The following is a 55,788-nucleotide window of genomic DNA, read 5'->3' as shown; positions in this document are numbered from 1 at the left end:
GACCCAGGGTGTCGACGTAGAACATCGACGAGACGTCCAGGTCCGTGCTGGGCACGAAGGCCACGAGTCGACCGGGGAATGTCATGAATCCACTGTGCGCGGCCCCGTGACCGAGGGCAAGAGCCGACCCGATCGTGACCCCGCGCACATCCCGAACCCGGATGGCGCTAACTTAGCGGGTGTTAAGGCAGCAGTCCGCCCCGGAGAATCGAGGAGAACCGTGTCCGCAGACAACCACACCAGCCAGGGTCCGCTCGCCGGGGTCCGCGTCGTCGAACTGGCCGGCATCGGCCCCGGCCCGCATGCGGCACTGCTGCTCGCCGACCTCGGTGCGGACGTCGTCCGCGTGCAGCGGGCCGGCATGATCCCGACCCCCGAGGGCCGCCACGACCAGACCCTGCGCGGCCGCCGCATCGTCGAGGCGAACCTGAAGGACCCCGCCGACATCGAGAAGGTCCTCGGCCTGATCGAGCGTGCCGACGTCCTGATCGAGGGCTTCCGGCCCGGCGTCACCGAGCGGATGGGTCTCGGCCCCGACGTCGCGCTCGAACGCAACCCGCGACTGGTCTACGGCCGGATGACCGGTTGGGGCCAGCAGGGACCGCTCGCCCAGGCCGCCGGTCACGACATCAACTACATCTCTCTGACCGGTGTGCTGCACGCGATCGGCCGCAACGGCGAACGCCCGGTGCCGCCACTGAACATGGTCGGCGACTTCGGCGGCGGCTCGATGTTCCTCGTCTTCGGCATCCTCGCCGCCCTCGTCGAACGGCAGACCTCCGGCAAGGGTCAGGTCATCGACGCCGCGATGGTCGACGGCACCCTGGCCCTGTCGCACATGATCTGGAGCTTCCGCGGCCAGGGCCTGTGGTCGGACGAGCGCGGGGTGAACATGCTCGACACCGGCGCGCCGTACTACGACACCTACGAGACCGCCGACGGCAAGTACATGGCCGTCGGCGCGATCGAGCCCCAGTTCTACGCCGAACTGCTGCGGCTGCTCGAACTGGACCCGGCCGCGCTTCCTGGCCAGAACGACCGCAACGGCTGGCCGGAGCTGCGGAAGGTGCTCACCGAGACCTTCCTGTCGAAGACCCGCGACGAGTGGGCGGCGATCTTCGAAGGCACCGACGCCTGCACCTCCCCGGTGCTCACGTTCGCCGAGGCCCCCGCCAACGCGCACATCGCCGCCCGCGGCTCGCTGGTCGAGCTCGACAACGTCGTCCAGCACCGGCCCGCGCCGCGGTTCTCCCGCACCGAGACCGCGCTGCCGACCCCGCCGGCCACCGAGGCCACCGACATCGACACCCTCTGGCGCTGACATCCGATACCGGAGCGGGGTCCACCGGCGCGCCGCCGCGGACCCCGCTCCGGCCGAATTCAGGGATTCCCCCGATGCGTGGCGTCGGCGTCGCCGCCACAATCGGTGGCATGGATGTCACGCAATGGTGGCCGCGACTGTCCCCGGAGGCACGTGACTGGCTCGTCGAGCACAACGGGGAGCCGCTCGATCCGGCGGTCGCGCACGAGATACTCGCCGTCAACGACGGCGTGACCGATCCGGGCTGGTGGCAGGGCGACCCCGCCGACGGCATGTCCGAGCTGACCGACGACGTCGTCGACTGGATCGAGGCGGTCGCGAACGGCGAGGGCCCGGCGGGCGGCTGAGCGCCGCGGGGTCGTACTCGGTGTTCAGATGACCAGTGCGGGACTCGCCGGTATCGGCCGTACCGCCAGCGCGCGGTACGCCGCGGCCAGGCCGCGCACCGCCGCGCGCAACTCGTCCTCGCTCCTCGCATACGGCAGCCGGATGTACCGCTCGAACGCCCCCTCGAGACCGAAGCGCGGACCGGCCGCGAGCAGCACGCCGTGTGCGGGGGCGGTCGCGGCGACGGCCGTCGACAGCGGCTCGGGCAGCTGCACCCACAGGGCCATGCCGCCGGGCCCCGGATCGCAGCGCCACTCGGGCAGTTCCGCCGCCAACGCGGTCACCAGCGCCGACCGCTGACGGCGCAGTTGCTCCCGCCGGGCGGGCAGCACCGCGTCCGGGTCGGCGAGCAGATTCGCCGCGACCACCTGCTCGAGAACCGCGGACCCGAGGTCGATCGCGGACCGGATCGCCAGCAGGGCGGTGACGGTCGACACGTCGGCCCGGATCCAGCCGATCCGCAGGCCGGACCAGTACGCCTTCGACATCGATCCGATCGTGATCACGTCGGCGCGCGCGCCGGCCGCGAAGGACGCCACCGGGGTCGGGGTCGGCTCGTCGAGACCGAGGTCGGTCATCGTCTCGTCGACGACAAGCGTCATGCGGGTGTCACCGGCGATCCGGACGAGTTCGGCGCGACCTGCGTCGTCGAGACAGAAGCCGGTGGGGTTGTGGAAGTCCGGGACGACGTAGGCGAGCTTGGCGGCGGTCTGCCGGGCCGCACTGCGCATCGCGTCGAGGTCCCACCCCCTCGACTCCAACCGCAGTGGCACCGGCACCGGCCGCGCCCCGGAACGTTTGATCGCCTCGATTCCGTTGGTGTAGGTGGGGTGGTCGATCAGCACCCGCTCCCCCGGCGCGGCGAGCAACGCGAGCACCAGCACCAGGGCCTGCTGCGCGCCCGTGGTGATCATGATCTGCTCCGCGGACGTCGGAACGCCGCGGTCGCGGTACCGCTGCGCGACGGCCTCCCGGAGCACCGGCAGCCCGAGCGACTCCAGCCCCGTGGTGTGCAGGTGCGCGGGGAGCGCGCTCACCGCGTACGTGTAGGCGTCGAGGATGCGGTCGGCGGGTGCGGACATCGCGGCGCAGGTCAGGTCGACGGCCGCCGCGGGCACCGGAACCGGCACCGGGGTCGGCGAGGGCGCGGGCAGGGTGACCGTGCTGCGGGACCCCTGCCGGCTCACGAGGTACCCGTCCTCCCGCAGGACGGTGTACGCGGAGGTGATCGTGGTGCGGCTCAGTTCGAGGGCGACCGCGAGGTCACGTTCGCTGGGCAGCGCCACCCCGAGCGGGATGCGGCCGTCGGCGATCAGCAGCCGGATTCCGTCGGCGAGGGCGCGGTATCCGGGCCGGCGTCCGTGGCTGCCGCGTGCGCCCTCCGGCTGCCAGCGACCGAGGTCGCGGGCCAGTGTGGACGCGCCGATCACCCGCATTGGTGGGCCTCGCTCAGCATCATGCAGACCAGTATTGCCCAACTGGCCATTTATCTCAATGCCAGTTGGACGCACGATGAAGGCATGCTTCCGTTCCTGACCTTCCTCGCCGTCCTCGGTGCCCTGACCGCGGTCACCCTCGTCCGCCGCACCCGTGGCAGGCCGCTCTTCCACCTGGACCAGTTTCGACCTGCCGCTCCGCTGGCCGGGCGCCTGCCGGAGGAGCACGACGCCGAACGCGCGTACCGCGACCTCCAGGCGGTGGCGTCGCGCACCGAACCCGGCATCGGCGCCGGACGAAGCCTGGCGGCCAAGCAGTCCAGTTGAGGACAACTGGCCTTTCCTGTGGGCGAACCTGTCGGGGGGTGCGGTCATACTGGATCCGTGACCACGCCGTACTTCGCGCTCTTCGACACCGTCCTCGGCCGGTGCGGGGTGATCTGGGGCGGGAACGGCATCGTCGGGTTCCAGCTACCCGAGCGAACCGAGGGCGGAACCCGCGAGCGCGTCCGGAAGTGCTTCCCCGACGCTCGGGAGCGCCCCGCCGGCGCCGGTGAGCGCGCGGTCACGGATCGGGTCGCCGCCCTGCTCGCCGGTGCGCCCGACGACCTCGCCGACGTCGCACTCGACCTGACCGCCGTCGGCGACTTCGACCGCCGCGTCTACGCCGTCACACGCACGATCGGGCCCGGTCACACGCTGACCTACGGCGAGGTCGCGGCCGCGGTCGGCAGCCCCGGCGCCGCACAGGCCGTCGGACAGGCGTTGGGGCGCAACCCGATTCCGATCCTGGTGCCGTGCCACCGGGTGCTCGCCGCGCACGGCGCGGTCGGCGGCTTCTCCGCGGCCGGCGGCGCCGTCACCAAACGTGCCCTGCTCAAAGCCGAGCACACACCCGGTTTCGACGACCCCACCCTGTTCTGACCACGGGAGGGCCCGCCCGCAGCCACCGGCGGGTGTCACGTGAAGAAGTCGGTCGCGGGGCCGGTCACCGGTCGACTCGACCGCACCGGCCGCGACGCGACGAACCCGCCCGGTGGGACACCGGACGGGTTCGTCGCAGGTTCGAAGATCAGGCCAGGACGTCGCGGCGGACGATCGTCTCGTCGCGGCCCGGGCCGACCCCGATGCAGGAGATGAACGCGCCGGACAGCTCCTCGAGTCGCAGCACGTAGTTCTGCGCGTTGACCGGCAGCTCCTCGAAGGTGCGGCAGTGCGAGATGTCCTCCCACCAGCCGGGCATCTCCTCGTAGATGGGCTTGGCGTGGTGGACGTCGGTCTGCGTCATCGGCATCTCGTCGTACCGGACGCCGTCGACGTCGTAGGCGACGCAGATCGGCACCGTCTCGAGGGTGGAGAGCACGTCGAGCTTGGTCAGGAAGTAGTCGGTGATGCCGTTGACGCGGGTCGCGTAGCGGGCGATGACCGCGTCGAACCACCCGGTGCGCCGCGCGCGGCCGGTGGTCACGCCGACCTCGCCACCCTGCTTGGCGAGGTACTCGCCGTGGCTGTCGAACAGCTCGGTCGGGAACGGGCCGGAGCCGACGCGGGTGGTGTACGCCTTGAGGATGCCGAGCACCGTGGTGATCCGGCTCGGCCCGATGCCGGAGCCGACGGCGGCGCCGCCCGAGGTCGGGTTCGAGGACGTCACGTACGGGTAGGTGCCGTGGTCGACGTCGAGCAGGGTGCCCTGCGAACCCTCCAGCAGCACCGTCTCGCCGCGTTCGAGGGCCCGGTTCAGCTCCAGGCGGGTGTCGGTGATGCGGTGCTTGAAGCCCTCCGCCTGCTCGAGCACCTCGTCGACGACCTGCTGAGGGTCGAGGGCCTTGCGGTTGTAGATCTTGACCAGCACCTGGTTCTTGAATTCCAGTGCGGCCTCGACCTTCTGGGTGAGGATCTTCTCGTCGAGGACGTCGGCCGCGCGGACGCCGACGCGGGCGATCTTGTCCTGGTAGCAGGGGCCGATGCCGCGGCCGGTGGTGCCGATCTTGCGGGCGCCGAGGTAGCGCTCGGTGACCTTGTCGATGGCCACGTGGTACGGCATGATCAGGTGCGCATCGGCCGAGAGCAGCAGTTTCGAGGTGTCGACGCCCCGCTCCTCGAGCCCGGCGAGCTCCTCGAGGAGCACACCCGGATCCACCACGACACCGTTGCCGATGACGTTCGCGACGCCGGGGGTGAGGATGCCGGACGGGATCAGGTGCAGTGCGAACTTGTCACCGTTCGGGAGGACGACGGTGTGGCCGGCGTTGTTGCCACCCTGGTATCGGACCACCCACTGGAGGCGGCCGCCCAGTAGATCGGTAGCTTTGCCCTTACCCTCGTCGCCCCACTGGGCTCCGATGAGGACGATTGCCGGCATGACGTGTCTCCTAGGTCGACAGACGTCTGCGCATCTCAGCGCAGAGACCAGCCGTCCGTGGACAGTGGCCGGGACGACAGTTTAGCCGAGGAGACTCGGCACACCCGACATCGCACCGCGATCCGCCTCCGTCGCCGGCCCGTGACCCCTCGGTTCACTGGGCCCGAACTCAGGCCGCGGTTGGACCGTGCAGCCACGGCGCCGGGCTGACCTGGATCTCGAGCCCGTCCTCGTCGGCCGCGGACCGGACGACGCAGGTGGGCGGGGCCCACACCGCGCCGTCGACCTGCAGATAGATCACCCGGTCGGGGTCCCCGCCGAGCAGGTAGCTGACGCCACCACTCATTCGGAACCGTCCTGTCGCGTGAGCCGCGATTCTCGTCGGCATGCCCGGCGCGTCGGACCCCCGGTCGGACTCCTCGGGGTCGAGCACCAGTGCCTCGTTCGTCGTGTTGACCATGGTGACGCTCACTGTGGTCATCGCAATCGCCTCGGTCGTCCGTCGGGTGAGTCATCCGGCTCGGTCGAACACTGCTACTGCTCTCGAATTTACTGCTCTCGAATTCGGGTGGGGCAACGGCGCTCGTGCAACGGGATCACGAGGCCCGGGCGGGCGCGGTTCAGTCGGCGACGAGCGCGAAGCCGGGGCGTCCGCCGTCGGCGGCGGGGACGATGCCGGCGACCACGACTCCCGGGCCCGAGCGGACCGATCCCTCGGCGCGCAGCGTGCCGTCCGCCGCGGGCTGCGGCTGCACGGTCTCGAAACCGCCGACCAGCGACAGCATGTTGAACCACACCACCCGCACCGGCAGCGGTGGCGCGTCGGGCGGGAGCTCGGCGGTGATCTGGACGACCTCCGGTTCGGACACGGAACGCTCGACGTCGGCGTGCACCGCCACCGACCCGATCACCGGCTGCACCTGGAACGGGTGACTGAGCGCCGCGGTCGGCGTGGACATCTGGCCGATGCCGAGCTCGAGGAGGTCCTCGGCGGCGCGCAGGTCCGCCGACGATTCGGCGGTGCCCTCTCTTCGCAGCTCGCTCACGACCGAGGTGAGTCCGGACCGACAGAATCGGGTGACCCGGGTGGAGGACGGACGTCGTAATGGCGATTCGGTGGTCAGCATCGGAAACTCCGATTGTGGGCTGCTGCGGGGGGTGTGTCGACCGCTCCTCTCAGGATAGAACCGCAGGGTCTCCGGCACACCGGAATCGGGTACGCATCCGGCAGCCGGATGACGGCCGCGGCGGCATCGTTCGTATCGTCGGAGCGAACGAACGCACGGACCGGAGCTGATCTTGACCATTCACGTACTCGCCTGCGGCGGACCGGAAGTCCCGACGCCGCTCGCGGCACTGCCCGTCGTGACCGCACCGGCGGTGCCCGCCAAACCCGACTTCGACGAACTGCTGCCGCTGCTCGACGCGGCCGGGCCGGATGTCGCCGGGCCCCGGTTGGTGGTCGTCGGCGACGACGGCGCGTTGGCGGCGACGCTGACCCGGCTGATGCGCAGCGAGCGGCTGCACGTGGAGGTGGCGTACGTCAGCGCCGAGCCGACCCCGGCGACCCGGCTGTACGGGCTGCCGGTCGCGCAGCGGGCCGCTCGCCTCGCGGTCGACGGGTCGGCCTCGCCCCTGCCGCTGATCCGTGACGACTCGGGCACCGCTCTGGTCGGGGAGGCGACGATCACCGGTCCCGACGGCGGTCCGCTCGTCGGCGAGGCGTACGCCGATTCGGAGCGGGTGTTCTCCGGCGAGATCCCCCGGCTGCGGGTCACCCCGACTCTCGATCTGCCCGGGGTCCGGGCGAGCGCGGGGCGGCGTCTGCTGCGCACCCGCTGGCTGCCGGCGCGGGCCGTGCAACTCGGCGCGGTCGGTGCGGTCGTCACCCGCGACGGTGTCACCACGCCGCGGGCGCTGAAGCGGTGCAGCTTCTACCGTGACACCCGGGAGTGGCTGCTCGTCCGCTGAGGCGCCGGCATGCGACCGGGGGGCGGCGGGCGCCGACTGCACCGGCACGGACGTCGCGGCACACTGGATCCATGACGTTTCCCGACACCCGACGTGCCGTGGTCCGGCCGAGCCCGGTGTTCGTCGCGGTGCTCGCGGTCGCGATCGGCGGGGGCGTCCTGGCGTGGCGGGCGGAGCCGAAGTCGACCGCCGCGAGTGTCGGGGTGTTCCTGCTCGTGGTCGCGGGCTGGGTGGTGTCGGTGTGCGTGCACGAGTTCGGGCACGCGTTCGTCGCGTGGCGGCACGGCGACCGCGACGTCGCGGCCCGCGGCTACCTGACGCTGAATCCCCTGAAGTACAGCCACCCGCTGCTGTCGATCGGGCTTCCGGTGCTGTTCATCGCCCTCGGCGGCATCGGCCTGCCGGGCGGGGCGGTGTACCTGCGCACGGATCTGCTGCCGCCGCGGGCGGCACGCCGCATCGCACTGGCCGGGCCCGCGGTCAACGCGATCACCGCGGTCGCGCTGCTGACCGTCATCCGCGTCTTCGGCGACGCCGCCACCCACCCGGTGTTCTGGTGGGGGCTGAGCTTTCTGGCGTTCCTGCAGGTGATGGCGACCGTGCTGAACGTGGTCCCGATTCCCGGCCTGGACGGGTACGCGGCCCTGGAGCCGTCGCTGTCGCCGCGGACCCGCCGCTCGCTCGACCAGTTCAAGGGTCTCGGGATGCTGGCGTTGATCGCGCTGCTGTTCGTCCCGTCGGTCAACCGGGTATTCTTCGACGCGGTCTACGCCCTGTTCGAGCTGTCCGGGGTGCCCGGGGTGTGGGCGCAGTACGGCAACTATCTGATGCGGTTCTGGCTCTGACGTCCGTCGCGATCCGTGGGACCGCCGGTCACGACCAGGCGGCGAGGACGGTCCGGACCGCGGTGACCACCGAGAGCGGCTGGTCGAACACCGGGTGGTGCCCGGCGGCCGGGAGCTCGACGATCGTCGCGTCCGGGCCGAACATGTCGCGCATCCGGTCCAGCAGGGCCTCGCTGACGATGCCGTTCTCGCTGCGGAAGTAGGCGACCCGGGTGCCCGCGGTGGTGCCGTCGAGGGTGCTGCGCCCGCCGCGGCCCATCTGACTCGCGTCGAACTTCCAGCTCCAACCGCCGTCGACCTCCTTCAGTGAGGTCCGCGCGATGTGGTCGAACACGTACGGCTCGGCGGTCTCCTGCGGCGGCACCAGCCGGAACCGGGACACGGCCGCGTCGACGCTCGGGTAGACCTTGGGGCCGGTCACCGGCCGCTGCGCGCGCATCTCCTGCTCCTCCGGGGTGAGGTCCCGGATCGGCGAGTCGAGGATCACGATGCCGTCCAGCATGTCCCCGTGCCGGTGGGAGGCGACGTAGGAGACGATGCCGCCCATGCTGTGCCCGACGAGGACGGGCTTGCCCACGATCGAGCCGGCCTCGGCGACCGCGAGCACCTCGTCGGCCCACGTCTCGAGCGTGTAGATCTCCCGGTGGTCGCTGTCGCCGTGCCCGGACAGGTCCAGCGCGACGACCCGCCTGCCGTGCGCCAGCAGCGGGCCGACGTGGTCCCACCAGCGCGAATGCGCCATTCCGCCGTGGACGAGGACGATGCCGGGCTGGTCCTCCTCGCCCCAGGCGCGGTAGGCGATCGACGCGCCGCGGACCTCGACCCGCCCGATGTCGACGGGCGCGGCGAGGGCCTCGAGGAACCACTTCGGCGCTGATCCGTTGTCGATGCTCATCACCCGAAGTTACTTCCTCGGGCCCACGGCGGTCCTCCGGGCCGCCTCCAAGTGGTGCGGCGGTCCGCCTACAGCGCGGTCACCCAGCCGTGCAGGGTGTCGGTGCGCAGGGCGGCGGCGTGCCGCTTGCGCAGCGCCTCCCCGACCGGTCCCGGCTTACCCGTGCCGACCACGCGGCCGTCGACCTCGAGCACCGGCGCGACACCGGCGGAGGTGCCGGTGACGAACACCTCGTCGGCGATGTACAGCTCGGTCAGGTCGACGGTCCGCTCGACGACCGGGATGCCGTCCTCGGCGGCGAGCGTGAGCAGGGTGCGCCGGTTGATGCCGTCGAGGATGTCGCAGGACACGTCGGGGGTGATCAGGGTGCCGCCGCGGACCAGGAAGATGTTGGCGGCGCTGACCTCACACACGTGCCCGTTCGTGTCGAGGAAGACCGCGTCGTCGTAGCCGGCGTCGATGGCGTCCTGCTTGGCGAGCACCGAGTTGACGTAGGCGCCGTTGACCTTGGCGCGCGACGGGATCGCCGAGTCGGGGATGCGCCGCCACTGGCTGGTCTTCAGGCGCATGCCGTCCTGCGGGACGATCGGGACCGCGTCGTAGACGAACATGCTGACGGTGGTGTGGCAGCCGCGGACCCGGGTTCCCGGGATGGACTCGTCGACGTGCACGCTGGCGCGCACGAACACGTCCCCGGTCGGCGCGTTCTCGGCGACGAGTTCGGTTGCGACGGAGACGAACCGGTCGTAGTCCCAGTCGGCCGCGAACCGGTCCATCCCGATGATCTTGCAGGACTCGACCATGCGCTGGAAGTGGTCGGGCAGCCGGAACGCGGTGCGCCTGCCGCCGTCCACGTGCACCGGGAACACGGTGTACACGCTCAGGCCGTACAGCATCGCGGAGGTGGCGACCCCCAGCGACGCCTCGGCGGCGTCGACGATCCGGTCACCGAAGTACACGCGGGGATGTGGGGTAGCCATGGCCGGCAATGCTAGCGAGCCGGCGCACGCGCGCGAAACGATTTGGGTACCGCTGCGCCTCCACGGCGTGGCACGAGCCGGGCGGCACACTGTCGGCATGCTGCATCTGCGGATCCTGTCGCCGACCGACCTGACCGACGACGCCGTCCGGATCCTCGAGGACGAGGAGGGGGTCAGCGGGCTGGCCGTGGTGCGCGGCGCCGCGATCCGACCGGACGGCGACCTGGTGTACGCCGACCTGGCCCGGGAGACCGCGAACGACGTCGTCGCGAAACTGCGGGCGACCGGACTGCACCACCGCGGCAGCATCGAACTCGACCCGATCCACACGTGGCTCTCGCGCAGCGGGTTCGATGCCGAACTGCGCGCGCCGGGCAGCAGCGCCGACACGGTGGTGTGGGCGGAGGTCGCGCAGCGCTCCTACGAGGACGTCGAGCTGAACTGGACGTACCTGAGCTTCATGACGATGGCGACCCTGCTGGCCGGCATCGCGATCATCACCGACTCGCAGATCCTGGTGATCGGGGCGATGGTGCTCGGGCCGGAGTTCGGCGCGATCGCCGCTCTCGGAGTCGCCCTGGTCAAACGCCGAGTCGTGTTGCTGGCCACCGCGGTTCGCACGCTGGTCGTCGGGTTCGTGGTGGCCATCGCCGCGACCGCGCTTGCCGCGGTGGCCGGACGCCTGCTGGGCTGGGTGACGTACGAGGACGTCACCGGCCCACGGCCGGAGACCGCGTTCATCTACAGCCCCGACAAGTGGTCGTTCATCGTCGCGGTGATCGCTGCGGCGGCCGGGGTGCTGTCGCTGACGTCGTCCAAACTCGGTGGGCTGTCCGGGGTGTTCATCTCGGTGACCACGGTGCCTGCGGCGGGCAACGTGGGGCTGGGCATCGCGTTCGGTGCCGGCAACGAGATCTGGGGCAGCACGCTGCAGCTGGTGCTGAACCTGTCCGGGATGGCCCTGGCGGGGTGGGCGACGCTGGCGATCCAGCAGGCGGTGTGGTCGCGGGTGTCGGTGCGCCGCGCGACCGCCCTGGACCGGCGACGCCGGATGCTGTGACGGCTCACGCGTTGCGTCGGGCGATCTCGTCCCCGACCGCTCGCAGCCCGGCGCGCAGCGACGCCGGCGCCAGCACCTCGACGCCGGCGCCGAGCGCGGTCAGCTGGTGCACCGCAACCTCTTCCGCCTCGAGACGCAACTCCACCCGGACCCAGCCGTCGGCGTCCGCCGGCCCGGGCGTCACCCGGGCCGCCTCCACCCCGACCACCGCGGGCAGGGCCCGCCACGCGGCCGGGGACAGCCGCACCCGGCACGGGAACCGCAGCAGGGAGCGGTCGAACTCGGCGGCGGACGCCGCCCACCAGGCGGCCAGGTCGAAGTCGGCCGGCCGATCCGCCGCGGCGCCCGCGTCCGTGGCGGCGGTGACGCGCGCGACCCGGTAGGACAGCGTCCGCCCCCGGTGCACGGCGACGAGGTACCAGACCCCGGCCTTGGCGACCAGCCCGAGCGGGTCGAGGGTCCGGGTGACGACCCCGCGGCCCCTGCGGTATCCGATCCGCACCCGGCGACCGTCGAGCACGGCGCGCGCGACCGCCGCGAGATGCGGGGTGCGGTCGGCGGTGTCGAACCAGCCGGGTGCGTCCACGTGCAACCGGGAACGCCACAGCCGGGCGCCGGTACGCAGCGGCAGCGGCATCAGGCCGAGCAGCTTCGCCTCCGCCGCCGCGGTCTGTGCCCCGAGCCCCAGGTCCGCGGCCAGCCCGGGGATCCCGAGCAGCATCAGGGCCGACGTCTCCACCTCGGTCATTCCGCTGAGCTTGGACTGCCAGCCGTCGAGCAACCGGATCCCGCCGCCGGGGCCGCTCTCGGTGTACACCGGGACTCCCGCCGCCTGCAGTGCAGCTACGTCGCGGTACACGGTGCGCACCGAGACGCCGAGCTGCTCGGCCAGCCGGCCCGCGGTCGAGCCCGGTCCGCCCTGCAGACGCAGCATCAGATCGAGCAGCCGACTTGATCGCACCCGCCGGACACTACGACGTGTCACTGACAGGAGATGTCAGGGATGGGCACGCACACTGGGTTTCATGACGACCTGGCAACAGTTCTCCGACGAGGCACCCGACCTGGCCGACGCGGTTCGCGCGCGGTTGACCGCACACAAGCACCACGTCCTCGCGACCCTGCGTGCGGACGGCTCGCCGCGGGTCAGCGGCACCGAGGTCGAGACCTTCCGCGGGCTGCTCGTGCTCGGCTCGATGCCGGGTGCCCGCAAGGCACGGGACCTGCAGCGGGATCCGCGGTACTCGTTGCACTCGAACCCGGGTCACCACACGATGGACGGCGGCGACGCGAAGATCTCCGGCCGTGCCCGGGAACTGACCGGCGACGAGAAACGGGTGATCCTCGACTCCTACCCGGAGAACCCGGGCGAGGACGCGCAGATCTTCGAACTCGGTGTCGAGGAGGTGGTGCTGACGACGGTGTCGGAGGACCGCCTGCACGTCGACCTGTGGCGTCCCGGCGCCGGCGTCACGCGGACCAGCCGGTGAGCGCAGCGGATCTGACCGGCAAGGTCGCCCTGGTGGCCGGCGCCACCCGCGGCGCCGGCCGCGCGATCGCCGTCGAACTCGCCCGGGCGGGCGCGACGGTCTACGCGACGGGACGCAGCAGCCGCGCCGGGCGCTCGGAGATCGACCGGCCCGAAACCATCGAGGAGACCGGCGACCTCATCGCCGCGACCGGCGGCGACGGGATCGCGTTGCGCGTCGACCACCTCGAACCGGAGCAGGTGCGCACCCTGATCGCGCGCATCGACGCCGACCACGGCAGGCTCGACGTCCTGGTCAACGACATCTTCGGCGGCGACCGATACGCCCAGTTCGGCACCACGGTGTGGGAGCACGACCTCGACGGCGGCCTGCGGATGCTGCGGATGGGCATCGACACGCACGCGATCACCAGCCACTTCGCCCTGCCGCTGCTGATCCGGCGGCCGGGCGGACTCGTGGTCGAGATGACCGACGGCACCGCGGAGTACAACGTCGCGTACCGGCACCAGGTCGGGTTCTACTACGACCTCGTCAAGGCCGCGGTGCAGCGGATGACGACCGCACAGGCGTACGAACTGGCGCCGCACGGGTGCGCCGCGGTCGCGGTCACGCCCGGCTGGCTGCGGTCGGAGACGATGCTGGAGATCTTCGGTGTGACGGAGGAGAACTGGCGCGACGCCCTCGACCGGGAGCCGCACTTCGCGATCTCCGAGTCGCCGACGTTCGTCGGTCGCGCGGTGGCGGCGCTGGCCGCCGACCCCGAGGTCGCGGCACTGAGCGGCACGGTGGTCTCGAGCGGGCAGCTGGCCCGGCGGCACGGGTTCACCGACGTCGACGGTTCTCGCCCGGACTGCTGGCGCTACCTCGTCGAGGTGCAGGACCGCGGACTGCCTGCGGACACCGACGGCTACCGCTGACCGGTCACCACGTCAGGTTCTCCTCGCAGCGGGTCCCGTCGACGCCGGACTCGACCTGCACGGTGGCGTGTTCGAGGCCGTGCCCGTCGAGGACGGTCTTGGCGGCGCGCAGCACGCTCTGCGAGTCGGTGTCGGTGGTCAGGTGCACGGTCGCGACGTCCATGCCGGTGGTCAGCGTCCACACGTGCAGGTCGTGGACACCGGAGACACCGGGCAGGGCCTGCAGGTCCGCGCGAACGGCGTCGACGTCGACGGTCGCGGGGGACGCCTGGGTCAGGATCCGCAGCGCGGCCGCGGCGAGTTTCATGGCCCGCGGCACCACCCACAGCGAGATCAGCACACCGACGACGATGTCGGCCCAGGTCCAGTCGAACAGCAGCACGAGGGCACCGGCGATCAGGACGCCGACGCTGCCGACCGCGTCGGCGAGAACCTCGAGGTAGGCACCGCGGACGGCCAGGGAGTCCTCGGCGTCGGCGCGCAGCAGCAGCATGACCACGAGGTTCGCGGCGAGTCCGGCGGCGGCGGTGAGCAGCATCGGCAGGCCGGGGATCTCCGGGCTGTCGCCGATCCGGCCGATGGCCTCGCACATCACCCACACCGCGACGGCGAGCAGCAGCACCGCGTTCGCCATCGCGGTGAGGACCTCGGCGCGGTGCCAGCCGAACGTGCGGGCGGCCGCCTTGGACCCCTGCCGGGCGAGCAGCAGCGCGACCAGCCCCATCGACATCCCGACGACGTCGGTGAGCATGTGGCCGGCGTCCGCGAGCAGGGCGAGCGAGCCGATCGCGAGGCCGACGACGACCTCGAGGACGAGGAAACCGAGGAGGATGCCGAGCGCGACGACCATCCGGCGGATCCGCGCGGACGACGGTCCGGCCGTGCCCGGTTCCGCCGCGTGTCCGTGACCGTGGCCGACTCCCATGACTGCCCCTCCCGGTGCCGCACCTCGGCCCCCGGCCAATCATATGCACACATTCGCATATGTAGAAGGGTCGACCCCGACGCGACGAGCACTTCTACTCGAGCTCGAGTTCAATTAATGTGGCCTGACTCACATCGACCGAACGGAGTCGGCAGCACATGACAGAGATTTCGGGCACCTGCGATCCGCGATTCACCGACCTGCGCGACGCCCTGCGCCGCAACCTCGACTCGGGCGAGGACCTGGGCGCCTCGATCGCGGTCACGATCGACGGCGCGCCCGTCGTCGACATCTGGGGCGGCTGGGCGGACACCGACCGCACCACCGCGTGGCAGCGCGACACGATCACCAACGTGTGGTCGTGCAGCAAGACCGTCACGGCGCTCGCGGTGCTGATGCTGATCGACCGCGGCCTGATCGACCCGTACGCGTTGGTGTCGAAGTACTGGCCGGAGTTCGCCGCGAACGGCAAGGAGGGCGTCGAGGTCCGGCACCTGCTCTCCCACACCTCCGGGGTGTCGGGGTGGCAGGAGCCGCTGACCCGGGACCAGCTCTACGACCTCCCGGTGGCGTGCGCGCGGCTCGCCGACCAGGCCCCGTGGTGGGCGCCGGGCACCGCCTCCGGCTACCAGGCGATCAACCACGGGCACCTGCTCGGCGAACTGGTCCGCCGGGTCGACGGCCGCGACCTGCAGCGGTTCGTGGCCGAGGAGGTCACCGGACCGCTCGGCGCCGACTTCCGCTTCGGCGTCGACCGCGCCGACCACGGCCGCGTCGCGAACGTCGTTCCGCCGCCGCCGCTTTCGATCGACTTCGCCTCCCTGGATCCGAACTCGGTGATGGTCAAGACGTTCGGCAACCCGCCCGTCGACGCGACGGTGTCGTGGACCGACGGCTGGCGCGACGCGGTGATCGGTGCCGCGAACGGGCACTCCAACGCTCGCGCGCTGGCCCGCATCCAGTCCGCGATCGCCTGCGACGGCACCGTCGACGGCGTCCGGCTGCTCGGGCCCGACACCGTCGAGCTGATCTTCGAGAAGCAGTCCGACGGCGTCGACCTGGTGCTCGGCGTGCCGATCCGCTTCGGCATCGGATTCGGTCTGCCGACACCGGAATCCGTTCCGTACGTGCCGGACCGCCGAATCTGCTTCTGGGGCGGCTGGGGCGGGTCGCAGATCGTCATCGACACCGAGCGGCGCGCGACGATCTCCTACACGATGAACCGGATGGGGGCGGGACTGCTCGGCTCCGACCGTTCCGCCGAGTACGTCGCGGCCGCATTCGCCGCGCTCTAGGGGTCGGGGGTGGGCACCGCGGGCGACGGCGCCCACCCCCGCGCGGGCCGGATCGCGCCCGGGTCGAGCGGGAAGCAGCCGTCTTGACCACCGCCCCAGTGCGTTTCGACCGGACCTGCGCGCCCCGCCGCGCCGCGCCGCCCGAGTCCCCCGCATCACCAGCTGACGCGCACCCCGTCCTCGGTGTGTCCGTGGGCTCCTGCCGGGTGTTCGACCGTTCCGGCGCGAACGCCCGTCAGAGCAATTCGAAGATGGTGGCGTTGGCCATCCCGCCACCCTCGCACATGGTCTGCAAACCGTAGCGAATACCGTTGTCGCGCATGTGGTGCACCAGCCGGGTCGCCAGCACCGCACCGGACCCGCCGAGCGGATGCCCGACCGCGATGGCGCCGCCGAGCGGATTCAGTCGACCCGGGTCTGCACCGGTCTCCGCGAGCCACGCCAACGGGACGGGAGCGAAGGCCTCGTTGACCTCGAACGCGCCGATGTCGGCGATCGAGAGCCCGGACTTCGCGAGCGCCTTCGCGGTCGCCGGGATCGGTGCCGTGAGCATCGTCACCGGGTCGTCACCCGCGAGCACCGCGGTGTGGATCCGGGCGATCGGCGTCAGCCCCAGTTGCCGCGCCCTCTCGCCGGTCGTGATCAGCAGGGCACCGGATCCGTCGGAGATCTGCGAGGCGTTGCCGGCGTGGATCACCCCGTCCTCCTTGAAGGAGGGCTTCAGCGAGGCGAGCGTGTCCACCGTGGTGCCACGCCGGATGCCCTCGTCGACATCCAGCACTCCCGGCAGGACCGCGATCTGTCCGGTGAAGGCACCCGAATCCGCTGCCGCAGCGGCCTTCTCGTGCGAGGAGGCGGCGAAGGCATCCACGTGCGCGCGGGAGAGGCCCCACTTCTCCGCGATCATCTCGGCCCCGACACCCTGATTGAACGTGTCGACGCCGAAGCGGTCCAGCACGGTCCGGCCGAACGGCTGCCCGGACTGGCGACTCGATCCCATCGGCACCCGCGACATCGACTCCACGCCGCCGGCGACGGCGACGTCGTACTGGCCGGAGACGACACCGGCTGCCGCGAAGTGCAGCGCCTGCTGACTCGAGCCGCACTGCCGGTCGACCGTCGTCGACGGCACCGTCGTGGGCCAGCCGGCGGCGAGCACACCACTGCGGCCGATGTTGTTCGCCTGGTCCCCGACCTGTCCGACGCAGCCCCACACGACGTCGTCGACGATCGACGGGTCGATGCCGGTACGGTCGGCGAGGGCGGAGAGGACATGGGCGGACAGGTCCGCCGGATGGATCCCGGCCAGCGATCCGTTGCGCCTACCGACCGGGGTCCGGACGGCGTCGACGATGACTGCATCCCGCATGAGGGCTCCTTCTGTGCACGAAACTTGCGTCAGTCCAATCAATCAGCACCGGGGAGCCCGGGACCAAGACGTGAATGCGTACACCCCGATCGGTTGGGGTTATGCCGCGAACTCATTCGCCGCAGCGGCCCTGGAACCCAGTGGTTCCAGGGCCGCTGCGGCGAACGGCTCAGGCGGCGGGTGTGAGGTGGGGCACCGACCCCGCCCGCACCCGGGCGGCGTCGCGCTCGGGCCGAGCGAACAGTGCCGCGCTGATCCCGCCGGCCAACATCAGAACGCCGGCCACCACGAATGCCGTGTTGAATCCGGCCGCCTCGTCGGCACCGCCGCCGGCCTGGACGAGCCTGCCGGTCACGTACGGGGCGATCAGGCCGGCCGTGGTGTAGAGCCCGGTCATCGTCGCGAGCACGGCCGCGCGCTGACGGACCGGGGTGATCTCGCCGATCATCGTCGAACCGATCGCGAACTGCAGGCCGCCGACCGCGAACGCGACGGTCACCGCAGCCAGCGCCAGACCCCCCGCCGGGGCGACCGGCAGCAGGAGCATCGCCGTCGCCGCGGTCAGGACGCAGCCTGCGCCGAGCAGTCCGCGCGCGACCCGGCTCGACACCCCGCGCCGCATCAACGCGTCGGTCAGGAATCCCTGGGCGAGGATCAGCGCGCCGCTGACGCCCCAGGGCAGGACGATCAGCAGTCCGGTCGCGCGCGGGCTGTGTCCGAGCGGGCCCTCGAGGTAGACCGGCAGCCAGGAGATCATGATCGCCAGCGCCCAGTACGCGGCGAACGACGAGAACAGCACGCTGAGGCTGGTTCCGCACAGGAAGAGCCGCCGGTACGGGATCGGGGGTTCCGCCGCGACCTCCGCCTCCGGCCGGGCCGACGCGGCTGCGCCCGCCGACCCGTAGGTGCCCTCGCGGCCCACGACCATCCACGCGACCACCCAGACCAGCCCGATGGCGAACATCGCGAAGAAGGCCAGGCGCCAGCCGTACGCGATGATGATGCTGGTCATCAACGGCGCCAGCACCACGACGCCCAACGAGGCCCCGAGGTTGATGATCGAGCAGGGCAGGGCTCGCCGCTCGTTGGGGAACCACTTCTGCACCGCATGCATGGCCAACGGGTTCGCGGGCCCCTCGGCCGCACCGAGGACCACCCGGCTCACCAGGATCGCGACGAACCCGACGTTCAGCAGCATCGGCAGCTGCGTCAGTGCCCAGACGACCGCGAGCACCGCGAGCACCCACTTGGTCTGCACCCGGTTCGTGACGAATCCGACCACGATCGCCGAGATGCTGAACAGCGCGAAGAAGGCGCTAGAGAGGATGCCGTACTGGCTCGCCGTCAGGCCCAGATCCTTCATGATCGGCTTGGCCGCAAGCCCGAGAATCGCCTTGTCCCCGAAGTTGATCAGCATGAAGACGAGGAGCATGCCGGTCACGACCCATGCCCGTCCTCGGCTCGGCGGCGGGGCCGCCGGCTCGACGGACACGACTGGGACCTTCGCTGGCGCGGATACGGTCATCGCTGAACCTTCCGAAGTGATCGAGTGAGTGTGATCCACGCCACTCAGTGCACCATCGACTATGTCACACCACTAGAGCGGTATTCTAAATGCGATGCATCGGATCCGCTTATGGCTCCCGTCACCTGCGGTTTCCGGGCCCGTCACCGTCGTGCGCGGGGCCGACCTCGCGCCGCGGAGGAGGCCAGGGCACCCGCCAGCGCGACCACCACGAGCACGACGAAGACCGAGTGGAATCCCCGAACCAGGGCGTCCGACGCCGCCGGACCGAGAGTGGCACCGCTGCGGCCGTACACGGCACTGCGGTCCCCGCCGGACAGGGGCATCGCCACGACGACCAGACATCCGGCGACCCCGATCACGTTGCCGACCATCTGCATCAACGCGCGGACGCTGCTCACCACGCCGAGCATCGACCGCTCGCACTCGAGCAGCACCGCGGCGCCGTTGGCGGTGAGCAGGACACCCGTTCCCACGCCCGCCACGAACCCGCCGATCATCGTGAACGTCAGGTACGCCGATCCGGTGACGGACGGGATCAGCAGCACCACCCCGGCGGCCGTGACGAGCGATCCGGCGACCCCCAACCGATGGTGACCGAGCCACCGTTCGATGACGCCGTAGGCGAGCGAGGCGAGCATCGTTCCGAGCGAGATCGGTACCACCGCCAGGCCCGCGACGGTCGGCCCGAGCGCGTGCACCGTCTGGAACATCAACGCCACCACCAGGATCAGCGAGAACCGGACAGCTGTGTTCAGGAGGCTGGAGATCGTCGCCCATCGGAAGACCTTGTCGGCGAACAGTGTCAGGTCCAGGAGGGGGAACACTGCCCGCCGCTCCCACCACACGAAGGCGGCCGAGGCAACCGCCGCCGCGGCGAGCAGCCCGACGATCGGCGTACTGGCCCAGCCGCGTTCGCCTCCCATGGTCAGGGCCGCGACGCCCGACACGATCGCGACGATCGACAGCGCCGCACCGGGTCCGTCGAAGGTCCCGCGAGGTTGCCCGGCACCCTCGGGTCGCGGCAGCACCGACATCCCGGCGACGTAGGCGAGCACCGCGATCGGAACGTTGACCCAGAACAGCCACCGCCAACCGAGTTCGGCGGCGATGACCCCGCCGAGCACCGGACCGAGAATCTGCGCAACCGAATTGACCGCGAAGAAGATCCCCATCGCAGACCCCAGACGGCCCGGCGGGTACGCCGCCGCGATCATCGCGGCGCCGGTTGCGAACATCATCGCCGCACCCACGCCCTGCACCGCCCGACCGGCGACGACCATGCCGACGCCGGGTGCGAGCGCCGACGCCACGCTGGACACCGCGAACAGCGTCATCCCCCAGAGGAACACCCGGCGTCTGCCGACCAGGTCGGCGACACGCCCGAACACGAGAATGGTGCCGGCCATCCCGACGAGATAGGACAGCAGGATCCAGCTGGTGACGGTCGGGCCGGTCCCGAAGTGTGCGGCGATCACCGGGAGCGCGACGTTCAGCGTGCCCTGATTGACCCCACCGAGAAACGCGGTGAACGAGGCCACCAGCAGCACCCATCCCGGGGCACCGCTCCGTCGGCTCCGGTCCGGTCGGGCGGATGTGTCGATGCGGACGTCGGTCACGCGGCGAACCGCGTCACGAGCGCGTGCGGGGCGGCAGGCCCGACCCTGGCCGCCCGGACTCCCCCGCAGCTTTCCTCATCGTGTGCTGTCTCGCGCATGCCCATCCTCGTCGACGACGACCCTTTCCAGCCACGTTTCCGGGGCGGGCGACCGCGGTCAAAGACGGAACTCCACTGGCATCGATAGCGTCGGGTTATGCCTGCGCGCGGCGCTACCGGGGCGTGATCGCGTCGTCGGCGACGCCGACCGTCGCCTCCTCGACGAAGGCACGTGCGGCCGGAGACAGTTCGTCCGACCGGCAGACGACGCCGAAGTCGCGACCCAGTTCCGGGTCGGTGCGCACGACGGCGACTCCGCGCCGCGCCGCCTGCTCGGCCTCGCGATCGGTGAGGAACGCCGCCCCGGCCCCGGCAGCGACCAGGAGAAACACGTGGTGCTCGTGCTCGACCTCGACCACGACGCGCGGGGAAAATCCGAGGCCGGCGCACGTGCGCTCGACCTCGTCGCGCACCGCCGTACCGCGCGGGCCGATCACGAGCGGAATCTCCGCAAGACGTTCGAGCGGTAGCGACCGTGCCGGAGTGTGCGGGGATCCCGGCGGGAGACCGAGGAGCAACCGGCGCCGGCCGAGGGTGTGCGCCACCACGCGCGAGCCCCCGACCGGGAGGTAGTCGACACCCACCTCACACCGGGCGGCGCGCAGCAGATCGGCGACGTTCGAGTGCGATCCGGGATCGATCAGATTCACCCACACCCGGGGATGCCGGGCACGAAACCGGGCGACCAGCGCCACGATCGGATCCACCGCGAGGTCCGGTGGAGTGGCGAGATCGAGGCGGCCACCGGCCAGACCGGCGATGCGGCGCACGGCCTCGTCCGCGGAGCGGGACGACTCCATCACCTGCCGCGCCGGACCCACCAGGGCCTCGCCCGCGACCGTGAGCTCCATCCCGCGGGGAACCCGACGGAACAACTCCACACCCAGTTCGTTCTCCAGCGCCCGCAGTGACTGGGACAGCGCGGGCTGCGCCACGAAGAGGATCTCGGCAGCCCGCGTGACGCTGCCGTGCTCGACGACGGCGAGAAAATAGCGCAGCTGACGCGAGTCCACCGCGCGAGCGTATCTCCGACGGCCCGGGCTAGGCTGAACCGACCGCACCCGGACGCGAGCTGCGACGAATCCTGTTATAGAGGTGGCAATGGAGTTCCGGCAGGCCGAGCACTTCCTCGCCGTGATCGACCACGGCGGTGTGGTGCGCGCGGCCGCGGCACTGCACCTGGCCCAGCCGTCGCTCTCGCAGTCGATCAGGGTGCTCGAACGCGAACTGGGCACTCCGCTCTTCCACCGGGTCGGCCGGGGTCTGGTACCCACCCCCGCGGGGAAGGACCTGATCAAGCCGGCCCGGCAGTTGTTGCGCGACGTCGCGACGGCACACGCCTCGGTCGCGGAACTCTCGGGTCTGTACAACGGGCACGTCGACGTGGGTGCCACCGCCAGCGCCTGCGAGTCCCCGCTGCCCGTTCTGATCGGCGACCTGCGGCGGGCGTATCCCAGGGTGACGGTGCGGGTCCGCGAGTACTCGTCCGAGTCGGACATCACCCGGGCGGTACTCGACGGCAGCGTCGAATTGGGGTTCGGATTCCTCGCCCCGGAGGTCGAGGACCAGGACCAGCCCGGTGTCGAGGTGCACCCGCTGAGCACCGACGAGATGTGTGTTGCGCTGCCGGCGTCGGTCGCGGCCGAACTGCCCGATCCGCTGCCGTACGACCAGCTTCCCGACCTGCCTGCGATCGCCGTCACGAGCGGGTCCCGGGCGCGGACCACGGTGGAGGCCGCGCTGCGCCGCGCCGCGCGTCGCACCCGGCTGGGGGTCGTCACCGCGCACCGCCAGTCGGCGATCCCGTTGGTCGCCGCCGGCGCCGGCATGTGCTGGATCACCCGGCAGCAGGCCGCCAACGCCGACGAACCGGGCGTGGTGGCGAGGGCGTCGGACCCGCCGATCATGCTCACGATGGCGGTGCTGCACCGCGCGGGGGTGCTGGCACCCGCGGCCCGGGCACTGCTCGAGGTCGCGCTGAGCCGACGGGACATGATGGCGGGATGAATTCGACTCGCCCGGCACCGTCGGACGCCCCGGTGACGGGCGCCGACGTGGAGCAACGGTACTCGCCGAGAGCACAATCGACTCGGCGCGCGGTTCTCGACGCGGCCGGTGCGGTGTTCGCGGAGAAGGGGTACGAGGCCTCCAGCATCGCCGAACTGGTGGAGCGCTCCGGGATCAGCGTCGGCAGCATCTACCACCACTTCGGGGGCAAGGCCGAGGTCTTCGGCGCGCTCTACGACGAGTTCTATCATCGGCAGCGGCGCCGGACCGAGGAGGGCAGCGCACGCGCACGCGAGGCCGGGGAAACCGACACGCTCGCGATCTACCTGGCCGGGGCACGCGCCTACCTCGACGGGTGCTGGCGCGACCGCGAACAGACGCGGTTGTTCCACGCCATGGAGGGCCCCCCGGGACTGTGGCGAGCGCGTCAGGAGCGCGTGACCGCGTGGGTGCGCACCAACATCGACGAGCTCGACAGCGCGTCCCTCCCCCACGGCGACTCCCTCGCGCACGCGGTCACCGCCGTGGTGCTCGCGTGTGCGATCGAGCTGACCGAGGTCGACTCCCCCACTGCGGCAGAGGAACTGATCGAGTACTTCCTCGGCCTCATCGCCCGCGTCGCCGCGCCCTAGCGTCACGGCGCCAGTGCCCGGAGTCCGCGCCGGCGCAGGTGCCGCGGGTGCCGGCGACGAACGCGGCGCGATCGGGGGCGAGGATCGTCACCGGAAGGTGCCGCCCTCGGCGGCCAGCCGAGCCAGGAGGGGTGCCGGTCCTCGACCGTCGACGTCGAATCGGCGCACCGCGTCCTCGACGCGATCGAGGCCGACCGTGTCGGCGTGGAACATCGGGCCGCCGCGGTGCCGCGGGAAGCCGTACCCGGCCAGGTAGACCACGTCGATGTCGGAGGCCCGCAACGCGATGCCCTCGTCCAGGATCCGTGCACCCTCGTCGACGAGCGCGAAGACCAACCGCTGCACGATCTCCTCGTCGGAGATCTCCACGCTCCGAATGTCCCACTGCCGCCGGAAGTCCGCCAGCATCTCGGCCACGACCGGGCTCGGGATCGCGGCGCGGCGCCCGGGTTCGTAGTCGTACCACCCGGCCCCGGTCTTCTGGCCGAATCGTCCCATCTCGCAGAGCGTGTCGGACAACACGTCTCGGGGCATGTCGGGGTCCTCCGCGTAGCGGCGCTTCCGGACCGCCCAGCCGATGTCGCCACCGGCCAGGTCGGCCATCCGGAACGGCCCCATCGCATACCCGAATCCCTCGATGGCGGAGTCGATCCGCTCGGGCGTCGCGCCGGCCTCCAGCATCAGCTGCGCCGCGCGACGGTAGCGGGCCAGCATCCGATTGCCGATGAACCCGTCGCACACGCCCGAGACGACTGCGGTCTTTCCGATCCGCTGGGCAACCGCCAACGCCGTCGCCAGCACGTCGTCGGACGTCCTGCCGGCGCGCACGATCTCGAGCAGTGCCATCACGTTCGCCGGACTGAAGAAGTGCATGCCCAGGACGTCGCCGGGGCGGCCGGTCAGCGCGGCGATCTGGTCGACGTCGAGCGTCGAGGTGTTCGTGGCGAGGATGGCGCCCGGTTTCGTCACCGCGTCGAGGCGCGTGAACACCGCACGTTTGACCTCCATGTCCTCGAAGACCGCTTCGATCACCAGGTCGACGTCGGCGAGCGCCGCGTAGTCGACGGACGGGGTCAGCAGGGCCATCCGCTGTTCGAGCACGATCGCGGCGAGCTTGCCCTTGTCCACCTGGGATTGGTAGTTGCGACGAATGGTGGCCAGCCCTCGGTCGAGCGCCTCCTGCGACGTTTCCAGGACGGTGACCGGGATCCCGGCGTCGACGAAGGTCATCGCGATGCCGACGCCCATCGTGCCGGCACCGACCACGGCCACCTGCCGCACGTCCCGAATCGGCGTGTCGGGCGCGAGGCCGGGAACCCGGCGGGCCGCCCGTTCGGCGAAGAAGGCATGCCGTAGCGCGGCCGACTGCACGCCGCCGACCAGCTCCCGGAACGCCGCACCCTCCGCGGCCAGACCCACGTCGAACAGCGCGGCGATCGCCTTCTCGACGAGGTCGAGCGCGAGCAGCGGTGCGGCGAACCCACGGCTCCGCGCGGTCAGCTGCGCCCGCAGCGCGCCGAGCACCGTGGCGCCGCCCGGGTCGACCGCCAGGTCACGCACCCTGGTGCGCACGCCCCGGCCTGCGACCTCACGCGCGAACTCGATTGCCGCGGCGACTGCATCGGCCTCCACCACGCGATCGAACAGGCGCTGGCGCGGATCCGCCGCGAGCGCCCGTGCGGTCCTCGGCGCTCCCCCGGTGATCATCTCCGCCGCGGTCCGCACGTCGAGCACCCGGGGCAGCCGCTGGGTGCCGCCGGCTCCCGGAACGAGACCCAGCTTCACCTCCGGCAAACCGACCCGCGACGCCGCGGTCGCGACCCGGTGATGCGTAGCGAGGGCGAGCTCGAGGCCCCCGCCGAAGCACGTGCCCTCGATCGCGGCGACGACCGGCTTGGGCGAGTCCTCCAGCGCCTCGATCACCGCATGCAGGGACGGCTCCGCACCGGCGTTGGAGGTCCCGAACTCCCGGATGTCGGCTCCGGCCGAGAAGACGCCGTCGGTACCCGCCAGCACGATCGCCTCGACGTCGGGCGTGTCGAGCGCACGCGAGAGATCGCGGACGATCCCCGCCCGGACCGACTGCCCGAGGCCGTTGACCGGGGGATTGTCGAGACGAATGATCGCGACGCTCCCGGCGACGCTGTACTGAGTGGACATCGATACCTCTGCTTGCCGAAGGGACGAGTGGAGCGAGCCCGCGCGGCGCCGCTCGCGGCATCGACCATCGCGCCGGCGCCGATCACCATTGAAGGCATGCGGGTTGCCGTCGTCCAATACGCGTACTCGCCGCCGCGCATAGGAAACGACTATGCGCGGGCGCTGCCCGATCACCGAAAGTCGCTCACCCGTGTCGGATTCCGTTGCCCTGCCGGGGCGGATAGCGTGGCTTCATGGAGCTTCGCCAGATGGAGTACTTCCTCGCGGTCGTCGATCACGGGGGCGTCAATCGCGCCGCCGCCGCGCTGCGGGTCGCACAACCCTCGCTGTCCCAGGCGGTACGCAAACTCGAGAAGGACCTGGGAACCGAACTGTTCCACCGCGTGGGCAGGGGTCTCGTCCTCGCGCCGGCCGGGGAGGCGCTGATCGGTCCGGCCCGCATGATCCTGAGGGAGTCGGAGGCGGCGGCGAACGCGGTACGCACCGTCGGGCAGGTGGGCGGGGGGCGAATCGACATCGCGACCCTGTCGGACATGTCCATGGACCCACTGTCGGTGTGGGTGGCGAAGTTCCGCGCGCAGTTCCCCGACGTCCGGTTTCACATCGAGGAGCGCGACGACGCGGTGGAGGTGGCGAACCTGGTCCGGTCCGGCGCGTGCGAGATCGGATTCGTGGCATCGGAGGCTCCGATGGACGATCTGATCACCGAACACCTGACCGATCAGAAGTTCGTGCTCGTCTGCCCGCCCGGCACGGACTCGTACTGGCCGGATCCGGTACCGATCGAGGCCCTGGCGCGCGTTCCGTTCGTGATGGGCGGACACGGCACGGCCACCCGCGAGTACATCGAGAACTCGCTGCGGGAGCACGGGGTCGAACCGCGGATCGTGATGGAGGTGCCCCAACGCGGTGCGGTACTGCCGATCGTGCTGTCCGGCGGTGGCGCAGCGGTGATTCCGCTCCGAATCGCCCTCGATGCCCGGCACCGCGGCGGGACGGTGCGGGAGCTGTCACCGACACTGGCCCGCCCCCTGGTCGCGCTGTATCGCAAGGGTCGGGTCACCCGGGCGACCACCGAGTTCCTGACTTCTTCGAAGCGTTCCCTTCAGGAGTGGCTCGACGCCATCTCCGGACACATGGAACGGGGACATTCGCTGGTCGAATCGGCGTCCCTGGCCTCGCTCGCGGCCGATCATCGGGTCCGCGAACGGCACCGCGCCGAAACCGATGTCGTCCCATTCGATCAATAGGCGTCCACACTCAATTCGGGTGAAACTTGGACTTTGACTTGTCGGTCGACACCTTCTTGAATGGAAGTGCGCCAGATCACAGGTGTTAGCCGGTCGACGCGACCGCGGCACCGGGGCACACCGGCCACCCTCGCCCGCCCCCGGTCTCCTGTGTCCGCCCATCCACAGAGTCGGTTCGGAGTCCTCCCCATGACTGAAACACTTTCGCGGACAGCAACAGTCGCAGCATCGCCGACACGCTCGCGCGCCTGGCTCGTCACCCTGCTGCTGTTCGCGTTCCTGCTTCTCAACTTCGCCGACAAGTCGGTGCTCGGCTTCGCCGGCGTCCAGATAAAGACGGATCTGGGCATCACGCCACAGCAGTTCGGACTGGTGCAGAGCGCCTTCTTCTGGCTGTTCGCCGCCGGTGCGATCGTGCTCGGCGCACTCTCCTCGCGGATCGGCGTGCGCTGGCTGCTGGCGATCCTGATGCTCGTCTGGATCGTGACGATGATCCCACTCCTCGGCCCGGTCAGCTTCGGAGTGCTGCTCGCGTGCCGGATCGTCCTCGGCTTCGCGGAGGGGCCCGCCTATGCGCTGGCCACCCATTCCGTGCACTCGTGGTTTCCTCCGGCCAAGCGCGCCCTGCCGGGCGGGGTCGTCACCGCCGGCGCGTCGGTGGGGCCCCTGCTGGCGGCGCCGGTGCTGACCTGGGTCATCGTGACCTGGTCGTGGCACGCCGCGTTCGGTGTCCTGATCGTCCTGGGTGCGCTGTGGGCCGTGGTCTGGCTGATCTTCGGCAAGGACGCACCTCCGCAGACCGAGACCGCCGACGGCACAGTGGAATTGGCCGTCGCACCGTACCGGACGCTGCTGACCACGGGAACCGTCGTGGGCATCGCGTTGCTGACCTTCTTCTCCTACTGGTCGACGACGTTGAAGGTGGCCTGGCTGCCGGTCTACCTGTCCGACGGGTTGGGCTACGACACGATCACCGTTGGTCGGTTGGTCATGCTGCCGTATGCCTTCGCCGCGGCCGGCGCGATCGGCGCGGGCTGGTTGTCGAACCGGCTGACCGCGCGGGGCGTCGCTCGGCGCATCTCCCGCGGATATCTGGCCGGCGGCCTGGTCGTCGCGGCGGGTGTGTCGATGGCCGCCTTCACCGCGCTGCCCGCGGGTCTGCCGCAGATGGTGTTCATCACGCTGGCGTTCTCGCTCAACTCCGCCGCGTACGCGGTCGCGTTCACCGCGATCTCCGATGTCGTCCACCCCCGCCAACGAGGTCCGGTCCTCGGTTTCCTGGTGGCGTTCTACAGCATGGCCGGCGTGCTCGCCCCGCTGGTGCTCGGCTATTTCGTCGGCAATGCCGCCGACAAGGTCTCCGGCTACGGCCACGGCTTCGCCCTCACCGGCGTCCTGATGGCCGTCGGCGGTGCCGCCGCAACTTTCCTGGTGCGTCCGGAACGCGACGCCGCAAAGCTCACCGCACTCGCAGAGGAGAACCACGCATGACAGGACCACTGGACGGCGTCCGCGTCGTCGACTTCGGGCAGTTCATCGCCGCCCCGGCCGCCACGCAGATCCTGGTCGACCTCGGCGCCGACGTGATCAAGGTCGAACCCGTGCAGGGCGAATCGTCCCGCCTGATCGGCATCTACGGTGAGGCGATCCTGCGGAACTACAACCGCAACAAGCGTTGCATCGCCCTGGATCTGAAGGACGAGCAGGGGATTCGGGTCGCCCGCGACCTGATCGCCGGCGCGGACATCGTCGTGCAGAACCTGCGTCCCGGGGTGATGGAGTCGTTCGGACTCGGCGCCGAACAGGTCCGCGCCGCGCACCCGAGCGTCATCTACGCCACGGTCAGCGGCTTCGGCCTGCACGGGCCGTCGAAGTACCGGCCGGGTCTCGACATCGCCGCCCAGGCCGAGAGCGGCATCATGTGGGTCACCGGCGAGGCCGACGGTGAACCGCAGCGGGTCGGTTTCCCCGCCGTCGACGCGGTCGCCGGCCACGTCTTCGCGCAGGCGATCCTGGGCGCCTACATCCGACGCCTGCGCACCGGGGAGGGCGACACGGTGGAGACCTCGCTGCTCGAGGTGGCGGTCCATCTTCAGGGTCCGAACTGGGGGGAATATCTGATCACCGGCATCGAACCGATGCGCAAGGGCAACGGGCAGGCCACCGTGGCACCCGCCGCGGACGTGATGCCCACTCGGGACGGCGCCATCGTCGTGTCGGCGTACTCGGTGGTGCACTTCGACCGCCTCTGCAGCCTGCTCGGCCTGCCCGACGTCGCCCGCGACCCCCGCTTCGACACCAACGAGGCCCGGGTCCGCAATCGTCCGGCGCTGCTCGAACTGCTGCGGGCCGAGTTCGCGAAGATGACCAGCGACGAGGCCATGACGTTGCTGACGCCGAACGGCGTTGTCGCCGGCCGCATCAGCTCCTACGGCGAGGTCCGGAAGAACCCGGACGTCGAGGCCACCGGAATCTTCATCGACGTCGCCGACCCGAGCGGGATCGAACACACGACGCTCGGCTCCCCCTGGCACCTCGGCAGCATTCCCCGATTCTCCGCCACCGGAGCCCCCGCGCTGGGACAGCACACCGCCGAGGTGCTGACCGAGCTCGGCTACGCCGCCGCCGACATCGACGACCTCACCACCGCGGGTGTCGTCGGCGCGTCCCGCTAGCCAATCGACCCGACGCGAAAGAAGGCCCGTGCCGTCGCGGGCCTTCTTCGCGTCCCCCGGTCGGTACGCGTAACTCGGCGCGCGAAGTCCACCCCTCCACCGAGGTCGGAATCACGATCCTGCGCACGGGGCCTCGCGTATCCGTGAGGTGCGCATGCGGCACTGCCGACCGCCACCGGAACCAGGCAACCACTCGCGAGATCGAGGCGAAGCCGTGCAGATCAGGGGCATCAACGCCGTCGTCACCGGCACGACCTCCGGCCCGGGACCGGCCACCGCAGCCCGGCCGGGTCTAGCACGGTGCGACCGTCACCCTCGTCGACCTGCCCGGTTCGGACGGAGCGGTACGTGACGAATCCATCTGCGCCGGAGCGAGATTCGTGACTTGTGGATGCGACCGACGCGCAGGCGGTCGGTGCGGTGTTCGACGCCGCCGAGCAGGGACCGGTGCGCGCGGAGGTGCACCGCTCCGGACCCGGCCGACCATGCGCGTGCCGACGCGAGACGGGCCGGCCGTGGCCCTCGAACCGTTCGAATCGGTCGTCCGCCTGAACATGATCGGCAGCTTCAAGGTGATGCGGTTCGCCGCGCAGCCGACGGCGCGCGGCGAACCCCTCGACGGCGAACCCAACCGCCTCGACGGCGCCATTCGGATGGCCCCGCGCCGATCCGGGCCGGGCCGGGCCGGGCCGTCGAGACGTGCGAGAGACTCGACGACGGTCCCGGCCGAGATCTCGAACCCGGCATCGGGCTCCGGGCGAGGCACGCCCGAATGCCCTGCTCCGCAGTCAGGATTGACGTGTGAGCAGCTCGGCGGATCGACTCGATCCACCACCCGCGCCGCGGTCGGAATCCGACCGCGGCGCGGAGACGGCTATCGCGATCCGCGCAACGCGGTCGCGATGACGTCGAACGCGTCCAACGCGGCAGGCAGCCTCCCCGCCATCCACAGGAAGCCGTGGATCTGGCCGGGGAAATTCCTGTGCGACACCGGAACACCGGCCTCCCCGAGTCGCACGACCAGCTCCTCCCCCTCACTGCGGAGAGGATCGAACCCGGCGGTGACGACCACCGCCGGGGGCAGGCCGTCGAGGCGTCCGTTGCGGAGCGGGGTGACATACGGGTGCTCGCGCACCGATTCCGGCGCGAGGCACGACCACATCGTGGCGAGCGCGTCCCGGGTGAGGAAGTAGCCCTCGCCGTTGGCGCGGTACGAGTCCGTCTGCATGTCGTCGTCGACCGCCGGATAGATCAGCACCTGCAGCGAGATGTGGGGGCCCTTCTCGTCGCGGGCCCGTGCCGCGACACCGAGGGTCAGGTGACCGCCGGCGCTGTCCCCGCAGACCACCAGTCGGCCGACGTCGAGGCCCAGCCGCGCACCGTTGTCGGCGAGCCAGCTCACGGCCGCGTAGCAGTCGTCCAGCGGAACCGGGAACGGATGCTCCGGGGCGAGCCGGTAGTCCACGGCGACCACCGCGTGGCCGGTGGTCACGGCCAGCCGGCGCGAGACCGCGTCCACGGTGTCGAGGTCGCCGAGGATCCAGCCGCCGCCGTGCAGGTAGACCAGCACCGGCAGCCCGGCGTCGGCGGTCGGGCGGTAGATCCGCACCGGCACCCGGTGGCCGGCGGCCGCCGGAGCGGTCGTCTCCTCCACCGCGTGGACGGGCAGTGTCTCCCCCATCAGCGCCGCGAGGCCGCGGAAGAGCTCGCGTTGTCCCGCCAGCGTGACGGGTTGTTCCCGCCGCGCGAGCTCCGCGAGCAGCTCGCGGACGCCGGGATCCAGCTCCGCCCCGCGAACGCTCGCGGTCACCGCTCGTCCCCGAACACGATCACCGACCGGCCGCCGTCGCCGGAGCGCATGCGCGCGAACGCTTCCGGGATCTGGTCCAGGCCGATCCGGTGCGTCACGAGCGAGCTCACGTCCAGGCGCCCGGCCGCGAGGTCGGCCGCGAACCGCGGCACGTCCCGACCCATGTCGGCCGATCCGAAGAAGCACCCGATCAGGCTGCGGGCGGTGAGCATCAGGTCGGCCGCGGGGAAGCACGCACTCGCGGTGGTCGGGCCCAGACCGACAACCACGGCCTGCCCGCCCCGGCGGGTGGCGCTCCAGGCGTTCTCCACCGCGTCGGCGCGGCCGGCACACTCGAAGACGTGGTCGGCGCCGCGTCCGCCGGTCAGCTCCCGGATCTGCGCGACGAGGTCCGGTCCGACGGCCAGGAAGTCGGTCGCACCCGCCTCCTTGGCCAGCGTCTCCTTCCCCGGGTGGACGTCGACGCCGATGACGGTCGACGCGCCGGCCAGCCGGGCGCCCTGCAGAGCCGACAGGCCGACCCCGCCGAGACCGAGCACCGCGACGGTGTCACCGGCGGCCACCCTCGCCGCGTTGAGCACGGCGCCGACACCGGTCATGACCGAGCAGCCCAACAGCGCGGCGTCGACGAGCGGGATGTCGACGGTCAACGGAATGGCGGCGGCCGCGGGTACCACGGTCTCCTCGGCGAAAGCGGCCGGACCGAGCCCGTTGTACACGTCGCGGCCGTCGGGCAGCTTCGCATAGGGGCGGTGACGGGTGGCCGCCGCGTTCTCGCACAGATGCGTCTCGCCGCGCCGGCAGTGCCAGCACCGCGAGCAGGCGGGTGTCCAGTTGAGGACGACCCGGTCCCCCGGCCCGACGTGTTCGACACCCGCGCCGACGCTGACGACGTGCCCCGCGCCCTCGTGGCCCAGGACCGTGGGCACGGGCGGCAGGACCGCGGCCGAGCCCGAGCCCACCGTCAGGTCGGAGTGGCAGACCCCCGAGGCCGCCAGGCGCACCCGCACCTCACCCGGCCCCGGTTCGGGGAGTTCGATGTCCATGATCTCGTAGTCGCCGCCGGCGGCGGTGAGCACAGCTGCCTTCACCATCAGTGTGTGTCCTTCTCGAATGACGTTGTCGGGTAATGGATGTACGGAGCGGTGGTCACAAATGCACGGCCTTGACCTCGAGGAAGTCCTCGAGCCCGTGGGCGCCGAGTTCCCGGCCGATGCCGGACTGCTTGTATCCGCCGAACGGCGCGCACGGGTTGAAGGCACCGCCGTTGACGAAGACCTGCCCGGTTCGCATCCGGCCGGCGAACTCGGTGGCCCGCTCCTGGTCGGCGGACCAGACCGCGCCGGAGAGTCCGTAGCGGGAGTCGTTGGCGATCTCGAGCGCGTGCGCCTCGTCCCGGTACGGCAGGATCGACAGCACCGGTCCGAAGATCTCCTCCTGCGCGATCACCATGTCCGAGGTGACGTCCGCGAACGCGGTCGGCGCGACGAAGTGGCCCTCTGCCCCACAGTCCGGCCGTTCGACGCCGCCGCACACGAGGCGGGCACCCTCCCCGATCCCCTTCTCGATGTAGCCGAGCACGGTGTCACGCTGGTCCGCGGAGGCCAACGGCCCCATCGTGGTCGACTCGTCGGCCGGCTGCCCCACCACGACGGCGGACATCTCCTCCCGGACCAGCGCGACCGCCTCCTCCTGCCGGTCGGCGGGCACCAGCATGCGGGTCCACGCGGTGCAGGTCTGCCCGGTGTTGTTCAGCACCTGGCGGGTGCCGGTACGGACCGCGCGCTCGAAGTCCGCGTCCGGCAGGATGACGTTGGCGGACTTGCCACCGAGCTCGAGGCCCACACGCTTGATGGTGCCCGCTGCCGTGGCTGCGACCCGCCGCCCGGCGGAGGTGGAACCGGTGAACGAGACCACGTCGACGTCCGGGTGCGCGGCGAGCGCCTCCCCGACCACACCGCCGGTTCCGGTCACGAGGTTGAACACCCCGGCAGGCAGGCCCGCGTCGACGACCGCCTCGGCGAGGACGTACGAGGACAGCGGGGTCACCTGACTCGGCTTGAGCACGACCGTGCACCCCGCGGCGAGCGCGGCACCCAGCTTGGCGATCGCCTGATGCATCGGATAGTTCCACGGCGTGATCGCGGCGACGACACCCGCCGGTTCCCGCACGACACACGAGTTCCCGACGGCGTGCTCGAACCGGTACTCCGGCAGCGTCCGGACGAATCCCTCGAGCACCCTGATCGGCAGTCCGGCCTGCACGGAACGCGAGAAGCCCAGTGGTGCACCCATTTCCATGGAGATGACGGACGCGATCTCCTCGGCGCGCCCGCGCATCGCCGCCAGCAGTCGCTCGAGGTGACCGAGCCGTTCCGCCGGCGTGGTGCGGGACCACGCGCTGAAGGCTGCGCGGGCCGCGGCGACGGCCGCATCGACGTCGACGACGGTGCCGGCGGGAACCGACCCGCACACCCGACCGGTGGCCGGGTTCTCGACGTCGATCGAGCCGGTGCCCGCCGGCTCGCGCCACTCGCCCGCGATGAAGAGCCTGGTGGTGTCGGTCAATTGGGTTCCTTCCCTGAGGGTGTTCGACGGTTCACGGACCGCTCGAACGGGCAGAATGCCGCTTTAGAACAATATTCTGGATCTGCGGTCTAGAACCGAAATTTAAGGGCGATCACAGCGGCAGTCAAGGGCGACCCGGCCGACACCGCCGCCGGCCGGGGCCACCAATTAGAATCTCCTTCTGGACTTCAGGTCCAATTTGTTTGTAGGGTAGGTCACAGGCGGAGTCGAGAGCGCCCGAACCGTCGCGGGGAACCGCTCACCGGCCGACGGACACGCCGCCGCAATCGATCACGTCGGATCACCGTCACACGAGGAAGTTCAGGGGTGCCATGTCTGGAGAACACGTCGACGTCGTCATCATCGGGGCCGGCCTGTCCGGTATCGGTGCCGCGTACCACCTGCAGAAGTACTGCAAGGACACCAGCTTCACCATTCTCGAGGGCCGCGAGGCGATCGGCGGCACGTGGGACCTGTTCCGGTACCCGGGCATCCGCTCGGACTCGGACATGGCCACGCTCGGCTACTCCTTCCGCCCGTGGGACAAGGCGCAGTCGATCGTCGGGGGCGCCGAGATCCGCAAGTACGCCCAGGACACCGCCGCCGAGTACGGCATCGACCGGCACGTCAGGTTCGGCCACCAGGTCCTCGGCGCGCAGTGGTCGACTCGCGACGCCCGGTGGACGGTGCGGGCCCGGCACGGCGCGGACATCGTGGAGATCACCTGTTCGTTCCTCTACGCCTGCGCCGGCTACTACGACTACGCCGAGGGCTACACCCCGGACTTCCCGGGTCTCGATTCGTTCCGTGGTCGGGTGGTCCATCCCCAGCACTGGCCTGCGGACCTCGATCACACCGGCAAGAAGGTCGTGGTGATCGGCAGCGGCGCCACCGCGGTCACACTGGTCCCGTCGATGGCGCAGACCGCCGGGCACGTGACGATGCTGCAGCGGTCACCGACCTACATGGCCACCCGGCCCGGCACCGCCCCGTTCTCTGCCAAGGCCCGCCGTCTGCTGCCGGCGGCCCTGGCGAATCCGCTCGTGCGCTGGCGCAGCATCGCCACCTCGGCCTACACCTACCAGGTGGCACGTCGCCGGCCCGACAAGACGAAGGCGCTGCTGCGCAAGGGCCTCGAGGCGCAGCTACCCGCCGGATACGACATCGACACCCACTTCACCCCCCGCTACAACCCCTGGGACCAGCGCCTGTGCCTGGTCCCGGACGGCGACATGTTCGCCGCGATCCGGGAGGGTCGCGCCTCGATCGTCACCGACCGGATCGAGCGGTTCACCGAAGCCGGAATCGCGCTGCAGTCCGGGGAGCGACTCGACGCCGACATCGTCGTCACGGCCACGGGCCTGAACATGCGCGCAGTCGGCGGCATCGACCTCGTCGTCGACGACACCCCCGTCAACGTCCCCGACACCGTCGCCTACAAGGGCATGATGCTCTCCGGCGTGCCGAACTTCGCGTTCACCATCGGCTACGTCAACTCGTCGTGGACCCTGCGAGCCGACCTCGTCGCCCGCTACGTCACCCACCTGCTCAACCACATGCGCCGCCGCGGCGAGGCGATCTGCACGCCGTTGCGGCCCGACGACCCCGAGCGCGCGCCCCTGTTCGGGCTCACCGCCGGATACGCGACCCGCGGCGACGCCGTCATGCCGAAGCAGGGTGGCAGCGCCCCCTGGCAGCTGCACCACAACTATGTTCGCGAACTCCTCGTCACCCTGCGCCGAAGCGCGGTGCGCGACAGCGGAGTTCGATTCAGCAAGGTCGGCGCTCCGCGGGCCGACGCCGTGTCCGCGGTGGTGTGACGACGGCCGCACCGCACGCGCGTGACGGGCCGGGCTGCGCGGTGTCGGCACCGCGCGGCCCGGCCCGTCAGGTCACTCGTCCGAGACCGCCGCGACGACGGCACCCGCGGTCATCCGGGCGACGATGTCGAGAAACTCGTCCCGAACCTCGTTCGCCCCGGCCTGATCCGGAAATCGGGCAACGAGGCGCCCGGCCTCGGCCATCACCGCGGTCACCGCGTGCGTGAGGGGATCCCCCGTCGACCGCGCCAGCAGGTGCGCATTCCAGTCGATCCAGCGTTCCACGGCGGCGTCCCGAGCGGCCGCGAGACCCGCCGGCCCCTCCCCCGAGGCGAACAGGATCGTCAGGTCCCGGTCGTCCCAACAGGCGTCCAGGTACGCCCGGCACGCCGCGAGGTACAACTCGGACGGATCGCCGACACCGTCGGCGTGTTTCCGTCGCACCGCCTCCTCGGATCGATTCGCCCGATGCGTCACCATCAGGTCGTGCAGGGCGAGGAAGAGTTCCGCCTTGCCACCGAAATGGTGGTAGAGGCTGCCGTTGCTGACCTGCGCGCGCCGAAGAATCTCGCTCTTGTGCGCGCCGTCGTACCCGATCTCCGTGAACACCTCGCGGGCGCTGTCGAGCAGCGCTCGGCGGGTGGCACGGGTCCGGCGGTCCCGTCGGCCCAGCGCGGCATCGGGATCCGGGTCACCGACCACCGAGAACTCCCCTTCCCTGGCAGGCGATTGCTGCGTCCTGCCCGATCACCGTCAGTGTAGGTCGCTTCGGTCAGCCGCAGGCGCACGCTCGGGCCCGCCCGCCATCGGCCGCTACGGCTCGGGCGGGTAGGCGGGGTTGGGCACCGTCGGCGGCAGCGTCGCGATCGCGGAGATCCGGCTCAACCCCGCCACCTGCAGCAGGTCCACGATCAGCGAGCGGATCTGTGCGAACACCACGGTCGCGGAGATGCCTGCGTTCTCCACCAGTTCCGCCTTCGCGCCTGCCGCGACCGAGCGCAGCACCCGCGCCGCCTCGGCGCGGTCCGGCTGCTGCCCGGGGTCGGCGAGCACCACCCGCCGGAGCACGTCGACCGCGTGGGAGAGTTTCTCCACCTCGTCCACCAGCCGCGGATCGAGGATCTCGTCGTCCCGCACCAGCGACAGCGACCGGCGGGCGAGGACGCGAATGTTGCGCAGTGCGTTGTCGATCGGGTCGGCGGCCGCGGCCAGCCGGTCGAATCGGGGCCGCGAGTTCCAGTACAGCGGTGAGAGCCGGCTGATCTCGCGGCCCCCGCTCAGACTCGACCGCAACCCGTCGATCGCGGGCTGGGTCGCCCGGGCCTTCCGCAGTGCCACCTCGATCGGCTTCGGGTCGTTCGCGACGAGCCCGTCCGCGACCAGCTGCAGCACCTCGGCCGCCGAACCGAGGATCTCGGCGGCGCTCTTGCGGGCCCGCAGCACCGGGTGCACGGGCACCAACGTGACGACGACGACCCCGACCAGGCCGCCGATCAGCGCGTCGATCATCCGGTCCAGGCCGCCGCCCTGTTGTGGCGGGATCAGGGTGGCGACCAGCACCGCCGACGTGCCGGCCTGCATCGAGATGATCGGTCCGCCGTCGAGGAAGATCGCGGTCGCCATCGCCAGCGCGACGGTCAGGGTGATCTGCCAGGCACCGGTGCCGATCACCGAGATCAGCGTGTCACCGACACCGATCCCGACCGTGACACCGGCGATCAGCTCGAACGACCGCCGGACCCGCGCCCCGAGCGACAGGCCGAGCGAGACGACCGCCGCGATCGGCGCGAAGAACGGATTGTGGTGGTGAACCAGGTCGTTGGCGACGAACCAGGCCAGACCCGCCGCCAACGCGCACTGCAGCACCGGGAAGCCGGATGCGCGGACCCGCGTCGTCGAGGCCCGCAGCCGCTCCCGCAGCCGGTCCCGGGTGTAGGTGCGAAACCTATTCGACGCCAAGTGCTTCGGCGGCGCGCGGGTCGCAGTCCTCGAGCAGGTCCAGGCAGCGGGCGTGTTCGTCGGACTCGCCGATCGCCTGTGCGGCACGCGCCAGCGCCGCGACGCACCGCAGGAACCCGCGGTTGGGTTCGTGGCTGTAGGGGACCGGACCGAATCCCTTCCAGCCGTTGCGCCGCAGCTGGTCCAGGCCGCGGTGGTAGCCGGTGCGGGCGTACGCGTAGGCGGTGATCGTCTCGCCGTCGGCGAGTGCGGCCTCCGCGAGGTACGCCCACGCGATCGACGCGGTCGGGTGGTCGGCGGCCACCTGCTTGGGGTCGGCCTTGTTCAGCAGCTCGGACTCCGCGTCCTCGTCGCCGGGAAGCAGGGTGGGCTGGGGACCGAGCAGATCACCGAAAGAGGTCATGGGGACCATTGTGCCCCGACACCCCCGGTCACGACGCCCGGCCCCGGGCCGCTCACGCCGTAGGCTGCTGACCGTGCGCGCGATCGGCGCCACCGACACCGGACGAGAGCGAGGGGGCGGGGCAATGTCCAACGGGTCAGGCGGCGGTGAACCGGAGTCCGTGCAGGATCCGGTGCACACCCCCGGTGAACACCCCCCGATCGCGTCGCCGGCCGCGGATCCGGCCGAGGCCGCGACGGCGGTCATCCCGCACGCCACCCGCGCGGCGCCGACTCGGGTGGGCCCTGGCCTGCGGGCCCCGGGACCGCAGACCTCCGGCACCGCGACCGCGGCACCGACCCGGATTCCCGACCCGCAACCCGCGCCGCGCGGGCGGCGCCGCTGGCCGCTCGTCGTCGCCGGGGTCGCGGCGCTCGCCGCGGTCGCCGCGGGCACCGTGGTGCTGCTGGACCGGTTGGGCGTCGGCGACACCTCCGAATCCGACGTGCGGGCGACGATCACCGATTTCGTCGCCGCCCTCGACCGCGGCGACCTGGCCGCGTTGCGGGCGGGTTCGTGCGGCGACCTGGCCGGCTACTACGGGACGGTCGCCGACGCCGACTTCGCGGACGTGTACCGGTCCGCGAACGCGGACGGCTCGGTGCCCGTGCTCGACAGCGTGGACGCCGTGTCGGTCACCGGCGACACCGCCCTGGCGCAGGTCACCGTCCACACCGTGAGCGCTCCGGCGTCCGGGTCCGTGCGGTCGTTCGCGCTGGAGAAGCACGACGGCGTGTGGAAGGTGTGCAGTTAGGGCGGGTCCGACAACCGTCGGGTCCAGGCGACAGCAGTCTTCAGGACGACCGTCGCCTGTGGACGACGGCGAGTTCGTCGTACCGAGCGGCTGGGCCCGCCACCGCTCGAGATGACCAGAAGCGGCGTTCGGCACTGCGGCCGCGGCAGTCGCCGGTCGAAGGGCGGTCGGCAATTGTCAGGGTGACGGAGGAACCCCGGTCACGCCTTCTTGACGACGCTGGATTTGAGTTGCATGGGACCGATGCCGTCGACTTTGCAGTCGATGTCGTGGTCGCCGACGCCGCTGACCAGGCGAATGTTGCGCACCTTGGTTCCCGACTTGATGCCCGTGGGACTGCCCTTGACCTTGAGGGTCTTGATGACCGTGACCGTGTCGCCGTCGGCGAGGACGTTGCCGACGGCGTCTCTGATCACCCCGCCCTCGGTGTCGTCCGCGGGTGACGCGGACACCGGGGCCCACTCGTGGGCGCATTCCGGGCAGACGAGGAGTGAACCCATCTCGTAGGTGAATTCGCTGGAGCACTCGGGGCACGGAGGCAGTGTCTGGTCCACCGGTGCATCGTACCGAGTTGCTAAGATTCGCAATTGATTGAGTCGATGGCCGGTTGCGGTCACCGAATCCGAGACGGCAGGAGGCATCGTGGTCGCGAGCTCACATCAGCCGCTGTACCGGATGAAGGCGGACTTCTTCAAGACGTTGGGGCATCCGGCTCGCATCCGGGTGCTCGAGTTGCTGAGCGAACGCGAGCACGCGGTGTCGGAGATGGTGCCCGAGGTCGGAATCGAGCCGGCGAACCTGTCGCAGCAGCTGTCGATCCTGCGCCGCACCGGGCTGGTGACGGCGCGGAGGGAGGGGCTCTCGGTCGTCTACGCGTTGACCTCCCCGCGCGTAGCGGACCTGCTGAAGACCGCGCGGGAGATCCTGACCGGCGTGGTGACCGGCCAGGCCGAGCTCCTCGAGGAGGTGCCCGAGCCGCTGGCCGCCGACCAGCCCGGGTGACGAGCGGGCCGTTCGTCGGCTGGCGTACCCACTGATTGCAATTTTTCTAAAGTTCTTATCTTGTGTGAATGGATGTCTGCGGTGACCACACCACGACCGATCCCGGTAGCCGCACCGATCCGTGAGGAGTGAACCCCGTGACAACCCCCATCGCAGCCGGCCTCGATCAGGCCCCGACCGCGCATCCGGAGATCCTCGCCTGGGTCGCGGAGGTGGCCGCTCTCACCGGGACCGCCGAGGTGGTGTGGTGTGACGGATCGAGCGGCGAGTGGGACCGGCTCACAACGCAGTTGGTGGACAAGGGCACCTTCGTGAGGCTCGAGCGCAAGCCCAACTCGTTCTGGTGCGTCTCGGACCCGGAGGACGTTGCGCGGGTGGAGGACCGCACCTTCATCTGCTCGACGTCGCAGGCCGATGCCGGTCCGACGAACAACTGGATGGACCCCGTCGACATGAAGACGGTGATGACCGAGCACTATCGCGGCGCGATGACCGGCCGCACGATGTATGTGATCGCATTCTGCATGGGGCCCCTCGATGCGGCCGAGCCGAAGTTCGGAGTCCAGATCACCGACTCCGAGTACGTCGCCGTCTCGATGCAGATCATGACGCGATCCGGTACCGCGGTGTGGGACAGGCTCCGCCCCGGCACCGAGCTCGTCCGGTGCCTGCACTCGGTCGGCGCCCCCCTCTCACCCGGCGAGGCGGACACCGCATGGCCGTGCGACCGCACCAAGTACATCTCCCACTTCCCCGATGAGCGCATGATCTGGAGCTACGGTTCCGGCTACGGCGGCAACGCCCTGCTCGGCAAGAAGTGCTACTCCCTGCGGATCGCGTCGAAGATGGCCAAGGACGAGGGCTGGCTCGCCGAGCACATGCTCATCCTCAAGCTCACCTCCCCTGAGCAGAGGGTTCACTACGTCGCGGCGGCGTTCCCGTCCTCGTGCGGGAAGACGAACCTGGCGATGCTCGAGCCCACCCTCGACGGGTGGACGGCGGAGACCATAGGTGACGACATCGCGTGGTTGCGGTTCGGGCAGGACGGGCGCCTGTACGCGGTCAATCCCGAGGCCGGGTTCTTCGGTGTCGCTCCCGGCACCGGAGGGCACACCAACCCGCACGCGATGGCGACCATCGACAAAGGAAACTCGATCTTCACCAACGTCGGGCTCACCGACGACGGTGACGTCTGGTGGGAGGGGATGACCGATCAGCCCCCGGCGCATCTGACGGACTGGCGGCGCCGGGACTGGACCCCGGTATCCGGAACTCCTGCCGCGCATCCGAATTCGCGGTACTGCACCCCGATCGCCCAGTGCCCGACCGCGGCCCCGGAGTGGGACGATCCCGCGGGGGTCCCGATCTCGGCGATCTTCTTCGGCGGCCGCCGCGCCACCACCGTCCCGCTGGTCACCGAATCGCTGAGTTGGCAGCACGGGGTGTTCCTCGCGTCGATCCTGTCCTCGGAGACCACCGCCGCCGCCACGGGCAACGTCGGTGTCGTGCGACGGGACCCGATGGCGATGCTGCCGTTCCTCGGCTACCACGTCGGCGACTACTTCGCGCACTGGCTCGACATCGGCACCAGGACCGACCCCCATCTGCTGCCGAAGATCTTCTACGTCAACTGGTTCCGCCGCGACGACGACAGCTTCCTGTGGCCCGGGTTCGGGGAGAACTCCCGGATCCTCGAGTGGGCGCTGGGACGGATCGACGGCGACGCCGGAGCCGAGGCGACGCCGATCGGGCACGTGCCGTCGGCTGCGGACCTGGACCTGACCGGGCTGAGGTTCGATCACACCAGGATCGATGCCGCACTGAAGGTCGTCCCGGAGGAGTGGATCGCCGAGACCCGGCTGATCGACGAGTGGTACGCCACCATCGGCGGCAACACCCTCCCCGATGTCCTGCGCGAGGAACTGGCCGCCCTCAAAATGCGCCTGGCCGGCCAGATGTCGGCCGGTGATGCTGCATCTGTCCGAGACCGCAGCAGCGAGGCCGGTGAGATGCGCTCACCGCGGGGTTGACCCCGACACGATCCAGGCGTTGAGCGCATCACGTCGATCCACCCAGCACTCAACGCCTCTCAGGTCCGGCCCGAGTCGAAATCCTTCTCCGCTCGGGCCGGACCACCCACAACATCGGCTCACTCCCGAGGACCACCGTGAATGTCTGAACGCCGGACCGCCCCCCACACGATCGGTACCCGTATCGCCGGCGCCGCGCGGTCAGTCGGTGACCTGCTGCCCCGCTGGGACGATTGGAAGCCTGCTGTCCGCTCCCCCGGTTCGGATCTGCTCGCCGGACTCGTCGTTGCTCTCGTCGCGCTGCCCCTGGCGCTCGGCTTCGGGATCAGTTCGGGCCTCGGCGCCGCCGCCGGCCTGACGACAGCCGTCATCGCGGGCGCCGTCGCCGCGGTCTTCGGCGGTTCCCGATTCCAGGTGACCGGGCCGACCGGCGCGATGACGGTGGTCCTGGTCCCCATCGTCGGCCAGTACGGTCCGACCGGGGTCCTCGCGGTCGGCCTGATCGCCGGACTCGTCCTGGTAGCCCTGGCATTCGCCGGCGTGGGGCGGGCTGTGCGGTACATGCCGGCCCCGGTGATCGAGGGATTCACCGCCGGGATCGCGGTCGTCATCGCCCTCCAGCAGGTACCCGCCGCGCTCGGAATCACCGGCGCTGAGGGCGAGAAGGTGTGGCAGAGCGCGTTCGACGCCGCCCGCCGGTTCGCCGAGAACCCGACGATCCTGAGCCCGGCGACCGCGCTCACCGTCGCAGTGACGATCCTGCTCGGCGGCCGCTATCTGCCGAAGGTTCCCTTCTCGCTCCTGACGGTCGCGGCCGCCACCCTCGCCGCACAGCTGTTCGACCTCGACCTCACCAGGATCGGGGCCATCCCGTCCGGGTTCGCCGCCCCAACCCTCGATTTCCTGCACCTCGGCGACGTGACCGCGTTGATCGCACCCGCGATGGCGGTCGCCGCGCTCGGCGCGCTGGAGTCGCTGCTGTCCGCGACCGCAGCCGACTCGATGGCAGTCGGCACCCGGCACAACCCGGACCGGGAACTGTTCGGTCAGGGCCTGGCGAACATCGCCGCGCCACTGTTCGGGGGCGTTCCGGCCACCGGCGCGATCGCCCGGACAGCGGTCAACGTCCGGTCCGGGGCGCGGACCCGGCTCGCCGCGATCACCCACGCCCTCATCCTCGCCGCGACCGTGTACCTGGCGGCCGGCCTGGTCGCCGAGATCCCGTTGGCCGCGCTCGCCGGGGTGCTGCTCGCGACGACCGTGCGGATGGTCGAGACCGCGTCCATCCTCGCGATCACCCGCGCCACCCGCGCCGACACCCTCGTCCTGGTGGCCACCTTCCTGGTCACCGTCGTCTTCGACCTGATCACCGCGGTCGCCGTCGGAATCGGGTTCGCGGCGATCCTCGCACTGCGCGCGGTGGCACGCTCCGCCCGCATCGAGCAGGTCCCCCTCGACGAAACCGGCGACCACCTCGCCGAGGAGCACGAACTGTTGCGCGAGCACATCGTCGCCTACCGGATCGACGGCGCCCTGTTCTTCGCCGCCGCACACCGATTCCTCCTCGAGCTCGCCGAGGTTTCCGACGTCAAGGTCGTCATCCTGCGCATGTCACGGATCACGGCCCTCGACGCCACCGGCGCCCTCGTCCTCAAAGACGTCATCACCAAGCTCGAACACCGCCACATCACGGTCCTGATCTCCGGCGCCAAACCCGAACATCTGCGCCCGCTGAGCGCCCTCGGCGTGTTCACCACCAAAGACAGCGAACAGCGTCACGTGTTCGCCACCACACCGCAGGCGATCGAGCTCGCCCGCGCACTTGTCACCACCGGCACCCCGGACGCCACCACACCCAGCGAGGACAACGAATGACCCACGACACCGCCCACCACACCGCTGCGGCGAACTCCCCCACCCTGGGGCAGCGGCTCACCTACATCCTGGGCAGGACGCTGCCCACCGATCTGCACAACTGGGTCATCACCGATACGACCGGCCCCGGCGCCACCCGTCGCTACGCCGTCCGCTGCCTCGTTCCACTCGTCCCGATCCTCGCGGCCCTTCTGCTCGTCCCCGGCCCGTGGATCATCCGTATCGGGATGGTGCTGCTGCTGTTCCTGCCGTTCGTCTACTTCCTGTTCGCACTCAAATCGATCTACCTACGCCACCGGCTCGTCAGTCACGGTCTCGACCCCGAACTCCTCAACGCCCACAAGCAGCAGCGACTCGATCGAGTACGTGACGCCTACGAGTCGCGCTACCGCCGCGACGCGTAGATTCCACCCGCCCTGGACCGGCGCGTCGCCTCGGGCTCGGCCGGCCCGACGAACGCCACACGCCCCGGCACTCACAGATCGGCGAGTGGCGGGAACACCTCGTCGATTCCGGCCGGCTCCCGGTGCAGCACCCGCCGCACGTCGCCGCTGACCTGGGCCAGTTCGCCGTTCGCGATCGCGGTGTACGAGCTGACCCAGCCGTCGACCTCCCAGTCCGGCGCACCGAACCCGGCCCGGGAGGCGTACGCCTCGTCGAGCGTTTCCCGGTGGTAGCGGATCGGCCGGCCGAGCGCGGCGGTCAGCGCGTCCGCGACATCGGCGAGGGACAGCGCCGCCGGACCGGTGAGGTTCAGCGTCCGGCCGTCGTGGCGATCGGTGCCGAGCACCGCCGCCGCGACCGCGACGACGTCGGCGCGGGCGACCATCGCGGCGCGGCCGTGCCCCGCCGGACCGCGGATGACGTCGTCGGCGCCGATCATGCCGGGCATCAGGTCCAGGTACAGGTTGTCGCGCAGGAACGTGAACGCCAGTCCGCTGTCGCGGACGGCCTGTTCGGTGTGCCAGTGGTCGCGGCCGAACGTGAACGTGCAGTCGGGTGCCGCGCCGACGAACGAGACGTACACGATGCGCCGCACCCCCGCCCGCACCGCGGCGTCGACCGCGGCGCACTGCAGGTCCGCGCGGTCGGCGGTCTCGGTCGCGGAGACCATGAAGAAGGTGTCGGCCCCGGTCAGCGCGTCCACGAGGGCCGGATCGCCGAAGCCGCCGCGGGCGACCGTCGCGCCGGGCAGGTCCGGCACGCGCCCCGGGTCGCGGGTGAGCAGCGTGGTCGGTGTCCCGGCCCCCGCGAGCAGGCTCGCCACTCCCCCACCGATGTTGCCGCTCGCACCGGACACCGCAACGGTCATGTACCCCACCCTAGAAGCCGTCCCGAAACGCCGAAAGTGCAGTTTCGTCGCATCGGCTCGGTGGCGGCGACGAAAGCTGCACTTTCGGCGGACGGGTCCTAGGCGGAGACGGAACGTCCCGCGGACTTCAGGTCGTTGCAGGCCTCGATGACGCGCTCGGTCATGCCGGCCTCGGCCTTCTTCAGGTAGCTGCGCGGGTCGTAGACCTTCTTGTTGCCGACCTCGCCGTCGACCTTGAGGACGCCGTCGTAGTTGGTGAAGAAGTGACCGGCGATCGGGCGGGAGAACGCGTACTGGGTGTCGGTGTCGACGTTCATCTTCACGACACCGTTCTTCAGGGACTCCTCGATCTCCGACTTCAGCGAGCCCGAGCCGCCGTGGAAGACGAAGTCGAACGGCTGCGCGCCGGCCGCGAGGCCGAGCTTCGCGGCGGCCACGGCCTGCCCCTCGGCGAGGACCTCGGGCTTGAGGACGACGTTGCCCGGCTTGTACACGCCGTGCACGTTGCCGAACGTGGCCGCGAGCAGGTACTTGCCGTTCTCGCCGACACCGAGGGCGTCGACCGTCTTCTCGAAGTCCTCACGCGAGGTGTAGAGCTTCTCGTTGATCTCGGCCTCGACGCCGTCCTCCTCGCCGCCGACGACGCCGATCTCGACCTCGAGGATGATGTTCGCGGCCTTCGACAGCTTCAGCAGGTCCTGAGCGATCGCCAGGTTCTCGTCGATCGGCACGGCCGAGCCGTCCCACATGTGCGACTGGAACAGCGGGTTCAGCCCCTTGTTGACGCGCTCCTGCGAGATCGCCAGCAGCGGGCGGACGAAGCCGTCCAGCTTGTCCTTCGGGCAGTGGTCGGTGTGCAGCGCGATGGTGACGTCGTACTTCGCGGCGACGACGTGCGCGAACTCGGCGAGCGCGACGGCGCCGGTCACCATGTCCTTGACGCCGAGGCCCGAGCCGAACTCGGCGCCACCGGTCGAGAACTGGATGATGCCGTCACTGCCGGCGTCCGCGAAGCCCTTGATGGCCGCGTTGATCGTCTCGGACGAGGTGCAGTTGATGGCGGGGAAGGCGAAGGAGTGCTCCTTGGCCCGTCCGAGCATCTCGGCGTAGACCTCGGGAGTTGCGATGGGCACGGCAGCTGACCTCCATGTTGACGTGTCGGTTGGGCGCAGCCGGTCGTGTCGGCGCGCACGTGGTCCTAGCAGTATGGCAACCCGAGCGCGCCGCGTCTCCTGCGCATCCGGGGATCGGGGATTAAGGGCCCTCTAAGGCATCGCCGGTAGTCTGATGCGCGTGATTCTGCAGGCAGCCACCGACCTCGTGACCGACAGCGGACAATCCGTGACAAACCTGGCCTTGATGCCGCAGTGGATGGACCCGATGTATCTACTGACGGAGTCCTCGCTCAAGAACGCGGTGCTCCCGGCGATCCTGGCCATCGTCTTCGTCGAGACCGGCCTGCTGTTCCCGCTGCTCCCGGGCGACTCGCTGCTGTTCACCGGCGGCCTGCTCGCCGCCCAGCCGAACCCCCCGGTCAACATCTGGGTGCTGCTGATCTCGGTCGCGGTGATCGCCATCCTCGGCGACCAGTGCGCGTACTGGATCGGCCGGCGGATCGGTCCGGCCCTGTTCAGCAAGCAGGATTCGCGTTTCTTCAAGCAGGAGTACGTCACCGAGTCGCACGCGTTCTTCGAGAAGCACGGCCCCAAGACCATCATCCTGGCCCGGTTCGTGCCGATCGTGCGGACGTTCACGCCGGTCATCGCGGGCGTGTCGAAGATGAACTACCGGACCTTCCTCGCCTTCGACATCGTGGGCGGCATCCTGTGGGGCGCCGGCGTCACCGTGCTCGGCTACTTCCTCGGCAACGTCGCGTTCATCCGCGACAACGTCGAGGCGATCTTCCTGCTGATCGTGTTCGTCTCGGTGTTGCCCGGCCTCCTCGCGATCGGCAGGAAGATGGTCGCCGGTCGCCGGGGTGCCGCCGACGCGTCGGCCACCTCGCCCACCCCGCAAGACGAGCACACGCCGTAGCCCCGATGACGCTCGCCGCCCCCGATCCGGGCCCCTTGGCGACCGTCGGGCCGGTGGTGGTGTGGGTCCTGGTCCTGACGTTCGTCTTTCTCGAGTGCGCGTTCATCGTCGGCCTGTTCCTGCCCGGTGACTCGATGCTGCTGACGGCCGGCATCGTGCTGGCCGGGCACGCCTCGGGAACCGCGCACGTGTGGTTGCTGTCGGCCGGCGCGGCCGTCGCCGCGGTCGCCGGCAACCAGGTCGGCTACGTGATCGGGCACCGCAGCGGACACCACCTCGCGGCCCGCCGCGACGGCAGGTACTTCAACACCGCGAACCTGCACAAGGTCAACGCGCTGCTCGACCACCACGGGTTCTGGTCGGTGCTGATCGCGCGCTGGATCCCGTGGGTGCGCACGCTGTGCCCGCTCGTCGCCGGCGCCGCCCGGATGAATCACCGCACCTACACCGTCGCGAGCACGATCGGCGCCCTCGTGTGGGCGCCGGTCCTGCTGCTGCTCGGCTTCTACGCCGGCGAGTATCTCGAGCGGGTGCCGTGGCTGATGCCGGCCGTCCTGGTGGTGCTCGTGTGCGCCCTCGTCGTCGGGACGATCGTCGGGGTGCGCCAGTACCGGCAGGAACTCGCCAAGCCGACCGAGGACTACGAGGTCGAGTGATCTCGCCGCGCGTTCGCGACGATCGCGTCGTGGACGTACCGGGCGAACCCGGGTGCGACGGCGTCCCACTCGGTGACGGCGGCCGGGTCGGCGACGTACTCCTCGGCCACCCGCGTGTGACGCTCGGGGCCGCAGTCGAAGAACCACCTCTCCAGGTGCCGACGGTGGTCCTCGGCGGCGCGCACCGCGGCCGTGGAGTCGGCCGGCGCGCCGGACGCCAGTGCGGCGGCGAACGCCGCGATCGTCGCGTCGGCCTCCGCCCGGATCTCCCGCCAGTCGTCGGCGGTGTACGCCGACGTCGCCCGCCAGTCGTCTCCGGTGCCGCGCGCGTCGGCGAACAGGGCGGCGAACCGGTCGGTGCCGAAGATCTCCAGTTGCTCGGCGGGTGAGAGCGCGATGCCGAGGCGGCGGGCCTCGATCTCCCGTTCCAGTTCGGCGAGCAGCCCCGCGGTCCGGGCCTGCCGTTGCCGGAGCAGCCGGTGCTGGCGGCGCAGGTGCACCTCCGGGTTCGGGTCGTCGAGCAGCACGGTGATGTCGTCGAGGGCGAAGTCCAGCGCCCGGTAGTACAGGATGCGGCGGAGCCGTTCCAGATCGACGTCGGTGTACCGGCGATGACCGGCGGCGCTGCGCGTGTGCGGCGTCAGCAACCCGATCCGGTCGTAGTGGTGCAGTGTCCGCACCGAGGTCCCGGAGAGCCTCGCCACCTCGCCGACCGAGTACTCACCTGCCGCCACGGCGCCGGCGCTCCCGGTCGAGGGCCCCCGCGAGCAGGTCCCGTGCGAGCTCCGTGCACCGCGGGCCGGGGTTGACGATCGACACCCACGACTGCGCGGCGTACACGGGGTGCGGCAGCAGCCGGTCGGGCTCGCGGTAGTCGTGATCGCCCTGGTGCGGGGCGTGCTCGGCGGGGCCGTACCCGATCAGGTCCCGGAAGCGGTCGCGGCCGACGTGGACGTTGAGCCGGAAGACGCCGGGCCGGTCCAGGTCCGATGCGGTGTCGAACCCGGGCTGGTCGCGCGTGACGATCGTGGCGAACGGGAAACGGCGGTCGTCGGTGCCCGCGTCGAACACGAACACGTCGCCCCACGCCGCCTCGGGGGCACCCGTCTCCGCGCTCGCGGTGACGACGGCGACGCCGGCCAGCGTCGCCGCCAGCGCCCGGGTCTCGTCGAACGTCAACGCCTTGCTGTGTTGTCCGGTCATGACCGGCACGCTAGAACCTGACGTCACGTCAGGTGCAAGGCCGCGTTCGGCCGGCACTCACCGCTCCCGGCCCGCGCGCCGGCCCGGCTCCAGTGTCCCGGCCGCGACGTACGCGGCCTCCATCAGCATCCACGCCCCCAACTGCACGGACAGGTCGCGTTCGGCGATGTCGGAGGAGCGGACGGTGCCACCGGAGAACGTCGCGATCCCGTCGCCGAGGCCGGGCAGCCGCGCGGGCCGGGACCAGTCGCACCCGAACAGCGGCTGCCCCTCGACCTGCAGCCGGTTCTCCCACGCCGATTCCGCTGAGTCCAGGACGATCTGCGCCGCGACCCGGCGGGCGCGCTGGTCGGCGTCCCCGTCGCCCGGAAGGCGTGCCGCCACGTACGCGAGGTAGCGGGCGAGGATCCCGTCGAACAGTCCGCCGTCACCGCCCCCGCCGCCGGCGATCACGCCGTCCTCGGTGAGGTGCTTGTCGACGGCGTCGACGAGCGCGTGCACCCGCCGCCGGTGCCGGGGTTCGTCGAGCCGCAGCGCCAGATCCGTTTCGGCCCCGAGCACGACTCCCTGGCAGTAGGAGTAGACGGCCCGGTCGAGGATCCCCGCCGGGACCGGTTTGCCCGGTGGGAACCGGATGCCGTCGAGGATCAGCCCGGTTGCCGGGTCGCGCAGTGTCGCGTCGACCCAGTCGACCATGTCCCTGGCCCGCCACAGCCGGCCGGTGCGGGCGAGCAGGATCGCGCCCGGCCCGTTCGCCGGCGCGTTGAAGAAGTCCGACCGGGTGCGCCACGGGATGCCGCCGCCGGATTCGGGGGCCCAGGCGTCGAAGATCTGCGATTCGAGCTCGCCGATCGCCCTGCGCAGGTCCAGATGGTGCAGCCGCTGCGCCCGCTCGAGCGCGATGGCGAGCCAGGCCATGTCGTCGTAGTACTGATTCGTCCAGCCGGTGATGTTCCGAATCCGATGGGCTCGAACGATTTTCGTGATCCGCCGACGGCGGCGCGCGGTCGGGTCCCGGTCGGCGGCGTCGACGGCGCAGTCCAGCAGGTGCGCCTGCCACCAGTAGTTCCAGGTGAAGAACAGCCGTTCGCGGCGGACCGGTGGCCAGGCCACGACCCCGAGTCCGGTGCCGGGCATCGCCCACAGTTTGCGGAGGTGCCGGGTGACGACCGCCGTCTCCGCGGCGTCCGCCCGCGCCGACCACTCGAACTGCATGACAACCGATCTTGCCTACTCTTGTGACGATCCGCTACCACGACTGCCGGAGATCAGCGTGTTGCCTGATCCAGGCGTGCATCGCGATCCCGGCGGCCACCCCGGCGTTGATGCTTCGGGTGGAACCGAACTGGGCGATGGACACCGTCATCACCGCCGAGCGCTTGGCGTGGTCGCTGACGCCCGGCCCCTCCTGGCCGAACAGCAGGATGCACTCGCGCGGCAGGCTCACCGTCTCCAGCGGCTCCGCGCCGGGCACGTTGTCGACGGCGACCACGGCGAGGTTCTCGGTCGCCGCGAACTCGAACAGTTCCGTCGCGGTGGGGTGGTGCACGATGTGCTGGTAGCGGTCGGTGACCATGGCGCCGCGGCGATTCCAGCGGCGGCGGCCGACGATGTGAACGGCGGCGGCGGCGAACGCGTTGGCGGTGCGGACCACGGTGCCGATGTTCGCGTCGTGCCCGAAGTTCTCGATCGCGACGTGGAACGGGTGGCGGCGGCGGTCGATGTCGGCGACGATCGCCTCCCGCGACCAGTACCGGTAGGCGTCGACGACGTTGCGCCGGTCGCCGGACGCCAGCAACGCGGGGTCGTAGCGGGGGTCGACCGGAATCGGCTCGCCGTGCTCGACGAGCCACGGCCCGACGCCGTGCGGGTGTTCGCCCCACTCGGTGGGGCCGGGTTCGCTGCCGCCCGTGGGGTCGGGTTCGCTGCCGCCCGGGCCGGTCGTACTCATGTGGTCATTGTCCCGCCCGGGAGCGGAGGCCGACGTCCCACCCCCGGGGTCGGGTGCGCGGCGGGTGCGCCGAGGGTGGCGGGCGCCGGTCCGGGCACCCGCCACCCTCGCCGTGGACTACTCCGCGGACAGGCTCGCGACGGAGCCACCGAACTCGACCACGCCGCTGAGCAGGTCGCCGGCGCCGCTGAGCAGGTTGCCGAAATCGCCGAGCGCGGTGAGCAGGCCGATGATCTGGTCGAGGTCCATGAGTGTCCTTCGCGTCGAGCACGGCTGGGCGCCGTGCGAAATCGAGTGGTCGTCGACCTCACGCCGAGGCCGACGCGTCGAACACTATGACCAAGGGTAGGCTTACCTCAACACCTTCGATGGTGAGCCGGGCCACACCCGACGCGGCGCGCCCGGTGGACCTCGTTGACGCTAGAAGACCTCGTTGGAGTTCGTCGCGATCCGGAAACCGTGGCCGGTGTCGTCCTTGCGGCAGGTGATCCCGTTCGCCTCGGAGGTACAGGTGAACCCGAACGAGGCGACCTTCTGCCCGACCGGCAGGACCGCGTCGACGCCGCCGGAGGTGTAGACCAGCCCACCGGCGCACAGGAACTCGGCCCGGGCGGTGCCGGTGACCCGGATGCCGCTGCCCCAGTCGACCATGCAGGACTCCGGGCGCGGCGGGACCGGAGTGGTGACGCCCTGGCACCCGGCCTCGGTGCGGGTGGGCAATTCGATGATGCCGCACTGGAATCCGCCGGCCGGGGACGTGAAGTAGACGGCCTCGTTGCGGCGGTACGTGGTGGTCGGCGCGGCGCTCGTGGTCGTCGGCGCCGGTGTGGTCGCGACGGCGGTCGTCGTGGTTGCCGCGGCCGTCGTCGACGCGACGGTCGTCGGTGCCGCCGGCGGCGTCGTCGTCGGTGCCGCGGCCTCGTCGGCACCCGATGTTCCGCACGCAGCCAGTGTCACCACGGCAAACGCCGTTCCCAACGCAGCCACCATTCGGCGAGAACTCACGACCACTCCCTTTCCGTCGCTGTGCGAACGACCCTAGAGCCTCGTCGTGCGCGCACGAAACCGGCCGTCAGGTGTGGGTGATCCGGCGGTTGAGGGCCCGCATGAGCCAGGCCGGGGCGAACCGGGAGCCGAGCAGCATCGCCCGGGTCTGCCTGCCGACCGGGTGGTGCACCTTCGGCAGCAGCCGTCGCGGGCGTCGCACCGCCGACACGATTTCCGCGGCGACGTCGTCGGCAGTCAGCCGGATACCGAGCGTGGCGACGGCACCGGTGTCCATGTCGTCGGTCATCGCGGTCCGCACGAACAGCGGCCAGATCGCGAGCACCCGGATGTCCTGTGCGCGCCACTCGAGTTCGAGCGCCTCGGTCAGCCCGCGGATCGCGAACTTGGTGGCACTGTAGGTCGCCAACTCGGGCTGCCCGTAGATCGCCGACGCCGAGCACAGATTCACGACCACCGAATCCGGTGTCGCGGCGAGGAGTTCGTGGGCGGCGAGGCACCCCGCCACGACACCGCCGACGTTGACGTCGACCATCGCCCGGTGGGCGCGGGCGTCGATCGACTCGAACCGTCCCGACGACAGCACACCCGCATTGTTGACGAGCACGTCGAGCCGCCGACCGGACACCGCCGCGAACTCGGCGAGCCGATCCCGCCACTGACCGGAGTCGGTGACGTCGAGGATCCCGGTGTGCACGGTTCCGCCGGCCGCCCCGATCCGGTCCGCGAGGCTCGCGAGCCCCGTCTCGTCGATGTCGAACGCCCCGACGAGGTAACCGTCGCGGGCGAAGCGCTCCGCCGTCGCACGCCCGATTCCCGCCGCCGCACCGGTGATCACCACCGCAGGTCTGGTCATGCCCGCAGCGTAGGACGCGGGCCTACGCTGGGGGTGGAGGTCGACGATGTTCCACGCACGCATCGTGCGGACCGTGCTCGCGATCACGGCCGGGTACCTGCTGGCCCTCGGTCTGTGGCTGGGGTGGCTGGTACCCCGCACCCCACCGGCGACGGTCCCGTTCCAGGTCTGCGGGCTGCTGGCGGCGTTCGGGATGGCGCTCGGTCTCGGCATGATCTGGGCGGACCGGCCGACGCGCGCGGACCGCAAGATCGAGCGCAACGGCCTGGAGGGCTGGGCGACGATCGACAGCGCGCGGCGGCTCGCCGTGACCCCCGACCACGGACACCTCACGTCGCTGCACCTGCAGCTGACGGTGCCCGGAGAGGAGTCGTACGCGGGCAGCGTCGTCTACGAGATCCCCGAGGGAATGGACGAGCGGTTCACGCCGGGCGAGGTGGTGTCGATTCGCGTCGACCCGCACAACCGCGACCGCATCGTCCTGTGCCCGTAGGCCGTCGACGCCTACTCGGTCATGCCCTCGACGAGCAGGGCCTGCGCGGCGGCGTAGCTGGCGAGGACGACACCCTCGACCAGCCGCCGGCCCGCCTGTGAACGAACGAACAACCGGCGCACCACGATCAACGCGTCGGAGCCGGTGAACAGCAGTCCGCCGAGGCCGATCCGACTGCGCGGGTCGGTGTTCGGGACGACCGTGCCCGCGACGACGCGGGCGCCGGGCGCGAGCGCCGGGTCCGCGGACAGGGTGGACGTGGTACCCAGGACCGCGCCGTATCCGGTGAGGGTCGGGGCGACGCGACGGGCCCGCGCCCGCAGCAGTCCGGACGCACCGATCCACCCGAGCAGCCGCGGTACCAGCGCGGGAACGGTCGGGCGGGCACCGCGTCGGGCGAGGACCGCCGAGTACCCGAGCTGCATGACCGCGAACGAGCGGGCGCCGTTCATCAGCCGGGTGTCGTCGTCGGGGTCGATCATGAACACGTCGCCGACGGTCGCCGCCGCCAGCGACCCGAGCAGCAGGCCGGTGTCGACGGCGTCCACGTTGCCGCGCCGGCGCAGCACCCGCGCCGCCAGGGCCGGCGCGATCAACGGCTTCGCGACCAGCTGCAACCTCTCGTTCTCGGTGACCGCCCCGACGACCGTGGCCGCGGTCGCGCCGAGGAACACCGCGTGTTCGAACTTCATCCCCACCTCCGGATTTCCTGTGTCTGCGGGCGAGCGTATCGGCTCGGATCGTGCGACGATCACGACTGTGCGCCTGGGGTTGCATGCACTGGGTATCGGGACCGGTGCCCGCCGCGCGGTGATCGACGCGGTCGCGGTCGCCGCGGAGAACCACGGTGTCGCGACACTGTGGGCCGGCGAACACGTGGTGATGGTCGATCCCGCGACGAACACCGGGAGGCCCGCCTCCCGCTACCCGTACTCCGCGGACGGCCGGATCGCGGTGCCTGCGGACGCCGACTGGCTCGACCCGATGATCGGGCTCAGTTTCGCGGCCGCGGTGACGCGCACGATCCGGCTCGCGACCGGGGTGCTGCTGGTCGCCGAGCACAACCCGGTGGTGCTCGCGAAGCAGGCCGCGACCCTCGACGTCCTGAGCGGCGGCCGGTTGACCCTCGGGGTCGGCATCGGCTGGTCACGGGAGGAGTTCGAGGCGCTCGGCGTTCCGTTCGCGCGGCGCGCCGACCGCGCCGTCGAGTACGTGGCCGCGATGCGGACGCTGTGGCACGACGATCCGGCGACGTTCGACGGCGAGTTCGCCCGATTCGACGCGGTCCGCGTCAATCCGAAACCGGCGGGCCGGGTACCGGTGTTCCTCGGCGGCAACAGCGACGCGGCACTGCGTCGGGTCGCGACGGTCGGGGACGGCTGGTACGGCTTCAACCTGGCCGGTGTCGACGCGATCGCCGAACGCACCGGCCGGCTTCGCGAACTCTGCCGGGAAGTCGGCCGCGACGGCGCCGAGCCGACGGTCGCGGTGGCGCCGGCCCGGCCCGATGTCCGCGACGTCGACGCGCTCGCCGCGGCCGGGGTCGACGAGCTGGTCCTGGTCGAAGCGCCGCCCGGCGAGCCGGCGGCCGCGTCCCGGTGGGTCGCGCAACTCGCCGACCGCTGGATGCCTGCACTGCGCGGGTGAATATCCTGGGTCGCCGACACCGGCGGGAGGCAAACGATGACGTTCATCAAGATGTGCGGGTTGCGGGACGAGGCGACCGTGGACCTGGCGGTCGGGCTCGGCGTGGACGCCATCGGATTCGTGTTCGCGGTCAGCCCGCGGCAGGTGACGCCGGAGCAGGCGGCGCGGCTGCGGTCGCGGGTTCCGGACGGCACGCTCGCGGTCGGGGTGTGCGTCGGGATGGGCCTCGACGAGATCGTCGCGGCGGCGCGTGCCGCGGGACTGGATCACGTGCAGGTGCACGACCTGAGGTCCGCGGCGGACGTGGCGGCGCTGCACGACGCGGGACTGTCGGTGATCCGCGCCGTCAACACCGGCGGCGTCGCCGACATCGCCGACGACTTCGGCGCGGATCTGCTGCTCGTGGACGGCGCGGTCGCGGGAGCCGGGGTGACGTGGGACTGGCGGGACCGCAGCGCGCTGCCGTCGGGCCGGTGGATTCTGGCCGGCGGACTGACCCCGGACAACGTCGCGCGTGCGGTCGCGACGTCCGGCGCCTGGGGCGTCGACGTGTCGAGCGGCATCGAATCCAGCCGCGGAGTCAAGGATCCCGCGCTGATGACGGCGTTCGCGGCCGCGGTCCGCTCCGGCGACAGCTGAGCTCAGGCGACCGGCACCCGCCGCCCGGCGCGGACGGCTCGCCGGTAGCGGCGCAGCCGGCCCATCCGCTCGGCGCCGATCGCGGCGGCGAGTCCGGCGCCCGCGGCGAGCCCCGCGGACACGATCACGGTGGCGACGGTGGGCTGCCTGCCGAGCAGAACCCAGGACGCCGCGACGACGCCGACACCCGCGAGCGCGGACACCACCGGCGTTCCGGCCATCGCGGAGATCCGGGCGCGGCCCCGGCGCAGGGAACGCAGGAACGACTCGACGTAGGCGAACGCGAACAGCAGCACCGCGGCGGTGGCGACCGCGACCGCGGTCGTGATCGCCCGCTGCGTGGTCCGGACCGGGAAACTCCACGACTGGGTGGACTGCCCGCCCTGGCTCAGCGCGACCTCCCCGGTCAGGTCTCCGGCAACGAGGTAGCCTCCGCCGAGCGCCGGGACCGTCGCCACCGCGGGAGCACCCGGGATCAGCGGCGCACTGCGGCGCGCGACCGGAATCCCGAGG

General features: G+C 70.9%; 58 protein-coding genes (2 of these 58 only partly in view). 26 read left to right on the top strand and 32 right to left on the bottom strand.

Annotated features, from left to right (window positions below):
* Positions 1-85: the beginning of a VOC family protein gene (locus ABD951_RS20770; RefSeq protein WP_345349510.1), read on the bottom strand. It extends 293 nt beyond the left edge of the window; the window shows 85 of its 378 coding nt (coding positions 1-85); the start codon lies at positions 83-85; its stop codon lies beyond the left edge, outside the window.
* 135 nt (positions 86-220) lie between these two features.
* On the opposite strand from ABD951_RS20770, the gene ABD951_RS20765 reads away from it, so the two are divergent.
* Together ABD951_RS20765 and ABD951_RS20760 are read left to right on the top strand one after the other, a co-directional pair.
* Positions 221-1,321 carry a CaiB/BaiF CoA transferase family protein gene (locus ABD951_RS20765; RefSeq protein ID WP_345349507.1) on the top strand — a complete coding sequence of 367 codons (1,101 nt, stop codon included), beginning with the start codon at positions 221-223 and terminating at the stop codon, positions 1,319-1,321.
* Positions 1,322-1,431: 110 nt separating this feature from the next.
* Positions 1,432-1,668: a hypothetical protein gene (locus ABD951_RS20760; protein WP_345349504.1), complete on the top strand. Its 237-nt coding sequence runs from the start codon at positions 1,432-1,434 to the stop codon at positions 1,666-1,668.
* A gap of 24 nt (positions 1,669-1,692) precedes the next feature.
* Here ABD951_RS20760 and yczR read toward each other — a convergent pair whose 3' ends face one another.
* The gene (gene yczR / locus ABD951_RS20755; protein ID WP_345349501.1) at positions 1,693-3,144 is read right to left on the bottom strand and encodes a MocR-like transcription factor YczR; all 1,452 of its coding nucleotides are present in this window, start codon (positions 3,142-3,144) and stop codon (positions 1,693-1,695) included.
* 21 nt (positions 3,145-3,165) lie between these two features.
* Here yczR and ABD951_RS20750 point away from each other — a divergent pair, with 21 nt between their 5' ends.
* Both ABD951_RS20750 and ABD951_RS20745 read left to right on the top strand, forming a co-directional pair.
* Positions 3,166-3,471, top strand: coding sequence for a hypothetical protein (locus ABD951_RS20750; RefSeq protein ID WP_345349498.1), 306 nt, complete (start codon positions 3,166-3,168; stop codon positions 3,469-3,471).
* A gap of 57 nt (positions 3,472-3,528) precedes the next feature.
* Complete coding sequence (locus ABD951_RS20745; RefSeq protein ID WP_345349495.1) at positions 3,529-4,068, top strand: methylated-DNA--[protein]-cysteine S-methyltransferase; 540 nt, start codon at positions 3,529-3,531, stop codon at positions 4,066-4,068.
* A gap of 148 nt (positions 4,069-4,216) precedes the next feature.
* On the opposite strand, the gene ABD951_RS20740 is transcribed toward ABD951_RS20745, so the two are convergent.
* From ABD951_RS20740 to ABD951_RS20730, 3 genes are all read right to left on the bottom strand, one after another.
* Entirely contained in the window at positions 4,217-5,506 is a 1,290-nt protein-coding gene (locus ABD951_RS20740) for an adenylosuccinate synthase (RefSeq protein ID WP_345349492.1), read from the bottom strand.
* A gap of 169 nt (positions 5,507-5,675) precedes the next feature.
* On the bottom strand, positions 5,676-5,987 hold the full coding sequence (locus ABD951_RS20735; protein WP_345349489.1) for a hypothetical protein: 312 nt from the start codon (positions 5,985-5,987) through the stop codon (positions 5,676-5,678).
* 139 nt (positions 5,988-6,126) lie between these two features.
* Positions 6,127-6,552, bottom strand: a complete 426-nt coding sequence (locus ABD951_RS20730; RefSeq protein WP_345349486.1) for a hypothetical protein — start codon at positions 6,550-6,552, stop codon at positions 6,127-6,129.
* A 247-nt stretch (positions 6,553-6,799) separates the two neighbouring features.
* Here ABD951_RS20730 and ABD951_RS20725 point away from each other — a divergent pair, with 247 nt between their 5' ends.
* Both ABD951_RS20725 and ABD951_RS20720 read left to right on the top strand, forming a co-directional pair.
* Complete coding sequence (locus ABD951_RS20725) at positions 6,800-7,477, top strand: hypothetical protein (RefSeq protein ID WP_425569905.1); 678 nt, start codon at positions 6,800-6,802, stop codon at positions 7,475-7,477.
* 71 nt (positions 7,478-7,548) lie between these two features.
* The gene (locus ABD951_RS20720) at positions 7,549-8,322 is read left to right on the top strand and encodes a site-2 protease family protein (RefSeq protein ID WP_345349480.1); all 774 of its coding nucleotides are present in this window, start codon (positions 7,549-7,551) and stop codon (positions 8,320-8,322) included.
* A gap of 28 nt (positions 8,323-8,350) precedes the next feature.
* Here the strand turns inward: ABD951_RS20720 and ABD951_RS20715 are convergent, their stop codons facing one another.
* The gene (locus ABD951_RS20715; RefSeq protein WP_345349477.1) at positions 8,351-9,217 is read right to left on the bottom strand and encodes an alpha/beta fold hydrolase; all 867 of its coding nucleotides are present in this window, start codon (positions 9,215-9,217) and stop codon (positions 8,351-8,353) included.
* A 68-nt stretch (positions 9,218-9,285) separates the two neighbouring features.
* Complete coding sequence (locus ABD951_RS20710) at positions 9,286-10,197, bottom strand: aminotransferase class IV (protein WP_345349474.1); 912 nt, start codon at positions 10,195-10,197, stop codon at positions 9,286-9,288.
* A 97-nt stretch (positions 10,198-10,294) separates the two neighbouring features.
* Here ABD951_RS20710 and ABD951_RS20705 point away from each other — a divergent pair, with 97 nt between their 5' ends.
* On the top strand, positions 10,295-11,257 hold the full coding sequence (locus ABD951_RS20705) for a DUF389 domain-containing protein (RefSeq protein WP_345349471.1): 963 nt from the start codon (positions 10,295-10,297) through the stop codon (positions 11,255-11,257).
* 4 nt (positions 11,258-11,261) lie between these two features.
* Here the strand turns inward: ABD951_RS20705 and ABD951_RS20700 are convergent, their stop codons facing one another.
* Positions 11,262-12,218, bottom strand: coding sequence for a helix-turn-helix transcriptional regulator (locus ABD951_RS20700; protein WP_345349468.1), 957 nt, complete (start codon positions 12,216-12,218; stop codon positions 11,262-11,264).
* Between the two features lie 64 nt (positions 12,219-12,282).
* Between ABD951_RS20700 and ABD951_RS20695 the strand changes: the two genes are divergently transcribed.
* Together ABD951_RS20695 and ABD951_RS20690 are read left to right on the top strand one after the other, a co-directional pair.
* Positions 12,283-12,747 carry a pyridoxamine 5'-phosphate oxidase family protein gene (locus ABD951_RS20695; RefSeq protein WP_345349465.1) on the top strand — a complete coding sequence of 155 codons (465 nt, stop codon included), beginning with the start codon at positions 12,283-12,285 and terminating at the stop codon, positions 12,745-12,747.
* The gene (locus tag ABD951_RS20690; protein ID WP_345349462.1) at positions 12,744-13,664 is read left to right on the top strand and encodes an SDR family oxidoreductase; all 921 of its coding nucleotides are present in this window, start codon (positions 12,744-12,746) and stop codon (positions 13,662-13,664) included. The genes ABD951_RS20695 and ABD951_RS20690 overlap by 4 nt, the downstream gene beginning before the upstream one ends.
* Positions 13,665-13,668: 4 nt before the next feature.
* Here ABD951_RS20690 and ABD951_RS20685 read toward each other — a convergent pair whose 3' ends face one another.
* Entirely contained in the window at positions 13,669-14,589 is a 921-nt protein-coding gene (locus ABD951_RS20685) for a cation diffusion facilitator family transporter (RefSeq protein WP_345349459.1), read from the bottom strand.
* A gap of 158 nt (positions 14,590-14,747) precedes the next feature.
* Between ABD951_RS20685 and ABD951_RS20680 the strand changes: the two genes are divergently transcribed.
* Entirely contained in the window at positions 14,748-15,884 is a 1,137-nt protein-coding gene (locus ABD951_RS20680) for a serine hydrolase domain-containing protein (protein ID WP_345349456.1), read from the top strand.
* A gap of 235 nt (positions 15,885-16,119) precedes the next feature.
* On the opposite strand, the gene ABD951_RS20675 is transcribed toward ABD951_RS20680, so the two are convergent.
* From ABD951_RS20675 to ABD951_RS20660, 4 genes are all read right to left on the bottom strand, one after another.
* Positions 16,120-17,253 carry a thiolase family protein gene (locus tag ABD951_RS20675; protein WP_345349453.1) on the bottom strand — a complete coding sequence of 378 codons (1,134 nt, stop codon included), beginning with the start codon at positions 17,251-17,253 and terminating at the stop codon, positions 16,120-16,122.
* A gap of 169 nt (positions 17,254-17,422) precedes the next feature.
* Positions 17,423-18,685, bottom strand: coding sequence for an MFS transporter (locus tag ABD951_RS20670; RefSeq protein WP_345349584.1), 1,263 nt, complete (start codon positions 18,683-18,685; stop codon positions 17,423-17,425).
* 236 nt (positions 18,686-18,921) lie between these two features.
* Positions 18,922-20,397 carry an MFS transporter gene (locus ABD951_RS20665; RefSeq protein ID WP_345349450.1) on the bottom strand — a complete coding sequence of 492 codons (1,476 nt, stop codon included), beginning with the start codon at positions 20,395-20,397 and terminating at the stop codon, positions 18,922-18,924.
* A 211-nt stretch (positions 20,398-20,608) separates the two neighbouring features.
* Positions 20,609-21,508, bottom strand: a complete 900-nt coding sequence (locus ABD951_RS20660) for a LysR family transcriptional regulator (RefSeq protein ID WP_345349448.1) — start codon at positions 21,506-21,508, stop codon at positions 20,609-20,611.
* Between the two features lie 88 nt (positions 21,509-21,596).
* Between ABD951_RS20660 and ABD951_RS20655 the strand changes: the two genes are divergently transcribed.
* Positions 21,597-22,502 (top strand): LysR family transcriptional regulator, encoded by a 906-nt coding sequence (locus ABD951_RS20655; RefSeq protein ID WP_345349445.1) that lies wholly within the window; start codon positions 21,597-21,599, stop codon positions 22,500-22,502.
* Positions 22,499-23,134, top strand: a complete 636-nt coding sequence (locus ABD951_RS20650; protein ID WP_345349442.1) for a TetR/AcrR family transcriptional regulator — start codon at positions 22,499-22,501, stop codon at positions 23,132-23,134. Before ABD951_RS20655 ends, ABD951_RS20650 begins: the two co-directional genes overlap by 4 nt.
* An 87-nt stretch (positions 23,135-23,221) precedes the next feature.
* Here ABD951_RS20650 and ABD951_RS20645 read toward each other — a convergent pair whose 3' ends face one another.
* Positions 23,222-25,294 (bottom strand): 3-hydroxyacyl-CoA dehydrogenase NAD-binding domain-containing protein, encoded by a 2,073-nt coding sequence (locus ABD951_RS20645; RefSeq protein ID WP_345349439.1) that lies wholly within the window; start codon positions 25,292-25,294, stop codon positions 23,222-23,224.
* 233 nt (positions 25,295-25,527) lie between these two features.
* On the opposite strand from ABD951_RS20645, the gene ABD951_RS20640 reads away from it, so the two are divergent.
* The 3 genes from ABD951_RS20640 (at position 25,528) to ABD951_RS20630 (ending at position 29,219) form a co-directional block, all read left to right on the top strand.
* Positions 25,528-26,544, top strand: a complete 1,017-nt coding sequence (locus ABD951_RS20640) for a LysR family transcriptional regulator (protein WP_345349436.1) — start codon at positions 25,528-25,530, stop codon at positions 26,542-26,544.
* A gap of 189 nt (positions 26,545-26,733) precedes the next feature.
* A complete protein-coding gene (locus ABD951_RS20635) occupies positions 26,734-28,035 on the top strand; it encodes an MFS transporter (protein ID WP_345349433.1) in 1,302 nt (433 codons plus the stop codon).
* On the top strand, positions 28,032-29,219 hold the full coding sequence (locus ABD951_RS20630) for a CaiB/BaiF CoA transferase family protein (RefSeq protein ID WP_345349430.1): 1,188 nt from the start codon (positions 28,032-28,034) through the stop codon (positions 29,217-29,219). The genes ABD951_RS20635 and ABD951_RS20630 overlap by 4 nt, the downstream gene beginning before the upstream one ends.
* A gap of 874 nt (positions 29,220-30,093) precedes the next feature.
* Here the strand turns inward: ABD951_RS20630 and ABD951_RS20625 are convergent.
* The 3 genes from ABD951_RS20625 to ABD951_RS20615 are packed head-to-tail and all read right to left on the bottom strand — an operon-like array spanning position 30,094 to position 33,597.
* Positions 30,094-31,029 (bottom strand): alpha/beta hydrolase, encoded by a 936-nt coding sequence (locus ABD951_RS20625; protein ID WP_345349427.1) that lies wholly within the window; start codon positions 31,027-31,029, stop codon positions 30,094-30,096.
* Positions 31,026-32,123 carry a Zn-dependent alcohol dehydrogenase gene (locus ABD951_RS20620; protein WP_345349424.1) on the bottom strand — a complete coding sequence of 366 codons (1,098 nt, stop codon included), beginning with the start codon at positions 32,121-32,123 and terminating at the stop codon, positions 31,026-31,028. Before ABD951_RS20620 ends, ABD951_RS20625 begins: the two co-directional genes overlap by 4 nt.
* 55 nt (positions 32,124-32,178) lie before the next feature.
* A complete protein-coding gene (locus ABD951_RS20615) occupies positions 32,179-33,597 on the bottom strand; it encodes an aldehyde dehydrogenase family protein (protein WP_345349421.1) in 1,419 nt (472 codons plus the stop codon).
* 332 nt (positions 33,598-33,929) lie between these two features.
* Here ABD951_RS20615 and ABD951_RS20610 point away from each other — a divergent pair, with 332 nt between their 5' ends.
* Positions 33,930-35,417, top strand: coding sequence for a flavin-containing monooxygenase (locus tag ABD951_RS20610; protein WP_345349418.1), 1,488 nt, complete (start codon positions 33,930-33,932; stop codon positions 35,415-35,417).
* 72 nt (positions 35,418-35,489) lie between these two features.
* On the opposite strand, the gene ABD951_RS20605 is transcribed toward ABD951_RS20610, so the two are convergent.
* From ABD951_RS20605 to ABD951_RS20595, 3 genes are all read right to left on the bottom strand, one after another.
* Positions 35,490-36,119, bottom strand: coding sequence for a TetR/AcrR family transcriptional regulator (locus ABD951_RS20605; RefSeq protein ID WP_345349415.1), 630 nt, complete (start codon positions 36,117-36,119; stop codon positions 35,490-35,492).
* A 111-nt stretch (positions 36,120-36,230) separates the two neighbouring features.
* Positions 36,231-37,325, bottom strand: a complete 1,095-nt coding sequence (locus ABD951_RS20600; RefSeq protein ID WP_345349582.1) for an FUSC family protein — start codon at positions 37,323-37,325, stop codon at positions 36,231-36,233.
* Positions 37,326-37,362: 37 nt separating this feature from the next.
* On the bottom strand, positions 37,363-37,779 hold the full coding sequence (locus ABD951_RS20595) for a DUF3151 domain-containing protein (protein ID WP_345349412.1): 417 nt from the start codon (positions 37,777-37,779) through the stop codon (positions 37,363-37,365).
* A 124-nt stretch (positions 37,780-37,903) separates the two neighbouring features.
* On the opposite strand from ABD951_RS20595, the gene ABD951_RS20590 reads away from it, so the two are divergent.
* On the top strand, positions 37,904-38,572 hold the full coding sequence (locus ABD951_RS20590; protein WP_345349409.1) for an Rv0361 family membrane protein: 669 nt from the start codon (positions 37,904-37,906) through the stop codon (positions 38,570-38,572).
* 200 nt (positions 38,573-38,772) lie between these two features.
* Here the strand turns inward: ABD951_RS20590 and ABD951_RS20585 are convergent, their stop codons facing one another.
* A complete protein-coding gene (locus tag ABD951_RS20585; protein WP_345349406.1) occupies positions 38,773-39,126 on the bottom strand; it encodes a zinc ribbon domain-containing protein YjdM in 354 nt (117 codons plus the stop codon).
* 88 nt (positions 39,127-39,214) lie between these two features.
* Here ABD951_RS20585 and ABD951_RS20580 point away from each other — a divergent pair, with 88 nt between their 5' ends.
* The 4 genes from ABD951_RS20580 to ABD951_RS20565 all read left to right on the top strand — a co-directional run bounded on the left by ABD951_RS20580 (position 39,215) and on the right by ABD951_RS20565 (position 43,883).
* On the top strand, positions 39,215-39,574 hold the full coding sequence (locus tag ABD951_RS20580) for an ArsR/SmtB family transcription factor (RefSeq protein ID WP_345349403.1): 360 nt from the start codon (positions 39,215-39,217) through the stop codon (positions 39,572-39,574).
* Positions 39,575-39,711: 137 nt separating this feature from the next.
* Positions 39,712-41,604, top strand: a complete 1,893-nt coding sequence (locus ABD951_RS20575) for a phosphoenolpyruvate carboxykinase (GTP) (RefSeq protein WP_345349400.1) — start codon at positions 39,712-39,714, stop codon at positions 41,602-41,604.
* A gap of 141 nt (positions 41,605-41,745) precedes the next feature.
* The gene (locus tag ABD951_RS20570; RefSeq protein WP_345349397.1) at positions 41,746-43,479 is read left to right on the top strand and encodes a SulP family inorganic anion transporter; all 1,734 of its coding nucleotides are present in this window, start codon (positions 41,746-41,748) and stop codon (positions 43,477-43,479) included.
* Positions 43,476-43,883, top strand: a complete 408-nt coding sequence (locus ABD951_RS20565) for a DUF5313 family protein (protein ID WP_345349395.1) — start codon at positions 43,476-43,478, stop codon at positions 43,881-43,883. Before ABD951_RS20570 ends, ABD951_RS20565 begins: the two co-directional genes overlap by 4 nt.
* A 71-nt stretch (positions 43,884-43,954) precedes the next feature.
* Here the strand turns inward: ABD951_RS20565 and ABD951_RS20560 are convergent, their stop codons facing one another.
* On the bottom strand, positions 43,955-44,791 hold the full coding sequence (locus ABD951_RS20560; RefSeq protein ID WP_345349392.1) for an NAD(P)H-binding protein: 837 nt from the start codon (positions 44,789-44,791) through the stop codon (positions 43,955-43,957).
* 98 nt (positions 44,792-44,889) lie between these two features.
* Entirely contained in the window at positions 44,890-45,924 is a 1,035-nt protein-coding gene (gene fbaA, locus ABD951_RS20555; protein WP_345349389.1) for a class II fructose-bisphosphate aldolase, read from the bottom strand.
* A 154-nt stretch (positions 45,925-46,078) separates the two neighbouring features.
* Between fbaA and ABD951_RS20550 the strand changes: the two genes are divergently transcribed.
* Positions 46,079-46,825 (top strand): VTT domain-containing protein, encoded by a 747-nt coding sequence (locus ABD951_RS20550; protein WP_425569899.1) that lies wholly within the window; start codon positions 46,079-46,081, stop codon positions 46,823-46,825.
* A 5-nt stretch (positions 46,826-46,830) separates the two neighbouring features.
* Positions 46,831-47,481 (top strand): DedA family protein, encoded by a 651-nt coding sequence (locus ABD951_RS20545; protein ID WP_345349386.1) that lies wholly within the window; start codon positions 46,831-46,833, stop codon positions 47,479-47,481.
* Here the strand turns inward: ABD951_RS20545 and ABD951_RS20540 are convergent.
* From ABD951_RS20540 to ABD951_RS20510, 7 genes are all read right to left on the bottom strand, one after another.
* Positions 47,466-48,215, bottom strand: coding sequence for a MerR family transcriptional regulator (locus tag ABD951_RS20540; RefSeq protein ID WP_345349383.1), 750 nt, complete (start codon positions 48,213-48,215; stop codon positions 47,466-47,468). The genes ABD951_RS20545 and ABD951_RS20540 overlap by 16 nt on opposite strands.
* A complete protein-coding gene (locus ABD951_RS20535; RefSeq protein WP_345349380.1) occupies positions 48,202-48,684 on the bottom strand; it encodes a DUF6194 family protein in 483 nt (160 codons plus the stop codon). Before ABD951_RS20535 ends, ABD951_RS20540 begins: the two co-directional genes overlap by 14 nt.
* A 57-nt stretch (positions 48,685-48,741) precedes the next feature.
* Positions 48,742-49,899 carry a glycoside hydrolase family 76 protein gene (locus ABD951_RS20530; RefSeq protein WP_345349377.1) on the bottom strand — a complete coding sequence of 386 codons (1,158 nt, stop codon included), beginning with the start codon at positions 49,897-49,899 and terminating at the stop codon, positions 48,742-48,744.
* A 34-nt stretch (positions 49,900-49,933) separates the two neighbouring features.
* Entirely contained in the window at positions 49,934-50,635 is a 702-nt protein-coding gene (locus ABD951_RS20525; protein ID WP_345349374.1) for a TrmH family RNA methyltransferase, read from the bottom strand.
* Positions 50,636-50,752: 117 nt separating this feature from the next.
* Positions 50,753-50,884 carry a hypothetical protein gene (locus ABD951_RS20520; protein ID WP_345349371.1) on the bottom strand — a complete coding sequence of 44 codons (132 nt, stop codon included), beginning with the start codon at positions 50,882-50,884 and terminating at the stop codon, positions 50,753-50,755.
* Between the two features lie 171 nt (positions 50,885-51,055).
* On the bottom strand, positions 51,056-51,640 hold the full coding sequence (locus tag ABD951_RS20515; protein ID WP_345349368.1) for a DUF6636 domain-containing protein: 585 nt from the start codon (positions 51,638-51,640) through the stop codon (positions 51,056-51,058).
* A gap of 67 nt (positions 51,641-51,707) precedes the next feature.
* A complete protein-coding gene (locus ABD951_RS20510) occupies positions 51,708-52,496 on the bottom strand; it encodes an SDR family oxidoreductase (RefSeq protein WP_345349365.1) in 789 nt (262 codons plus the stop codon).
* A gap of 46 nt (positions 52,497-52,542) precedes the next feature.
* Here ABD951_RS20510 and ABD951_RS20505 point away from each other — a divergent pair, with 46 nt between their 5' ends.
* Entirely contained in the window at positions 52,543-52,989 is a 447-nt protein-coding gene (locus ABD951_RS20505) for a hypothetical protein (protein WP_345349362.1), read from the top strand.
* An 11-nt stretch (positions 52,990-53,000) separates the two neighbouring features.
* Here ABD951_RS20505 and ABD951_RS20500 read toward each other — a convergent pair whose 3' ends face one another.
* The gene (locus ABD951_RS20500; protein ID WP_345349359.1) at positions 53,001-53,681 is read right to left on the bottom strand and encodes a lysoplasmalogenase family protein; all 681 of its coding nucleotides are present in this window, start codon (positions 53,679-53,681) and stop codon (positions 53,001-53,003) included.
* Between the two features lie 67 nt (positions 53,682-53,748).
* Between ABD951_RS20500 and ABD951_RS20495 the strand changes: the two genes are divergently transcribed.
* Together ABD951_RS20495 and ABD951_RS20490 are read left to right on the top strand one after the other, a co-directional pair.
* Positions 53,749-54,636, top strand: coding sequence for an LLM class F420-dependent oxidoreductase (locus tag ABD951_RS20495; RefSeq protein ID WP_345349356.1), 888 nt, complete (start codon positions 53,749-53,751; stop codon positions 54,634-54,636).
* Positions 54,637-54,672: 36 nt separating this feature from the next.
* Positions 54,673-55,275, top strand: coding sequence for a phosphoribosylanthranilate isomerase (locus ABD951_RS20490; RefSeq protein ID WP_345349352.1), 603 nt, complete (start codon positions 54,673-54,675; stop codon positions 55,273-55,275).
* Between the two features lie 2 nt (positions 55,276-55,277).
* Here the strand turns inward: ABD951_RS20490 and ABD951_RS20485 are convergent, their stop codons facing one another.
* Positions 55,278-55,788 carry the 3' portion of a serine/threonine-protein kinase gene (locus ABD951_RS20485; protein ID WP_345349349.1) on the bottom strand. It continues 1,475 nt past the right edge of the window, so 511 of the gene's 1,986 nt are visible here — the last part of the coding sequence; its start codon lies beyond the right edge, outside the window; the stop codon is at positions 55,278-55,280.

Origin of the sequence: Rhodococcus olei, assembly GCF_039540555.1 — a bacterium.
GTDB classification, from domain to species: domain Bacteria; phylum Actinomycetota; class Actinomycetes; order Mycobacteriales; family Mycobacteriaceae; genus Rhodococcus_G; species Rhodococcus_G olei.
The sequence above is the reverse complement of the archived record's forward strand: the minus strand, read 5'-3'. Positions and strand labels throughout refer to the sequence as shown.

Bases quoted from the DNA above. Each gene is read 5' to 3' on its own strand.
- ABD951_RS20760 (WP_345349504.1), top strand. From the start codon at position 1,432: ATGGATGTCACGCAATGGTGGCCGCGACTGTCCCCGGAGGCACGTGAC.
- yczR (WP_345349501.1), bottom strand. From the start codon at position 3,144: ATGCGGGTGATCGGCGCGTCCACACTGGCCCGCGACCTCGGTCGCTGG.
- ABD951_RS20750 (WP_345349498.1), top strand. From the start codon at position 3,166: ATGCAGACCAGTATTGCCCAACTGGCCATTTATCTCAATGCCAGTTGG.
- ABD951_RS20740 (WP_345349492.1), bottom strand. From the start codon at position 5,506: ATGCCGGCAATCGTCCTCATCGGAGCCCAGTGGGGCGACGAGGGTAAG.
- ABD951_RS20735 (WP_345349489.1), bottom strand. From the start codon at position 5,987: ATGACCACAGTGAGCGTCACCATGGTCAACACGACGAACGAGGCACTG.
- ABD951_RS20720 (WP_345349480.1), top strand. From the start codon at position 7,549: ATGACGTTTCCCGACACCCGACGTGCCGTGGTCCGGCCGAGCCCGGTG.
- ABD951_RS20715 (WP_345349477.1), bottom strand. From the start codon at position 9,217: ATGAGCATCGACAACGGATCAGCGCCGAAGTGGTTCCTCGAGGCCCTC.
- ABD951_RS20710 (WP_345349474.1), bottom strand. From the start codon at position 10,197: ATGGCTACCCCACATCCCCGCGTGTACTTCGGTGACCGGATCGTCGAC.
- ABD951_RS20705 (WP_345349471.1), top strand. From the start codon at position 10,295: ATGCTGCATCTGCGGATCCTGTCGCCGACCGACCTGACCGACGACGCC.
- ABD951_RS20695 (WP_345349465.1), top strand. From the start codon at position 12,283: ATGACGACCTGGCAACAGTTCTCCGACGAGGCACCCGACCTGGCCGAC.
- ABD951_RS20685 (WP_345349459.1), bottom strand. From the start codon at position 14,589: ATGGGAGTCGGCCACGGTCACGGACACGCGGCGGAACCGGGCACGGCC.
- ABD951_RS20680 (WP_345349456.1), top strand. From the start codon at position 14,748: ATGACAGAGATTTCGGGCACCTGCGATCCGCGATTCACCGACCTGCGC.
- ABD951_RS20675 (WP_345349453.1), bottom strand. From the start codon at position 17,253: ATGCGGGATGCAGTCATCGTCGACGCCGTCCGGACCCCGGTCGGTAGG.
- ABD951_RS20670 (WP_345349584.1), bottom strand. From the start codon at position 18,685: ATGCTCCTCGTCTTCATGCTGATCAACTTCGGGGACAAGGCGATTCTC.
- ABD951_RS20655 (WP_345349445.1), top strand. From the start codon at position 21,597: ATGGAGTTCCGGCAGGCCGAGCACTTCCTCGCCGTGATCGACCACGGC.
- ABD951_RS20650 (WP_345349442.1), top strand. From the start codon at position 22,499: ATGAATTCGACTCGCCCGGCACCGTCGGACGCCCCGGTGACGGGCGCC.
- ABD951_RS20645 (WP_345349439.1), bottom strand. From the start codon at position 25,294: ATGTCCACTCAGTACAGCGTCGCCGGGAGCGTCGCGATCATTCGTCTC.
- ABD951_RS20640 (WP_345349436.1), top strand. From the start codon at position 25,528: ATGGAGCTTCGCCAGATGGAGTACTTCCTCGCGGTCGTCGATCACGGG.
- ABD951_RS20635 (WP_345349433.1), top strand. From the start codon at position 26,734: ATGACTGAAACACTTTCGCGGACAGCAACAGTCGCAGCATCGCCGACA.
- ABD951_RS20630 (WP_345349430.1), top strand. From the start codon at position 28,032: ATGACAGGACCACTGGACGGCGTCCGCGTCGTCGACTTCGGGCAGTTC.
- ABD951_RS20620 (WP_345349424.1), bottom strand. From the start codon at position 32,123: ATGGTGAAGGCAGCTGTGCTCACCGCCGCCGGCGGCGACTACGAGATC.
- ABD951_RS20610 (WP_345349418.1), top strand. From the start codon at position 33,930: ATGTCTGGAGAACACGTCGACGTCGTCATCATCGGGGCCGGCCTGTCC.
- ABD951_RS20595 (WP_345349412.1), bottom strand. From the start codon at position 37,779: ATGACCTCTTTCGGTGATCTGCTCGGTCCCCAGCCCACCCTGCTTCCC.
- ABD951_RS20590 (WP_345349409.1), top strand. From the start codon at position 37,904: ATGTCCAACGGGTCAGGCGGCGGTGAACCGGAGTCCGTGCAGGATCCG.
- ABD951_RS20570 (WP_345349397.1), top strand. From the start codon at position 41,746: ATGTCTGAACGCCGGACCGCCCCCCACACGATCGGTACCCGTATCGCC.
- ABD951_RS20565 (WP_345349395.1), top strand. From the start codon at position 43,476: ATGACCCACGACACCGCCCACCACACCGCTGCGGCGAACTCCCCCACC.
- ABD951_RS20560 (WP_345349392.1), bottom strand. From the start codon at position 44,791: ATGACCGTTGCGGTGTCCGGTGCGAGCGGCAACATCGGTGGGGGAGTG.
- ABD951_RS20550 (WP_425569899.1), top strand. From the start codon at position 46,079: ATGCGCGTGATTCTGCAGGCAGCCACCGACCTCGTGACCGACAGCGGA.
- ABD951_RS20545 (WP_345349386.1), top strand. From the start codon at position 46,831: ATGACGCTCGCCGCCCCCGATCCGGGCCCCTTGGCGACCGTCGGGCCG.
- ABD951_RS20535 (WP_345349380.1), bottom strand. From the start codon at position 48,684: ATGACCGGACAACACAGCAAGGCGTTGACGTTCGACGAGACCCGGGCG.
- ABD951_RS20530 (WP_345349377.1), bottom strand. From the start codon at position 49,899: ATGCAGTTCGAGTGGTCGGCGCGGGCGGACGCCGCGGAGACGGCGGTC.
- ABD951_RS20525 (WP_345349374.1), bottom strand. From the start codon at position 50,635: ATGAGTACGACCGGCCCGGGCGGCAGCGAACCCGACCCCACGGGCGGC.
- ABD951_RS20520 (WP_345349371.1), bottom strand. From the start codon at position 50,884: ATGGACCTCGACCAGATCATCGGCCTGCTCACCGCGCTCGGCGATTTC.
- ABD951_RS20510 (WP_345349365.1), bottom strand. From the start codon at position 52,496: ATGACCAGACCTGCGGTGGTGATCACCGGTGCGGCGGCGGGAATCGGG.
- ABD951_RS20505 (WP_345349362.1), top strand. From the start codon at position 52,543: ATGTTCCACGCACGCATCGTGCGGACCGTGCTCGCGATCACGGCCGGG.
- ABD951_RS20500 (WP_345349359.1), bottom strand. From the start codon at position 53,681: ATGAAGTTCGAACACGCGGTGTTCCTCGGCGCGACCGCGGCCACGGTC.
- ABD951_RS20490 (WP_345349352.1), top strand. From the start codon at position 54,673: ATGACGTTCATCAAGATGTGCGGGTTGCGGGACGAGGCGACCGTGGAC.